General features: G+C 64.0%; 49 protein-coding genes, 1 tRNA gene and 2 pseudogenes (1 of these 52 only partly in view). 17 read left to right on the top strand and 35 right to left on the bottom strand.

Going from position 1 to position 57,230, the window contains the following annotated elements; all coding sequences use genetic code 11:
• Positions 1–105: 105 nt before the first annotated feature.
• The 4 genes from K359_RS0111580 to K359_RS0111565 all read right to left on the bottom strand — a co-directional run bounded on the left by K359_RS0111580 (position 106) and on the right by K359_RS0111565 (position 4,231).
• Positions 106–945: a M48 family metallopeptidase gene (locus tag K359_RS0111580; RefSeq protein WP_029079495.1), complete on the bottom strand. Its 840-nt coding sequence runs from the start codon at positions 943–945 to the stop codon at positions 106–108.
• A 198-nt stretch (positions 946–1,143) separates the two neighbouring features.
• Positions 1,144–2,472, bottom strand: coding sequence for a polyhydroxyalkanoate depolymerase (locus K359_RS0111575; RefSeq protein ID WP_029079494.1), 1,329 nt, complete (start codon positions 2,470–2,472; stop codon positions 1,144–1,146).
• Between the two features lie 128 nt (positions 2,473–2,600).
• Entirely contained in the window at positions 2,601–3,425 is an 825-nt protein-coding gene (locus K359_RS0111570; protein ID WP_029079493.1) for an ABC transporter permease, read from the bottom strand.
• The gene (locus K359_RS0111565) at positions 3,422–4,231 is read right to left on the bottom strand and encodes an ABC transporter ATP-binding protein (protein ID WP_029079492.1); all 810 of its coding nucleotides are present in this window, start codon (positions 4,229–4,231) and stop codon (positions 3,422–3,424) included. The genes K359_RS0111570 and K359_RS0111565 overlap by 4 nt, the downstream gene beginning before the upstream one ends.
• A gap of 106 nt (positions 4,232–4,337) precedes the next feature.
• Here K359_RS0111565 and K359_RS0111560 point away from each other — a divergent pair, with 106 nt between their 5' ends.
• Complete coding sequence (locus tag K359_RS0111560) at positions 4,338–5,657, top strand: ActS/PrrB/RegB family redox-sensitive histidine kinase (RefSeq protein ID WP_029079491.1); 1,320 nt, start codon at positions 4,338–4,340, stop codon at positions 5,655–5,657.
• 119 nt (positions 5,658–5,776) lie between these two features.
• Positions 5,777–6,331: an ActR/PrrA/RegA family redox response regulator transcription factor gene (locus K359_RS0111555; RefSeq protein ID WP_029079490.1), complete on the top strand. Its 555-nt coding sequence runs from the start codon at positions 5,777–5,779 to the stop codon at positions 6,329–6,331.
• Positions 6,332–6,673: 342 nt separating this feature from the next.
• Here the strand turns inward: K359_RS0111555 and K359_RS0111550 are convergent, their stop codons facing one another.
• Positions 6,674–7,159 carry an MmcB family DNA repair protein gene (locus tag K359_RS0111550; protein WP_029079489.1) on the bottom strand — a complete coding sequence of 162 codons (486 nt, stop codon included), beginning with the start codon at positions 7,157–7,159 and terminating at the stop codon, positions 6,674–6,676.
• Positions 7,160–7,309: 150 nt separating this feature from the next.
• Between K359_RS0111550 and K359_RS0111545 the strand changes: the two genes are divergently transcribed.
• Together K359_RS0111545 and K359_RS0111540 are read left to right on the top strand one after the other, a co-directional pair.
• Positions 7,310–8,428 carry a VWA domain-containing protein gene (locus tag K359_RS0111545; RefSeq protein WP_029079488.1) on the top strand — a complete coding sequence of 373 codons (1,119 nt, stop codon included), beginning with the start codon at positions 7,310–7,312 and terminating at the stop codon, positions 8,426–8,428.
• 119 nt (positions 8,429–8,547) lie between these two features.
• Positions 8,548–10,239 carry an alpha-amylase family protein gene (locus K359_RS0111540; RefSeq protein ID WP_029079487.1) on the top strand — a complete coding sequence of 564 codons (1,692 nt, stop codon included), beginning with the start codon at positions 8,548–8,550 and terminating at the stop codon, positions 10,237–10,239.
• Here K359_RS0111540 and K359_RS0111535 read toward each other — a convergent pair.
• Both K359_RS0111535 and K359_RS0111530 read right to left on the bottom strand, forming a co-directional pair.
• Entirely contained in the window at positions 10,236–11,843 is a 1,608-nt protein-coding gene (locus K359_RS0111535; protein ID WP_029079486.1) for an alpha-amylase family glycosyl hydrolase, read from the bottom strand. The genes K359_RS0111540 and K359_RS0111535 overlap by 4 nt on opposite strands.
• 101 nt (positions 11,844–11,944) lie before the next feature.
• The gene (locus tag K359_RS0111530) at positions 11,945–12,757 is read right to left on the bottom strand and encodes an RMD1 family protein (RefSeq protein ID WP_029079485.1); all 813 of its coding nucleotides are present in this window, start codon (positions 12,755–12,757) and stop codon (positions 11,945–11,947) included.
• A gap of 174 nt (positions 12,758–12,931) precedes the next feature.
• On the opposite strand from K359_RS0111530, the gene K359_RS0111525 reads away from it, so the two are divergent.
• Positions 12,932–13,600 carry an MBL fold metallo-hydrolase gene (locus K359_RS0111525; RefSeq protein ID WP_029079484.1) on the top strand — a complete coding sequence of 223 codons (669 nt, stop codon included), beginning with the start codon at positions 12,932–12,934 and terminating at the stop codon, positions 13,598–13,600.
• A 20-nt stretch (positions 13,601–13,620) separates the two neighbouring features.
• On the opposite strand, the gene K359_RS0111520 is transcribed toward K359_RS0111525, so the two are convergent.
• Positions 13,621–14,802 carry a PHB depolymerase family esterase gene (locus K359_RS0111520; protein WP_029079483.1) on the bottom strand — a complete coding sequence of 394 codons (1,182 nt, stop codon included), beginning with the start codon at positions 14,800–14,802 and terminating at the stop codon, positions 13,621–13,623.
• Between the two features lie 209 nt (positions 14,803–15,011).
• The gene (locus tag K359_RS0111515; RefSeq protein ID WP_029079482.1) at positions 15,012–16,418 is read right to left on the bottom strand and encodes an MFS transporter; all 1,407 of its coding nucleotides are present in this window, start codon (positions 16,416–16,418) and stop codon (positions 15,012–15,014) included.
• 299 nt (positions 16,419–16,717) lie between these two features.
• On the opposite strand from K359_RS0111515, the gene K359_RS0111510 reads away from it, so the two are divergent.
• Positions 16,718–17,959, top strand: coding sequence for an LLM class flavin-dependent oxidoreductase (locus K359_RS0111510; protein WP_029079481.1), 1,242 nt, complete (start codon positions 16,718–16,720; stop codon positions 17,957–17,959).
• A gap of 757 nt (positions 17,960–18,716) precedes the next feature.
• Here the strand turns inward: K359_RS0111510 and K359_RS0111505 are convergent.
• A complete protein-coding gene (locus K359_RS0111505; protein WP_029079480.1) occupies positions 18,717–19,625 on the bottom strand; it encodes a LysR family transcriptional regulator in 909 nt (302 codons plus the stop codon).
• 176 nt (positions 19,626–19,801) lie between these two features.
• On the opposite strand from K359_RS0111505, the gene K359_RS0111500 reads away from it, so the two are divergent.
• From K359_RS0111500 to K359_RS0111485, 4 genes are all read left to right on the top strand, one after another.
• Positions 19,802–20,548 carry an SDR family NAD(P)-dependent oxidoreductase gene (locus K359_RS0111500; protein WP_029079479.1) on the top strand — a complete coding sequence of 249 codons (747 nt, stop codon included), beginning with the start codon at positions 19,802–19,804 and terminating at the stop codon, positions 20,546–20,548.
• 36 nt (positions 20,549–20,584) lie between these two features.
• Positions 20,585–21,331, top strand: a complete 747-nt coding sequence (locus K359_RS0111495) for an SDR family oxidoreductase (protein ID WP_029079478.1) — start codon at positions 20,585–20,587, stop codon at positions 21,329–21,331.
• A 16-nt stretch (positions 21,332–21,347) separates the two neighbouring features.
• Positions 21,348–21,980 carry a glutathione S-transferase family protein gene (locus K359_RS0111490; RefSeq protein WP_029079477.1) on the top strand — a complete coding sequence of 211 codons (633 nt, stop codon included), beginning with the start codon at positions 21,348–21,350 and terminating at the stop codon, positions 21,978–21,980.
• Between the two features lie 324 nt (positions 21,981–22,304).
• Positions 22,305–23,207, top strand: coding sequence for a transglutaminase family protein (locus tag K359_RS0111485; protein ID WP_029079476.1), 903 nt, complete (start codon positions 22,305–22,307; stop codon positions 23,205–23,207).
• A gap of 59 nt (positions 23,208–23,266) precedes the next feature.
• Here K359_RS0111485 and K359_RS0111480 read toward each other — a convergent pair whose 3' ends face one another.
• A complete protein-coding gene (locus K359_RS0111480; protein ID WP_029079475.1) occupies positions 23,267–23,530 on the bottom strand; it encodes a GlsB/YeaQ/YmgE family stress response membrane protein in 264 nt (87 codons plus the stop codon).
• Between the two features lie 258 nt (positions 23,531–23,788).
• Here K359_RS0111480 and K359_RS0111475 point away from each other — a divergent pair, with 258 nt between their 5' ends.
• Entirely contained in the window at positions 23,789–24,538 is a 750-nt protein-coding gene (locus K359_RS0111475) for an ion transporter (RefSeq protein WP_029079474.1), read from the top strand.
• An 11-nt stretch (positions 24,539–24,549) separates the two neighbouring features.
• Here the strand turns inward: K359_RS0111475 and K359_RS0111470 are convergent, their stop codons facing one another.
• Positions 24,550–25,569, bottom strand: coding sequence for an adenylate/guanylate cyclase domain-containing protein (locus tag K359_RS0111470; RefSeq protein ID WP_029079473.1), 1,020 nt, complete (start codon positions 25,567–25,569; stop codon positions 24,550–24,552).
• Positions 25,570–25,590: 21 nt separating this feature from the next.
• Positions 25,591–26,433 carry an SDR family NAD(P)-dependent oxidoreductase gene (locus K359_RS0111465; RefSeq protein ID WP_029079472.1) on the bottom strand — a complete coding sequence of 281 codons (843 nt, stop codon included), beginning with the start codon at positions 26,431–26,433 and terminating at the stop codon, positions 25,591–25,593.
• A gap of 178 nt (positions 26,434–26,611) precedes the next feature.
• Between K359_RS0111465 and K359_RS0111460 the strand changes: the two genes are divergently transcribed.
• On the top strand, positions 26,612–27,574 hold the full coding sequence (locus K359_RS0111460) for a sensor histidine kinase (protein WP_029079471.1): 963 nt from the start codon (positions 26,612–26,614) through the stop codon (positions 27,572–27,574).
• Positions 27,575–27,787: 213 nt separating this feature from the next.
• Complete coding sequence (locus K359_RS0111455) at positions 27,788–29,560, top strand: bifunctional diguanylate cyclase/phosphodiesterase (RefSeq protein WP_029079470.1); 1,773 nt, start codon at positions 27,788–27,790, stop codon at positions 29,558–29,560.
• A gap of 188 nt (positions 29,561–29,748) precedes the next feature.
• Here K359_RS0111455 and K359_RS0111450 read toward each other — a convergent pair whose 3' ends face one another.
• Complete coding sequence (locus tag K359_RS0111450; RefSeq protein WP_245284577.1) at positions 29,749–30,423, bottom strand: carboxymuconolactone decarboxylase family protein; 675 nt, start codon at positions 30,421–30,423, stop codon at positions 29,749–29,751.
• A gap of 223 nt (positions 30,424–30,646) precedes the next feature.
• Between K359_RS0111450 and K359_RS0111445 the strand changes: the two genes are divergently transcribed.
• A complete protein-coding gene (locus K359_RS0111445; RefSeq protein ID WP_029079468.1) occupies positions 30,647–31,051 on the top strand; it encodes a YccF domain-containing protein in 405 nt (134 codons plus the stop codon).
• Between the two features lie 29 nt (positions 31,052–31,080).
• Here K359_RS0111445 and K359_RS66165 read toward each other — a convergent pair whose 3' ends face one another.
• The 3 genes and pseudogenes from K359_RS66165 to K359_RS0111435 all read right to left on the bottom strand — a co-directional run bounded on the left by K359_RS66165 (position 31,081) and on the right by K359_RS0111435 (position 33,679).
• Positions 31,081–31,338: a GCG_CRPN prefix-to-repeats domain-containing protein gene (locus K359_RS66165; RefSeq protein WP_371261146.1), complete on the bottom strand. Its 258-nt coding sequence runs from the start codon at positions 31,336–31,338 to the stop codon at positions 31,081–31,083.
• Between the two features lie 117 nt (positions 31,339–31,455).
• Positions 31,456–32,495: pseudogene (locus tag K359_RS51715) on the bottom strand (alpha/beta hydrolase).
• Between the two features lie 104 nt (positions 32,496–32,599).
• Positions 32,600–33,679: an LLM class flavin-dependent oxidoreductase gene (locus K359_RS0111435; RefSeq protein WP_029079467.1), complete on the bottom strand. Its 1,080-nt coding sequence runs from the start codon at positions 33,677–33,679 to the stop codon at positions 32,600–32,602.
• Between the two features lie 128 nt (positions 33,680–33,807).
• On the opposite strand from K359_RS0111435, the gene K359_RS0111430 reads away from it, so the two are divergent.
• Positions 33,808–33,884 (top strand) — tRNA-Arg (locus K359_RS0111430).
• Between the two features lie 79 nt (positions 33,885–33,963).
• Here K359_RS0111430 and K359_RS51710 read toward each other — a convergent pair.
• The 7 genes from K359_RS51710 to K359_RS0111385 all read right to left on the bottom strand — a co-directional run bounded on the left by K359_RS51710 (position 33,964) and on the right by K359_RS0111385 (position 42,358).
• Positions 33,964–34,641: a response regulator transcription factor gene (locus tag K359_RS51710; protein WP_035976470.1), complete on the bottom strand. Its 678-nt coding sequence runs from the start codon at positions 34,639–34,641 to the stop codon at positions 33,964–33,966.
• Positions 34,638–38,192 carry a PAS domain-containing hybrid sensor histidine kinase/response regulator gene (locus tag K359_RS0111420; RefSeq protein ID WP_156928461.1) on the bottom strand — a complete coding sequence of 1,185 codons (3,555 nt, stop codon included), beginning with the start codon at positions 38,190–38,192 and terminating at the stop codon, positions 34,638–34,640. The genes K359_RS51710 and K359_RS0111420 overlap by 4 nt, the downstream gene beginning before the upstream one ends.
• 150 nt (positions 38,193–38,342) lie before the next feature.
• On the bottom strand, positions 38,343–39,833 hold the full coding sequence (mctP, locus tag K359_RS0111415) for a monocarboxylate uptake permease MctP (RefSeq protein ID WP_029079465.1): 1,491 nt from the start codon (positions 39,831–39,833) through the stop codon (positions 38,343–38,345).
• Entirely contained in the window at positions 39,823–39,999 is a 177-nt protein-coding gene (locus tag K359_RS58735; protein WP_029079464.1) for a DUF3311 domain-containing protein, read from the bottom strand. Before K359_RS58735 ends, mctP begins: the two co-directional genes overlap by 11 nt.
• A gap of 1,516 nt (positions 40,000–41,515) precedes the next feature.
• Positions 41,516–41,695: a hypothetical protein gene (locus K359_RS0111395; protein WP_029079463.1), complete on the bottom strand. Its 180-nt coding sequence runs from the start codon at positions 41,693–41,695 to the stop codon at positions 41,516–41,518.
• Positions 41,692–41,901 carry a hypothetical protein gene (locus K359_RS0111390; RefSeq protein ID WP_029079462.1) on the bottom strand — a complete coding sequence of 70 codons (210 nt, stop codon included), beginning with the start codon at positions 41,899–41,901 and terminating at the stop codon, positions 41,692–41,694. Before K359_RS0111390 ends, K359_RS0111395 begins: the two co-directional genes overlap by 4 nt.
• A 247-nt stretch (positions 41,902–42,148) precedes the next feature.
• Positions 42,149–42,358 carry a hypothetical protein gene (locus K359_RS0111385; protein ID WP_029079461.1) on the bottom strand — a complete coding sequence of 70 codons (210 nt, stop codon included), beginning with the start codon at positions 42,356–42,358 and terminating at the stop codon, positions 42,149–42,151.
• 485 nt (positions 42,359–42,843) lie between these two features.
• Here K359_RS0111385 and K359_RS0111380 point away from each other — a divergent pair, with 485 nt between their 5' ends.
• Positions 42,844–43,350 carry a hypothetical protein gene (locus K359_RS0111380; RefSeq protein WP_156928451.1) on the top strand — a complete coding sequence of 169 codons (507 nt, stop codon included), beginning with the start codon at positions 42,844–42,846 and terminating at the stop codon, positions 43,348–43,350.
• Positions 43,351–43,476: 126 nt separating this feature from the next.
• On the opposite strand, the gene K359_RS0111375 is transcribed toward K359_RS0111380, so the two are convergent.
• The 6 genes and pseudogenes from K359_RS0111375 to K359_RS0111350 all read right to left on the bottom strand — a co-directional run bounded on the left by K359_RS0111375 (position 43,477) and on the right by K359_RS0111350 (position 51,261).
• Entirely contained in the window at positions 43,477–45,519 is a 2,043-nt protein-coding gene (locus K359_RS0111375; RefSeq protein ID WP_029079459.1) for an acyl CoA:acetate/3-ketoacid CoA transferase, read from the bottom strand.
• 62 nt (positions 45,520–45,581) lie between these two features.
• Entirely contained in the window at positions 45,582–46,991 is a 1,410-nt protein-coding gene (locus K359_RS0111370) for a GntP family permease (protein ID WP_029079458.1), read from the bottom strand.
• 207 nt (positions 46,992–47,198) lie between these two features.
• Positions 47,199–48,641 carry a sigma-54-dependent Fis family transcriptional regulator gene (locus tag K359_RS0111365; protein ID WP_051346092.1) on the bottom strand — a complete coding sequence of 481 codons (1,443 nt, stop codon included), beginning with the start codon at positions 48,639–48,641 and terminating at the stop codon, positions 47,199–47,201.
• Between the two features lie 250 nt (positions 48,642–48,891).
• Complete coding sequence (locus tag K359_RS0111360) at positions 48,892–49,314, bottom strand: PaaI family thioesterase (RefSeq protein ID WP_029079456.1); 423 nt, start codon at positions 49,312–49,314, stop codon at positions 48,892–48,894.
• 10 nt (positions 49,315–49,324) lie between these two features.
• Positions 49,325–50,492, bottom strand: a pseudogene (locus K359_RS51700) (CaiB/BaiF CoA transferase family protein).
• A 67-nt stretch (positions 50,493–50,559) separates the two neighbouring features.
• The gene (locus tag K359_RS0111350) at positions 50,560–51,261 is read right to left on the bottom strand and encodes a haloacid dehalogenase type II (protein ID WP_029079455.1); all 702 of its coding nucleotides are present in this window, start codon (positions 51,259–51,261) and stop codon (positions 50,560–50,562) included.
• Between the two features lie 95 nt (positions 51,262–51,356).
• Between K359_RS0111350 and K359_RS0111345 the strand changes: the two genes are divergently transcribed.
• A complete protein-coding gene (locus K359_RS0111345) occupies positions 51,357–52,259 on the top strand; it encodes a LysR family transcriptional regulator (protein WP_029079454.1) in 903 nt (300 codons plus the stop codon).
• On the opposite strand, the gene K359_RS0111340 is transcribed toward K359_RS0111345, so the two are convergent.
• The 5 genes from K359_RS0111340 to bioB form a co-directional block, all read right to left on the bottom strand.
• Positions 52,256–53,665: an MFS transporter gene (locus K359_RS0111340; RefSeq protein WP_029079453.1), complete on the bottom strand. Its 1,410-nt coding sequence runs from the start codon at positions 53,663–53,665 to the stop codon at positions 52,256–52,258. The two genes, K359_RS0111345 and K359_RS0111340, sit on opposite strands and share 4 nt — an antisense overlap.
• A gap of 177 nt (positions 53,666–53,842) precedes the next feature.
• Positions 53,843–55,105 carry an adenosylmethionine--8-amino-7-oxononanoate transaminase gene (locus K359_RS0111335; protein WP_029079452.1) on the bottom strand — a complete coding sequence of 421 codons (1,263 nt, stop codon included), beginning with the start codon at positions 55,103–55,105 and terminating at the stop codon, positions 53,843–53,845.
• Entirely contained in the window at positions 55,102–55,734 is a 633-nt protein-coding gene (bioD, locus tag K359_RS0111330; RefSeq protein WP_029079451.1) for a dethiobiotin synthase, read from the bottom strand. Before bioD ends, K359_RS0111335 begins: the two co-directional genes overlap by 4 nt.
• Entirely contained in the window at positions 55,731–56,885 is a 1,155-nt protein-coding gene (locus tag K359_RS0111325) for an 8-amino-7-oxononanoate synthase (RefSeq protein ID WP_029079450.1), read from the bottom strand. The genes bioD and K359_RS0111325 overlap by 4 nt, the downstream gene beginning before the upstream one ends.
• Positions 56,886–56,950: 65 nt before the next feature.
• Positions 56,951–57,230: the end of a biotin synthase BioB gene (gene bioB / locus K359_RS0111320; protein ID WP_029079449.1), read on the bottom strand. 716 nt of this gene lie beyond the right edge of the window; 280 of the gene's 996 nt are visible here — the last part of the coding sequence; the start codon falls outside the window, past its right edge; its stop codon occupies positions 56,951–56,953.

Here is a 57,230-nt window from a genome sequence, read left to right as displayed (position 1 = left end):
GATCCAGTACGCCGCGGCCTATCGGCTCAATGACAAATGCCTCTGGAATACTGGATCGCCCGCTTTCGCGGGCGATGACAGCAAAGGTGGCGGAGACAGCGCCGCCTATTCCTGAATGCCGTAGCGGTGCAGGTCGTTGCCGTGGGTGTCGAGCCAATTCTTGGCGCGCGTGACCGAGGCGCAGACCTTGTCGACCACCCGCCAGAACCGCGCCGAGTGGTTCATCTCGACGAGATGGGCGACCTCATGCGCGGCGAGGTAATCGAGCACGAAGGGCGGTGCGAGAATCAGCCGCCACGAGAACGACAGCGAGCCAGCCGAGGTGCACGAGCCCCAACGGCTGGACTGATCGCGGATCGAGATCCGCCGCACCCGCACGCCGAGTTCCGCGGCGTGCAGCTGCGCTGACTTCTGCAGATCCTTGCGCGCCTCGCGCTTGAGGAAGTCATGCACCCGGCGATCCATGTGCTCGACGCCGCCGGCGACGCACAGGATCTTCTCGCCGCTGTCGCGCGTCTCGGTCCACACCGTGCCGCGCTCGCCCGAGCGATGCACCAGCCGATGCGGCACGCCGCGCAGCGGCACCACCGTGCCGGGCTGGAACGGTGCGGCCTTCGGCAATCGGCCGAGACGGGCAGCAATCCAGCCGCCATGGAGATTGGCGAACTCCTTGGCTTCGATAATCGTGCCGCGCGGCGGCATCGTCAGGATCGCTTCACGATCGGTCGGATGTATCCTGAGGGTGTAGCGGCGCGCGCGCCTGTGCCGCCGCAGCCTGACGGTGAAGAACTGGGAGCCGTGTCTGACCAATACGGTCGCGGGTTCGGCAGGCCGCCGATAAAGGAGCGCGCGAATAGCCATTTCTGAGAGTCCGGGGAGCAGGAGTTCGCCCGAACTTTGCCATATCCGCCGCCAGGGAAAGCGCTCGGCGCAAAAACAAATCATTTGCCCAATATACAGGGGCTGGCCGTTAATTGACCTCTACCGGCAGGGGTCGGAACCGGAATTTTTCTGATGAATCGGACTCGCAAGCAAGGTTCATAGGATGAAGCCATATTCACCCCTTGAGCCCTGCCTGATTTGAGATTCTTTTAGTTAAATCAGTGGCTTGCGCGACCGCGAAAATCGCGGCCGGGGCGATACCTATTCGGCCGCAGCGACTAAGGAAAGCCGCGTATTGGCCGCCGAAACCATGAAATCGGAGATCCGCGGCACGATTTCGGAGCGGAACCGCGAGCCGTTGAACACGCCGTAGTGCCCGACGCCCTTCTGCACATAGTGCACGCGGCGATGGTTCGGAATCGCCGTGCAGAGCGCGTGCGTCGCCTCGGTCTGGCCGAGGCCAGAGATGTCGTCCTTCTCGCCTTCCACCGTCATCAGCGCGACACGGCGGATCTTCGAGGGATCGACCGGCTTGCCACGATGGGTCATCTCGCCCTTCGGCAGCGCGTGCTTGACGAACACGAGGTCGACGGTCTGCAGGTAATACTCCGCTGTGAGGTCCATCACGGCGAGATATTCGTCATAGAATTCGCGGTGCTTGTCGACGAGGTCGCCGTCACCCTTCACCAGATTGGCGAAGAGCGCCTTGTGCGCGTCCATGTGCCGATCCAGGTTCATGCTGATGAAGCCGTTGAGCTGCAGGAAGCCCGGATAGACGTCGCGCATCACGCCCGGATGCGGGAACGGCACCTTGGTGATGACGTTGTTGCGGAACCACTCGATGCCGCGCTCTTCGGCGAGGTTGTTGACCGCGGTCGGATTGCGCCTTGTGTCGATCGGGCCGCCCATCAGCGTCATCGACAACGGCACGAACGGATCGTGGTTGGCTTCCATGACCGAGACCGCCGCAACCACCGGCACCGAGGGCTGGCACACCGCAATCACATGCATGTTGCCGCCGAGTGCGTGCAGCATCTCGATCAGGTAATCGACGTAGTCGTCGAGATCGAACCGGCCGGCCGCAAGCGGCACCATGCGCGCATCCGCCCAGTCGGTGATGTAGACCTCATGCGTCGGCAGGAACGCCTCGACCGTGCCGCGCAGCAGCGTCGCATAGTGGCCCGACATCGGCGCCACGATCAGCACGCGCGGCTGCGGCGAGCGCAGCGGACGCGTCAGCTTGCGATCGAAATGCAGCAGGCGGCAGAACGGCTTCTCCCAGATCGAGCGAACCTCGACCGGCGTGCGGATGCCGTTGACCTCGGTCGTCGGCAGGTTCCAGTCGGGCTTGCCGTAGCGGCGCGTCGTGCGCTCGAACAGCTCGCAGCTGGCCGCGATCGATTTGCCGAGCTGGGTGTGGGTCCACGGATTGAGCGGGTTCTGAAACAGGATCTTGGTGGCGTCGGTCACCGCGCGCGCCGGATTGAGCGATGCCTGTGCCATTTCGTACATCCAGTACAGCGGCGTCGTGAGTCCCGGACCGCCTTCCGCCGCTAGTGGCGGGGCACCGCCAAATTCACCGATGGGCATAATGTTTCCAGACCCCTGTTTTGCGCCGCAGCATCCTGACGAATGCGTAACAATGCGTCAATCCGCCGCTCACTGAATTTAGGGGCACTATCCGGCTAATACACCGAGATTCCACGGGAAAGTGACATTTATTCACCACCTGACAACAGCGATCCGTTGTGCTTGGCGCTCTGCAAAAGGGCAAGGAAGGTCGCAAAAGAGGCAGCGAACAGGATCGCGTTGATGACCAGCGCCCACGCCATCAGGTCGGCGCGGAAGACGTGATCGATCAAGAGCGAGCGCATGCCTTCGAACACATAGGTCGGCGGCAACGTCCAGGCGACGACTTGCAGCCAGCCCGGCAGCACCTCGACCGGATAGTAGATGCAGGCCAGTGGCATCACCGCGAACATCAATGTCCAGACGATGCTTTCCGCGCCGAGCCCGTTGCGCAGCACGAGGCCCGAGGCGAACACGCCGACCGACCAGCTCGTGAAGATCAGATTGCAGAAGAACGCGATTAGCGGCAGCCCGATGGCGTAGAAGTTGAAGCCGAAGAAGAACAGCGCCAGCAGCGTCATCGGGATCACGCCGATGGCGAGCCGGATCAGGCTCATGATCATCAGCGAGAGCAGGAATTCGATCGGCTTTAGCGGGCTCATCATCAGGTTGCCGAGATTGCGCGCCCACATCTCCTCCAGGAACGAGATGGAGAAGCCGAGCTGGCCGCGGAACAGGATGTCCCACAGGATCACGGCGCCGATCAGCGTGCCGCCGGCTTTGGCGAAGAAGCCGGATGACTGCGAGATGTAATTCTGCAGGAAGCCCCAGGTGATGATCTGCAATGCCGGCCAGTAGACCAGTTCCAGCAGCCGCGGCCATGACGACATCAACAGATACCAATAGCGCAGCACCATCGCATTGATGCGTTGCAATGAGATCCCGCGCTGGTGGTGGCTGACGAGTTCGCTCATGGCGCGCCCTCCCGGACCCGGCCGCGCGCGACGTCGAGAAACACCTCTTCCAGCGTGTCGCGGTTGTAGCGCGCCATAATCCTGTCGGGGCTGTCGTCGTCCTGGATCTTGCCGCGCTTCATGATGATGACGCGATCACAGAGACGCTCGACCTCCAGCATGTTGTGCGACGCCAGCAGGATGGTCGCGTTATGGGTCTTGCGGTAGGTCTCGAGATGCTGCCGCACCCAGTCGGCGGTATCCGGGTCGAGCGACGCGGTCGGCTCGTCGAGCAGCAGGAGGTCCGGCTCGTTGATCAGGGCCTTCGCCAGCGCGACGCGGGTCTTCTGCCCGGCGGAGAGCTTGCCGTTGGAACGGTCGAGGAATTCGGTGAGATCGAGATCGGCGGCAAGCTGGTCGATCCGTTCGCGCATCTTCACGGCATAGAGGCGCCCGAAGATGGTCAGGTTCTGCCGCACCGTGAGCCGCATCGGCATGTCGACATAGGGGCTCTCGAAATTCATCCGGCCCAGCACGTCATAGCGCTGCTCTGGAATTTTCGCGCCGAGCACCTCGACGCTGCCCGAGGTCGGTAGCACCAGCCCCATGATCATCGCGATCGTCGTGGTCTTGCCGGCGCCGTTGCCGCCGAGCAGGCCGGTGATGCTGCCGCGCGCGATGCGGAAGGAAATGCCGTCGACCGCGCGGGTGGTCTTGTAGACCTTGACCAGATGCGCGACCTCGATCGCGGCCGATCTGCCCTGTTCAGCCGCGGGCGCTTCATGAGCCGTGGGCGGTTCCCCCTGACTTGTCTCGCTCTGTTGCATCTGGCCGTTCATTGAGCCATTGCGACAATAAGCGCAAGGCTTGCCCCGCGTCGTTGCGCTAAGTCGCGAATTTGTGCGCTGCCCACGGCACAGCTAAGGTCCCGAGATGACCGACTTCGCTTCCGATTTCCGCCAGCCTCGCCGCTATGTCCGCCTCGATACGATCCTGCGGCTGCGCTGGCTCGCCGCGCTCGGCCAGCTGGTCGCGATCTTCATCGTCGCCCAGGGACTGGAATTCGACGTTCCGATCGTCCCCTGCGTCACCATCGTGACATTCTCGGCGCTGCTCAATCTGGCGCTGCAGATCGCGTTCAACCCGATGCAGCGGCTGGAGCCGGCCTATGCCGCGGCCCTACTCGCCTTCAACATCGTCGAACTCGGTGGGCTCCTGTACTTCACCGGCGGGCTGCAGAACCCGTTCTCGTTCCTGTTCCTGGCGCCGGTCCTGATCTCGGCCACGGTGCTGCCGATCCGGCTGACCATCGCGCTCGGCTGCCTTGCGGTTGCCTGTGCCTCGGCGCTGTTCTTCTACCATCTGCCATTGCCCTGGGATGGCGACGATCCGCTCGTGCTGCCGCCGATCTATCTGATCGGCGTCTGGCTCTCGATCCTGCTCGCGATCGGCGTCACCAGCCTTTACGCATTCCAGGTGACCGAGGAGGCGCGTCAGCTCTCCGATGCGCTCGCTGCGACCGAGCTGGTGCTGACGCGCGAGCAACATCTGACCCAGCTCGACGGCCTCGCCGCCGCAGCAGCCCACGAGCTCGGCACGCCGCTGTCGACGATCTTCCTGATCTCGCGCGAGCTCGAGAAGACGGCGCACGACCCTTCCATCGCCGGCGACCTGAAGACCCTGCGTGAACAGGCGCAGCGCTGTCGCGACATCCTGAGCAAGATCGCGCAATTGTCCTCCAGCGGCGCGCCGTTCGACACCATGAAGCTGTCGACCCTGATCGAGGAGGCGGTGGCACCGCATCGCGATTTCGGCATCAACATCAAGGTGCGGCTTGCTGTCGCAGCAACGAGTGAACCAGTCGCGGCACGCAATCCGGCGATCCTCTATGGCGTCGGAAACATTCTCGAAAATGCGGTCGATTTCGCGCACCAGACCGTCGAGGTGAACGCGTGGTGGAACGCCGAAACCATCGAGATCGTCGTTTCCGACGACGGCCCCGGCATCGCGCCTGATATGCTGAAGCGGATCGGCGAGCCCTATTTGTCGCGCCGCCGGGGCGCAGATGAGGCCCAAAACGCCCGTGGAGGCTTGGGTCTGGGCGTTTTCATCGCAAGGACGCTGCTGGAACGGACCGGCGCCAAGGTGTCGTTTACCAATCGCACCTTCCCCGATCACGGCGCCGTGGTGCAGATCGTCTGGCCCCGCGAGCGCTTCGAGGAAGCCGCGCCTGGTGACGAAGACGCAGCTTAAGAACGATTCTTAACCGCAACTCTGGCATACCGGATGCAGCCGACACGACTTTCGGCTGCCTTGGCAGCGCCGCAGTAGGAGCCCATATGTTAGGGGTCTGCCACAGGGAAAAATGGACCGTGAACGCCATCACTGAACTGAATGACCATGCCGACCGCTCGCTCCTCATCGTCGAGGACGACAAGCCGTTCCTGGAGCGCCTGTCGCGCGCCATGGAGACGCGCGGCTTTGCGGTGAAGTCATGCGACACGGTGTCTGATGGTCTCGCCGAGATCGGCCGGGCCGCGCCCGCTTTCGCGGTCGTCGACCTCAGGCTTGGCGACGGCAACGGCCTCGACGTCGTCTCGGCGTTGAAGCGCAAGCGTCCGGACGCACGCGCGATCGTGCTGACCGGCTACGGCAACATCGCCACCGCCGTCACCGCGGTGAAGATGGGCGCCGTCGATTATCTGTCGAAGCCCGCCGACGCCGATGACGTCGTCGCAGCCCTGCTCGCAACCGGCACCGAGAAATCCGAGCTGCCGGCCAATCCGATGTCGGCGGACCGGGTGCGCTGGGAGCACATCCAGCGCATCTACGAGATGTGCAACCGCAACGTCTCGGAGACCGCGCGCCGCCTCAACATGCATCGCCGGACGCTGCAGCGCATCCTCGCCAAGCGCGCCCCGCGCTAAGCGGCGTTTCATCTGTTTCGCGATGGCCGGGCCTTGCCCGGCCATTTGCTTTTGTAGGGTGGGTAGAGCGAAGCGAAACCCACCAACTTCGCGGCGCGGCGACAAGTGCGGCACCAAGTGATGGGTTTCGCTTCGCTCTACCCATCCTACGGAATCCAGCAAGCTTCGCTGACTACCGAGGTCTATCACCGTCACCCTGAGGAGGCCGCGGAGCGGCCGTCTCGAAGGGTCGACGGCCACCAGCCGGGCCGATTCATCCTTCGAGGCTCGCTCCGCTCGCGCCTCCAGCGACAAAGGCAAAGCCTTTGCGCGGGGATGACGGGATCACGATCTCGCCTGCTTCTAGAACTCGGCGTGCCCCTGCGGATCGACCAGCCGGTTGATGCGCTGCGCCGCGGCCATCGCAAAGCGCACCGTCATCGCCTTGCGCGTCGCGGCCGGCAGGCGGTGCTCCGGCGCCTCGCAATGCAGATGCGCGCCGTAGGCGTCGGCAATGATCAGGCCGGTGTCCACGGGGAAGATCTCGCACGGCAGATCCTGCGTGAAGGCGAAGAACAGCCGGTCGCAATGCACCCGGTAGTCCTGCCACTTCTGGTCGGCGCGCAGATCCTCGACCGACGACTTGATCTCGACGATCCAGATCTCGCCGCGCTCGTTCAGTGCGACCAGATCGGCGCGGCGGCCGGACGGCAGCGGCAGCTCGCTGATGCAGGAAAATCCCAGCGATCTCAGAAGCCTCGCCGTGCCGCGCGCGATCGCAAGCGCGGTGTCCGACTGGCGTCGGTCGGGCGCGGGCACAAGCGCGATCTGGCGGGCGGGCGAGTCCATCTGCCGAGAGTAGCCGATTCCGTTGCGCGGGGGCAGAGCGCCGGAATCGGCCGCAAATTTGCACCCAGGCCGCCGCGATTTCGGCCTCAAGCCACCGCGAAGCCGATGGAACCTTGGTTCCGAGGGACGAAACCACTGGAGGAGAGACCCATGCGGTCACGCATCTCGCTTCGCTCGCTCGTCTTCGCTCTCGCAACCCTTCCGCTGTCCGCCGGACTGTCCTCGGCCATCGCCAAGCCGGTGGTCGAGGTTGCCTTCGTGCTCGATACCACCGGTTCGATGGGCGGCTTGATCGAGGGCGCCAAGCGCAAGATCTGGTCGATCGCCACTGCGATCGTCGATTCCAATCCCGACGCCGACATCCGGATGGGCCTGATCGCCTATCGCGACATCGGCGATGAGTATGTGACCAGGAAGGTTGAACTGACGCGCGACATCCAGGATCTCTATGCCAATCTGCTGGAATTCAAGGCGCGCGGTGGCGGCGACTGGCCGGAGAGCGTCAACGAGGCGCTCGACGTCGCCGTCAACAAGATGCAGTGGACGCAAGGGCGCGACAGCACCCGCATCGTATTCCTGGTCGGCGACGCCCCGCCGCACATGGACTATGCGCAGGACACCAAATACCCGGTCACACTCGCGGTCGCCAAGCAACGCGACATCATCGTCAACGCCGTGCTCGCCGGCAACGCGCAGGACACCGAGCGGGTGTGGCGCGATATCGCGCAGAACGGCAATGGCGAATTCATCCCGATCCCGCAGGATGGCGGCCAGATCGTCACCATCGAGACGCCATTCGACGAGGACATCATCATCCTGCAGCGCGAGATCAACGGCACCGTGATCCCCTACGGCCCGCGCGCGCTGCAGAAGCGCACCGAATCCAAGACCCAGCAGCTCGCAAGCGTCGCCGCAGCTTCGCCGGCGCGGGCCTCGGAGATGGCGAGCTTCATCAACAAGCGGTCGAAGGCGACCTCGGAGGCGGTCACCGGCGATGGCGACCTGGTCGCCGACGTCGCAGCCGGCCGCAACGATGTGGCGAAGGTCAAGGAGGAGGAGCTGCCCGACAATCTCCGCGCCATGAAACCCGAAGCGCGCAGTGCCGAGATCGACAAGCAGATCACCCAGCGCAAGGCGCTGAACGAGAAGCTCGCCGCCCTCGTCGCCAAGCGCGACAAATACGTCGCCGAGCACCGCAAGAGCGCGCCGAAAACGTCATCGTTCGATCGTGTGGTCGAGGACACGCTGAAGGCGCAGATCAAGCGGTAGCTATTGGCACGGAGCGCCGCCCCGCCATGTTTCGGGACGGAGCTCCGAACAGGAACCCGTCGTCACCTCCCCGCTTATCCCACGGCCGCCACCACAGGCGGACCGATGAGGGCTGCCTGGTGATTGACGACCTCTGGTACAAGAATGGCGTGATCTATTGCCTTTCCGTCGGCACCTACATGGATGCCAACGGCGACGGCATCGGCGATTTTAGAGGCCTGCTGCGGCGCCTGGACTATTTGCACGGGCTCGGCATCACCGCGATCTGGCTGATGCCGTTTCAGCCGTCACCCTGCCGGGACGACGGCTACGACATTTCGGACTATTACGGCGTCGATCCGCGCTACGGCACGCTGGGCGATTTCGTCGAATTTGCCCATGGCTGCCGGCAACGCGGCATCCGCGTGATCATCGATCTCGTCGTCAATCACACCTCGGACCAGCACGCCTGGTTTCGATCGGCGCGCAGCGCGAAAGACTCACCGTACCGCGACTGGTATGTCTGGTCGGACAAGAAACCCGCCAACGCCAACACCGGCATGGTGTTTCCCGGCGTGCAGAAATCGACCTGGACCCGCGACAAGCAGGCCGGCGCCTGGTACTTCCATCGCTTCTACGATTTCCAGCCGGACCTCAACACGTCCAATCTGCACGTGCAGGCCGAGATCCTCAAGATCATGGGGTTCTGGATCCAGCTCGGCGTCTCCGGCTTCCGGATGGACGCCGTGCCGTTCGTGATCGCGACCAAGGGCGCCTCGGTGCGCAAGCCGGTCGAGCAATACGACATGCTGCGATCGTTTCGCGAATTCCTGCAATGGCGTCAGGGCAACGCGATCATCCTCGCCGAAGCCAACGTCTTGCCCGAGACCGACATGGAATATTTCGGGCGCGACGGCGACCGAATGCAGATGATGTTCAACTTCCACGTCAATCAGCATCTGTTCTACGCGCTGGCATCGGCCGATTCGAAGCCATTGGCGAAGGCATTGACGGCGACGAAGCCGCGGCCCGCGACCGCGCAATGGGGCTTGTTCCTGCGCAATCACGATGAACTCGATCTCGGCCGCCTCACCAAGGCGCAGCGCGAGCGCGTGTTCAAGGCGTTCGGTCCGGACAAGAGCATGCAGCTCTACGACCGCGGCATCCGGCGGCGCCTTGCGCCGATGCTGGGCGGCGACCGGCGACGCCTGGAGCTCGCGTACAGCTTGATGTGTACGCTGCCCGGCACGCCCGTCATCCGCTACGGCGATGAACTCGGCATGGGCGACAATCTCGACCTGCCCGAACGCAGTTGTGCGCGCACGCCGATGCAGTGGTCGATCGAGCCGCATGGCGGCTTCACCGAAAGCGACCGGCCAAGCGTGCCCGTGATCGACGAGGGTCCGTATGGCTATGAGCACGTCAATGCCGCCAAGCAGCGGCGCGACCCCAATTCGATGCTGAATTGGACCGAGCGCATCATCCGCATGCGCAAGGAAGTGCCCGAGGTCGGCTGGGGAGACTTCAAGATTATCGCTACCCGAAATCCTGCCGTCCTGATCATTCGTTACGACTGGCGCAACAACTCGGTGCTGTTCGTGCACAATTTCGCCGAGAAGCCGCTCGAGATCGCGTTCAGCGCTGGGCTGCCTGACGACGCCGGAAAGCTCCTGGTCAACCTCCTGACCGAGGATCACAGCCGCGCCGACGATGCCGGCCGTCACAAGCTTCTGATCGAGGCTTACGGCTATCGCTGGTACAGGGTCGGCGGCCTCGACTACCTGCTCAAGCGCAGCGACATCGACACCAAGGAGCCCCGCACCTCGCGTTAATCGCTCTGCGGCGCGCCGAGGATCACGCCTTCATTGGCGCGCAGATCGAGCACGCCGTCGACCCTCTCGCCCTGCCGGTCCATCAAGGTCGACAGCAAAACCTCGTTGTTGAAGCCGATCGCGCTTGAGGAGATCGACGCGGGCACGGCGCCGAAATTCAGCGCGATCACAGCCACGCCCTCCGCGCTGCGCCGCCGGTAGAGCAGGACATCGCCCTGCGCCGCGGCCGGCTCATAGCTGCCATGGACGAGCTGCGGCAGCTTTCGCCGCAATTCGATCAGCGCCTTGTAGAGGTTGAGGATCGACGCCCGCTCGGCTTCGAGAGTTGCGACATTGTCGCGCGCAAAATCCTGGGCGAGCGGCAGCCACGGCCTCGCCGTCGAGAAGCCGGCATGGCGCTCGGCGTTCCACTGCATCGGCGTGCGGCAGCCGTCGCGGCCGACGCCGATGTCAGGCACGTTCTTCTCGAAGGGATCGCGCACCTGATCCGGCGCGATCGCAACCTGGCGCATGCCGATCTCGTCGCCGTAATAAAGCGTCGGCGTGCCGCGCAGCGTCAGCAGCAGCATCGCCGCGACCGGGGCCTGCGCCGGTCCCACCCGGCTCGCCACCCGCGGCCGGTCGTGATTGCCGAGCACCCAGTTCGGCCACGCGCCCGGCGGCAGCGCCTTCTCGTAATCGGCGATGATCTGCTCGACCGAGCGCGCGCTCCACAAGGTCGACAGCAGTGCGAAATTGAACGGCATCTGGGCGCCGCGCAAATCGTTGCCGTAATAGGCGACCAGCCGGTGCAGCGGCAGATAGATCTCGCCGATCAGCACGCGGTTGTCGAACTCATCGGTGACGCGGCGCATCTCGGTGATAACGGCGTGCACCTCGGGCTGATCGGTCGAATACTGCGTCAGCAGTTTCTCGTGCGGCGGTCGGCCCTCGCGATAATGCGGGTTCGGCGGGTTGTCGCGGAATTCGGCGTCCTTGATCAGGTGCCAGATCACGTCGACACGAAAGCCGTCGACGCCCTTGCGCAGCCAGAAGCGCATCACGTCGTAGATCGCGTCCCTGACCTCGCGATTGCGCCAGTTGAGATCGGGCTGCTGGGCGAGGAAGGCGTGATAATAATATTGGCCGGAGGCTTCGTCATAGGCCCAGGCGCTGCCGCCGAACTCCGACAGCCAGTTGTTGGGCACGCCGCCATCAGGCGCCGGATCGCGCCAGATGTACCAGTCGCGCTTCGGATTATCGCGCGAGCTCTTCGCCTCGATGAACCAGGGATGCTGGTCGGAGGTGTGGTTGGGCACCAGGTCGAGGATCAGCTTGAGGCCGCAATCGTGCGCGGCCGCGACCAGCGCGTCGAAATCCTCGATGCTGCCGAACAGCGGGTCGATGCCGGTGTAGTCGGAGATGTCGTATCCGAAATCGGCCATCGGCGACGGGAAGACCGGCGACAGCCAGACCGCGTCGACGCCGAGCCGCGTCAGGTAGGGCAGCCGCGCGATGATTCCCCTGAGATCGCCGACGCCATCGCCGTCGCTATCCCCGAACGAGCGCGGATAGATCTGATAGAAAATGCCGCGTCGCCACCAGTCCCTGTGGTCCTGATCCATCCCGGTCCCCCTCGCTCGTGGTCCGACCCCGTGTCCCCGGGGCCGCCCATCGGTTCAGGGATGACGCACAATTCAGTACGGAAAAATGGCGCTGCAGCGCGTCAGTGCCGGGCGACAGCGAGCTGATAGATCGTGATCAGCACCTCGAACAGGATCAGGAAAACGATGATCAGCTCCAGCCGCAGCGAGCGGCCGGTATCGATGATATCGGTCAACACCTGCGCGGTCTCGGCAACCACCGCAAGCTTGCGGTTGAGCGATTCCGCACGCTCCTTCAGTTCGTACTCGTCCTCGAGCCGGGCATAGAGCCGCTCGAGCTGCGGCTTGTCCCAGAGAATGTCGGGCTTCTCCGACACTTCGACCGGGCCGGCCACGCGATGCCGCACCAACAGCGCGTTGCCGATGTGCTTGAGGATCGCGACGCGGCCGCGATGGACTCGCCCGCCCTTGGCGAGCTCGCGCGCCAACGGCTCGGTCGTGTCGAAGACGGCCCGGACCTCGCGCTCATGCCGCGCCAGCACCACGCTCTTGGCCAGCGCCTCGCCGACCAGGATCAGCCGCTCCGGCGACAGGCTTTGCAGATAGATCGGGCCGCCCGGCGGAATCTGATCCTCCTTCTCGGCGGCGAGCTCGATGATCGCGATCTCTTCCTCGCGCCGCGTGAACAGACCGGTCATGCGCGACTGCAGGCTGCGCAGGAATTCATCCTCCTCCAGCGCATTGAGGCCGATCAAGACGACGACGCCGTAGCGGAACAGGACCGCTACACCATTTTCATTGACGCGAAATGCCAAGGGCGTCGTGGCCAGCACGTCGCCGCGCTCGAGGCCGGACGTGTTGATGCGGTCCGCGACGAAGAAAGCGCGGGCGGTGGTCCGGGGTCCGCCGAGCGGCGAGTTGGGAGCCTGGGTCATGGGGTTCCGGACGGCGAGGACTAACTCATGCGCGAGAGCAGCCGCATACCGGCCAGCTCTCGATGTGTGCTGCTGGAGGCGACCTTATCACGGTCCATTTTGGGATCACACGCCGGAGCAGACGCATTTCCGGTGCGTGTTGACGGCGTTTCCCGGTAGCCTATGGTGCCCCTCATGACCGAGACAACCGAAACCAAACCGAAGGCCGGCGCGATCATCGTGCCGGTGACGCTGTTCGAGCAGAACTGCACCATCATCTGGCACGAGCCGACCAAGAAGGCCGTGGTGATCGACCCCGGCGGCGACGTGGCGAAGATCCAGGCCGCGATCAAGCAGACCGGCGTGACGGTCGAGAAGATCTGGCTGACCCACGGCCATATCGACCATGTCGGCGGCGCCGCAGACTTACGCGATGCGCTGCAGGTCAAGATCGAGGGTCCGCATATCGCTGACAAATATCTGCTCGACAATGTGGTCTCGAGCGGCGAGCGCTTCGGCATGACCGGGGTGCGCAACTTCGGGCCGGATCGCTGGCTCGACGAGGGCGATCAGGTCTCGATCGGCGACCTCACCTTCGACATCCTGCACTGCCCCGGCCATTCGCCGGGCAGCGTGGTGTTCTTCAACAAGGAGCTGCGCTTCGCCCATGTCGGCGACGTGCTGTTTGCCGGCTCGGTCGGGCGCACCGACCTCCCCGGCGGCAGCCATCCGACGCTGATCCAGTCGATCAAGGAGAAGCTGCTGCCGCTCGGCGACGATGTTGGCTTCATCTGCGGCCACGGCGCCGGATCGAGCATCGGCCAGGAGCGGATGACGAACCCGTTCCTGACCGGCGAGATGTAGGCGCGCGAGGCGCGGATATCTCAGGGCTGTTTCATCAGCCCCGCAGCCGTCAGCGCCCGGGTGATGACAGCGCCGACGTCGACGCTCCTGCCGCTCCGCTTACGCGGCCGGTCGCTCTTGCGGCCGGATGCGACCTCGGGCGCTTCGGCAGGCACCGGTATCGTCATCGAGATCGTGTCCGCGCGCTCGCGCGGCACGCCGGTCGGCGCGATATGCGGCTGACGGACCTGGTCGGTCAGGCCGAAGAAGCTCGCGATATGATAGGACGAGGAGATCCCGGCCTCGATCAGGAACGCGCCTTCCACGCCATAGCGCTCGTCATTGTCGGCAAGCCCGAGCGGCGTGCCATGCGCCATGTCGGTGATGCTGAAGGATTCGACCAGCGTTTCGCCATCGACATTCCACCACACCTCGCGGGGATAGCCGTCGACATCCGACTTCGACATGGCGGCAAGCGGCAGGCCGTGCACGTCGAGCCACTGCCGGACGATCGCATCGGCATTGGCCGGACTGACGGTGCGGTCGGCGCTGCCGTGCCACACCGAAATTTTCGGCCATGCGCCGCTATGCGTGGACGCATTGCGCACGAGACCGCCGAGTTCGGGCGCGGACAGCGCGCTCGCATGCATCATCGCATGCAGCGCCTCGCGCAGATCGGTGGCGACGCCGTACGGCAGGCCGGCAATGATGGCGCCGCCTGCGAACACTTCCGGATAGGTCGCGAGCATGACCGAGGCCATCGCGCCGCCGGCGGATAGTCCCGTGACATAGATGCGACGCGGGTCGATCTGATGCGCGCCGACCATATGCGCGACCATCTGCCTGATCGAGGAGGCCTCGCCCTGCCCGCGCGCGACGTCCTGCGGATTGAACCAGTTGAAGCAGGTGTTGCCGTTGTTGGCGGCCTGCTGCTCCGGCATCAGCAGCGCGAAGCCGTAATGCGCCGCCAGCGCCGACCAGCCGGCACCGAGATCGTAGGACGCGGCGGTCTGGCCGCAGCCATGCAGCACCACGACGAGCGCGGGCAACCGCGCCAGCTGCGCGGGCACGAACGAGTACATCTTGAGATCGCCGGGGTTGACGCCGAATTCGGTCGTCTCGACGAGCGTCGTCGGCACGGCCGGCGCGAGCGCGCCGAGACCGCTGAACGCGTTCATCTTCGGCAGATGACGCAAGAATTCGACGTTGTTGACCAGAGACAACAGCAACTCCTGAGGTGATTCATTCTTCTGTGTCACCCGATCAGATAATTGCTGCACTGCGAAATGAAAAGGCCGTGTGCCGTCTTCCCCTGCGGAAATGTGAGAATCGGCGTTAACGCGTGATCGGACGGCGACGCGCGATGAATAGTTGCCGTAGCACCTTGTTTGAGCATGAACTTTTCGAGAAAGCGCGCCAAACCTCCGTGGATTCATGCTGTCGCGCGGCGCATCCATGACAGAAATGCGGCCGAAATAGTGATCGACAGCACAAACAATGCGCATGCCGCAAACAGCGCCAGACGTGCTGACGTCGCGCTCTCGACGGCGAAGAAGACCGCACCGATCGCGGCGACGCCGGCCGCGTTGCCGATCTGCGTCGTCGTGCCGTACATGCCGGAGCCGGCACCGGCGCTTGCCGGCTTCACGCTCGACAGCACCGCACTCGACAGCGGCGCCATCACCAGACCCTGACCGTAACCAAAGATCATCAGCACCAGCGCGAGCGAGAGCGCCGATGGTGCGACGACCGCCTCAACCGTCGCGACGAGCACGGCAAGTCCGACGATCAGCACGGCGCAGCCCTCGATCAGCACCAGCGTGCCGCGATGCCTGGCGCGCACCCCGCTGTGACGCGACGCGATCACGAAGGTCAGCGCCAGCGGCACGAACACCAAGCCAGCCTGCAACGGCGGAATCTGCAAGCCCTTCTGCATGAACATGGTCATGATCAGATAGAAGGAGAGATTGGCGAAGAAGAAGAAAAACACCGCGACCAGGCCGCGCATGAAGGCACGATCCGACAGCAGCGACAGATCAATCAGAGGCATGCCGCCACGGCGCGCGACGCGGCGCTCGAGCCGCACGAAGGCTGCGATCACAGCAACGCCCGCCGCCATCACCAGCCACAGCCACGCCGTCCAGTTCAGATCGTGACCGAACAGCAGCGGGCCGATCAGGCACAGCAGGCCTGCAAACAGCACGATGGCGCCGGGAAGATCGAGCCGGGTGCCGGCGCGGCGCGGCGCGATCGGCATGATCTTCAGCGCGGCCGCGATGATGACGACCCCGAACGGCACGTTGACGAAGAACACCGCGCGCCAACCGAGGCTCGCGAGATCGAGCGTCACCAGCGCGCCGCCGAGCGCGAATCCGGTCACGCCGGCGAGCCCCAGCACGATGCCGTAGATGCCGAAGGCCCGCGCGCGGGCAGCGTCGGAGAACAACAGATGCAGCGTCGCCAGCACCTGCGGCACCATCAGCGCTGCGGTTGCGCCCTGCGCGAGCCGGGCCAGAATCAACTCGGGACCGGATTGCGCGAGACCGCACCACAGCGACGTCGCCGAGAAGCCCGCGACGCCGGCGATGAACACGCCCCTCGCGCCATAGATATCGCCGAGCCGGCCGCCGGTGACCACCAGCGTGGCGTAGGCGATCAAATAGATCGCGATGACAGCCTCGATCTGCGCCGGCGTTGCATGCAGCTCGGCCGCGATCGTTGGGATCGCGACGTTGACGATGAAGGCATCGACGCCGAACATGAATTGCGCTGACACCACAATCGCAAGCACCCACCAGCGGCGGGATGTCTCCGCTCGCGTCGCGACGATCTGGTGCATGTGGTGCAGTCCTGCCCGAAATGAGATTGCGGCCGACATCAGCAGATTCCAGTCATCCCTTCGATTACCTCAGAGGTAGGCGTTGGTTCACGGGCACGTCATCCATGGCTATCCCGCCGATCCGCGGCGCCGGCGCCAATTTGCGTTGATGCGCTGGGAAACATTCCGGGCGGCGGCAAACGCCGCCGATTTGCGCAACAACCATGCGGGCGCCGCAGCCCCCAAGCATTGCCTTGCCCCGGGCCACCCCGTAGGTTGGCGGAAAGCCCCCGATAACAATAATCCGGAGAGAACGACCTATGGCGCGCCTCAAATTCGGAGCCTTCCTCGCCCCGCATCATCCGATCGGCGAGCATCCGATGCTGCAATTCCGCCGCGACCTCGATTTCGTCGAACAGCTCGACGCGCTCGGCTACGACGAATTCTGGTGCGGCGAGCACCATTCCTCGGGCTGGGAGACCATCGCCTCGCCGGAAATGTTTTTGGCCGCCGCCGGCGAGCGCACCAAGCGCATCAAGCTCGGCACCGGCGTGATCTCTCTGCCCTACCATCACCCCTTCAACGTCGCCCAGCGCATGGTGCAGCTCGACCACATGACCGGCGGGCGCGCCATCTTCGGCTCCGGCCCGGGCGCGCTTGCCTCCGACGCGCATACGCTCGGCATCGACCCGATGACCCAGCGCGACCGCCAGGACGAAGCGATCGCGGTGATCCGCCGCCTGTTCAACGGCGAGCGCGTCACCGCCAAGACCGACTGGTTCGAGATGCACGACGCCGCGCTGCAGATCCTGCCGCTGCAGGAGGACATGCCGTTCGTGGTGGCCTCGCAGATCTCGCCGTCGGGCATGACGCTCGCCGGCAAGTACGGCATCGGCATCATCTCGCTGGGCTCGATGTCGACCCAGGGCCTGATGGCGCTGCCGCAGCAATGGCAGTTCGCCGAGGACGCCGCCGCCAAGGCCGGCACCACGGTGAGCCGCGCCAACTGGCGCGTGCTGCTGTCGTGGCACATCGCCGAGACCCGCGAGCAGGCGCGGCGCGAGGCCGGCGCCGGCCTGATGCGCTGGCACAACGAATATAATGTCGGCACCCTGATGCGGCCGGGCCTGACCGCGTTCGCCTCGCCGGATGAAGCCGTCGACAAGACCGCCTTCGTCGAGGGTGCTGCGTCCACCATCGGCACGCCGGATGATCTCGTGAAGATGATCAAGAACCTGGTCGATGTTTCCGGCGGCGTCGGCACCATCGTCGGCTTCGCCCACGACTGGGCCAATCCGGAAAACACCCGCCGCAGCTGGGACATGGTCGCGCGCTATGTCGTGCCCGAGATCAACGGCTATATCGACGGCTTGCGCAAGTCGCGCCAGTTCCTGATCGACAACCGCGCCGTGTTCGAGCGCGCCGGCCAGGCAGTGATGGCCAAGATCATGCAGAACGACAAGGCCGCCGCCGCCCTTCAGCATACCGGCACCGGCCGCGTCGCGATTCCGGCCGTCAATGCGCCCGATCTCGCGAAGGCCGCGGCGAAGCAGAAGGCGTGAACGCACGGGTTGGCTCTGCGCGACGCGGGAAGGATTGGGCGTCCCGCCCTCACCGCGTCGTCCTGGCGAAAGCCAGGACCCATAACTACAGGCGATAGTTGTGAAAGGGGTCGCGGCCCCAGCGTCGCGCAATAGCGAGCGACTGGGGTAATGGGTCCTGGCTTTCGCCGGGACGACACCGAATATGTGGCGCCCGCTTGGATTCGACCAGCGCGCAGCTTCGCATTCTCGCGACATGAATCGTCCTAGCTTTGCATCTCATTTCGCCACTCTTCAGACAGAGGGCGCAGGGAAAGCCGGGTGCCGATCGCACCCATGGGCCCCGTGCAAAGCGTGAAAGCACGGGGGTAGGACCACAGGTGTAACCGGAGCAATCCGGCTTTCCCTGCGCGATGGTTTTACGGCTTACTTCGCGCTCTCCCCGGCGAGACTGGGCTTGTTTGTCACCGTCTCCGCAAAAGCGCTTGCGCGTTTTGCGGAGAGACACCGGCCGCTAGGGCGTCAGGACCACACGACTTCACCGTCCGCTTCGCGCGCTCTCGTCAGCTCCACGCTCGGCGTCCACCGCATCCCACACCGCGTTCGTGACGACCGCGAAGCGCCCCTCGATCGGGTGAGACGGCGGCATCAAACCGGTGAGTTGGGGTCGGCGCCAAGAGAAAATTCTGTAAAAGCGAAGTAACTGGGACTTGACCCGCCCGGCAACTCGGTGATCCGCATCTTCGCTGAAAAGGCATATTGGTGGTTTCGGCCGACGCTATCCCCCCTCGTGCCTCAGCGCCTGAAACTTGATCTCGTCTACCCTCGAGAGAACAAACTCCAGCAACGGAGAGCGATTACTCTCATTGTAGCCGATCACCAGATCGACCATGGGCGGCGCGCCCTGAATCGGACGGAAGACGATGGTTTTCGGGATCAAGTTCTGCGCGTAGAGCGGAAGGAGGCTGATGCCGCCGGTGGAGGCGACTAGCGAAACGGCCATGGCCAGATTTTCCGCCTGGTGCGCTGCTTCGATCGTCAACCCGTGACGCCTGAAGAAGTCATCGATCGCCGCGCGCAGCATTGGCGCCCTGACCAGGGAAACGCCGATGTAGCTCTCCCCCATCAGATCCTTCGGTCGGATCGAGGTGCGTGCCGCAAGCGGATGGTCTCGCGGCATCACGGCCAGGATCGGATCATGGCGGAGCAACTTGAACTGAAGACCCGCGGTGCTCTTCTCCGGACGCATGAACGCTAGATCGATCTTGCCCCGCGTCAGTGCCGCAGCGAGGTCGGGAGAGTCCTCGCTACGGATCGTGATTTCCGTGCTCGACAGCTTGCCGCGCAGGATATTCATGACCGCCGGAAGCCAGTCCATCTCGTAGCCAGTCAGAAACCCGATCGAAAAAGCCGATTTCGCCGGCTGTGCGGCGCGCCTCGCGGCTTCGGCGGCGGCCTCGACCTGCAGCAGAGCCACTCGCGCATGGTCAAGAAACACGCGCCCCGATGGCGTCAGTTCAATGCCGCGCGGTCCGCGCACGAACAACTGCACACCGAGCTCCAGTTCAAGATCGTGGATCTGACGGCTCAGTGACGGCTGCGCGGTGTGCAGACGCTTTTCCGCCGCAACCGAAAAGCTGCCCTCTTCGGCCACGGCAACGAAATAACGGAGGTGTCTCAGCTCCATAGCTAGTCCTAAAAAGCATACCTCGCACCTTACGAAGTCTTTCTCAAAGAAGCCAGCCTCTCCTAAATCTCCGGTCATTGAAGCCAAACCAACGCAAAAGCCTCCGAGGCTCCGCTGCGGACGGATTGACGAACCAGGCCGATCAAGCATATCGGCCGGACCGGCTGGAGAGTGATATGAACAATCCCGTTGTCCTGATTACCGGTGCCCTTACCGGCATCGGCCGCGCCACGGCGCTCGCCTTCGCTCGCGAGGGCGCCAGCCTGGTTGTTTCCGGTCGCCACGACGATGCAGGCCGTGCACTGACCGACGAACTCCGTTCGCACGGCGTCGAGGCCGAATTCGTCCGCGCCGACGTCCGGCGCGAGAGCGACGTTTCGGCACTGGTCGAGCGGACGATGAAGCGGTTCGGCCGCCTCGACGTGGCGGTCAACAACGCCGGCACGGAAGGCGCGCCCGGTCCGGTGACCGAGCAAACCGCCGAGAGCTACGCGGCGACGTTCGACACGAACGTGCTCGGTGTCCTCCTGTCGATGAAGCACGAGCTCCGGGCCATGCAGCCACAAGGTTTCGGCAGCATCGTGAACATCTCATCGACCATGGGCAGCCGCGGCGCGCCGAATGCTTCGCTCTACGTCGCCAGCAAGCACGCCGTCGAAGGCTTGACCAAATCCGCCGCCCTGGAGGCGGCCGCCTTCGGCGTTCGCGTCAATGCGATCGCACCCGGTCCGATAGAGACCGCGATGCTCGACAGGTTCACGGGCACCGCCGGTCGCAAGGCCGGGATGGTCGCGGGAATTCCGCTGAAGCGTGCGGGGCGCCCCGAGGAGCTCGCGGACGCCATCCTGTTTGCGGCCTCGAGCAAGGCGTCGTTCATCACCGGCCAGATCATCAGCGTCAACGGCGGCAAGACCGCCGCGTGAAGACACACCGATAACAATCCAACCAGGAGACCAACCATGACCGACCTCATCAGCCGAACCGCCCTCGTCACCGGTGCCTCTCGAGGCATCGGCCGCGCCACCGCCCGCGCGCTTGCTCTCGCCGGCGCCCGCGTCATCGTTCACTACGGAAATTCCGCCGAGGACGCGCATTCACTGGTCGCGGAAATCCGCGAAGCCGGTGGGCAGGCCGACGCCGTCGGCGCCGATCTGTCCGCATCCGATGGCGCACAGAGGCTCGCCACGGAGGTGCGCAAGCTCGTCGTCGGCCAACTCGACATTCTGGTCGCCAACGCGGGAATTGCGGTGCCCGCCACCATCGAAGCGCAGACCGTCGAGGATTTCGATCGCATGTTCGCGGTCAACGTCCGCGCGCCGTTCTTCCTAGTGCAGCAGTTGCTCCCCCTGATGGGCGACGGCTCCAGCATTGTGATGACATCGTCATTGGCGGCGCGGGCCGCTGTCGGGCAGTTGTCGGCGTATTCAGCCACCAAAGGCGCGATCGACACGATGGTGAAGCACTTCGCCTCGCTGCTCGGACCGCGCGGAATCCGCGTCAATGCAGTGGCGCCGGGCATCATCGACACCGACATGTCGGAATTCGCCAAGACGGATGAGGGCCGCGACTACGCGCTCAAGATGCAAGCCCTGCAACGGATCGGTCATGCCGACGACGTCGCCGACGTCGTGACCTTTCTCGCCTCGTATTCCGCCCGCTGGGTGACCGGCGACACCATCCAGGTCGGCGGCGGCTCAAAACTTTGACTTCGGGAGACCAGCCATGAAGCTCTACCAGTCCTCCAGCTCGCCCAACTCGCGCCGCGTCAGGATCTACCTGGCGGAGAAGGGCATAACGATGCCCTTCGTGCCGGTCGATCTCGGCACGCGCGAACAGTTCTCGGACGCCTACGCGACGATCAACCCACGACGCGTCGTGCCCGCCCTCGTTCTTGACGACGGCACGGCCATAGCGGAAGTACCAGCGATCATCCGCTATCTCGAAGAAACGCATCCGAACCCGCCGTTACTCGGAGGTTCGTCCAAGGAAAAGGCGATCGTCACCATGTGGGAACGCCGGATGGAGTTGGAGGGCTTCGCTTCGGTGATGGAGGCCGTGCGCAACGGGGCCGCCGGCCTCAAAGGGCGCGCAATCGCAGGTCCCCACGGCTACGATCAGATCCCCGAGCTGGTCGTCCGCGGCCGGCGCCGGATCGCCGACTTCTACGGCGACCTCGAGGCACGCTTGTCCGAGGCGCCATTCGTTGCGGGTGATAAGTTCAGCATCGCCGACATCACCGCGATCGCCGCAATCGACTTCGCCAGCAAGGCTCTAGGATTATCCACGCCGGAGGAAAACGGGGCGTCGCGCCGATGGTACAGTTCGGTTGCTTCGCGCCCCAGCATGACAGCTTAGGTGTCGCGCGCGGACATCTGAGTTGGGTGAAACGCGAAGCGGAAATTTGCCCGTCGGGTTAATTTGTCGCAGCCTGATACCTTGGCGACGCTAGCCTATTTCGCCTTGTGACCCGCGGGCGGCAGTTGACCGAACAATTGGACGAAACCAGGGGTACCGCCCGCGCACTCAGTTCCACGCAACGCGGCGTGTTGACCTAGATCAATATCGACTTGCGTTCTTCTGCATCAAGTTCGGTTAGCGGCGCATTCCACTGCTTCGGCCACGCGATAACCCGATCTTTGCTCTTCCTCGGCGCGACGGCCCAACCGGGAGAAGGCTCGTATGGCGATGCTTGGCGAAATAAGCCATACCACCACCTACCGATACGCGAGGCCTGTCACCTTCGGTACCCATCGAGCTATGTTCCTGCCGCGACGCGGCGCCTCCGCGCGGTTGCTGAGCTGGTCGGTAGAGACCAGCGTGCCCTCAACGATCCGCTGGGTTACCGACTCCCGGACCAACGCCATAACGGTGATGGATTTCAGTGAGCCGGCCCGCGAACTCAAAATTGCGTTCCAGGTTCGGGGAGTCTACTTCGGCGTAAAGGGAGTCGAGGCGTTTCCACTCGAGTCTCGAGCCGATGAGGTGCCCGTACAATACACCCCGGATGAGTGGACCGACCTCGCTGGCTATCTACGTCCTCATGCCGAGGATCCCGACGGCAGCGTGGCGGCATGGACCAAGAATTTCGTTGCAGGTGACCAGGATCAAACCATCGATGTTTTGCAGCGCATGCTCAGCTCGTTTCGCTCCTTCAGCTATTGCGCGAGGGATACTGAAGGGACGCAATCGCCTTCCGATACTCTCCACAAAAGATCTGGTACCTGCCGGGACTTTGCCTGGCTGATGATCGAGACCTTGCGCCGGCTAGGGTTCGCGGCGCGCTTCGTCAGCGGCTACCTCTATGATGCAGCCGTGGATGGCGGCGCCGTTGGCATGACCGGCTCCGGCGCAACGCATGCCTGGCTGCAGGTGTTTCTTCCCGGTGCCGGTTGGCTGGATTACGATCCGACCAACAGCATCAGTGCCGGATTTGATCTGATCCCGGTGGCGATCGCCCGCCATCCAGGCCAGGCGATCCCGCTGGCTGGTTCGTGGTTTGGCGATGCGAACGACTATCTGGGGATGTCGATCGACGTCGCAGTCCGCAAGATCGGCGAGTTCCGCGATCCTTCCGAGGGGTAGCGGCCAGCCGCGAGGCATGGATCGCCGGCCCGTATCGACGACCACCGATGGCCAATCAATCAAGCGCGCCCTTGGCGGCCCGTCACGAGGCCGTAAAGAACCAGCAGAATGATTGCGCCGACAACAGCACCGATGAAGCCTGTGCTCTCCCCGGGCCCGTACCATCCAACGGCCTGGCCAAGGTAGGTCGCTACGAACGCACCGACAATTCCCAGAACGGCCGTGAGGATGAAGCCCTTGGGCTCCGACTTGTCGCCAGGCATGATGAACTTGGCGATCACTCCGACAATAAAACCAATAATAATCGTCCAGATAACGCTCATGGATTTACCCCGCAGCTTTGGCAACAGACTGTCGGAATTGACCGGCGCCAGTTTTTCCCGCGTTGATCTACATCAAGCTTGGTCATTTGGAGTGGCCACAGGAAAGTTGGGCAAGGTGCCGGGCGGCCGGCAGGTTCGACCACGAACATCACTGCAAACGCAGGATCGTCATAGCCTGTGGAGGCGACAAGCGTGTCAGCACTGGGAGCGCAGGCTGAGGGCTCTCCTCGAACGCCGCTTTCTCGATTTCGGACTGCAATGCGCCACCTGTATTGTGGACGCAGCGCCAATTCGCGTCTCTTTCTCTATGCGCTCCTGGTCTTTGATTTGGTCTCACTTCTGTTCATCATCGGCACATCGTTCCTGCCGCGCAGCGAATTGGTGCGGGGCCTCGATGTTACTATTGGTGTCGCCTTTCTCATCGAGTTGATTTTGCGCATGGCAGGAAGTCGTCGGGTGAGCCGCGAACTGCTCAGCATCACGACCTGGACCGACGTCGCTGCGATTGTATCCTTGCTGGCAGCAACAGCGAGCGAAGCCGCCGGCTTCTTGCGCGTACTCCGCACGTTTCGGCTGTTGCGAACGTACCGCGTGGTTCAATTCCTCCGTGAGGACAGCGTCTTCTTTCGTCGCAACGAAGAACTTTTGATCGCAATCATCAATTTGTCCGTCTTCGTTTTCATTATGACGGGCGTGGTTTACGAAACGCAACGAGGCGTGAACCCCGGCATCAAGAACTACGCAGACGCACTTTATTTCACGATTACCGCGCTCACGACCACGGGCTTTGGCGATATCACTTTACCGGGAACGCCGGGTCGCATGATTACGGTCGTGATCATGATCTTCGGCGTCACGCTCTTCCTGAATCTGGCAAAGGTATTGTTCAGCCCAAGCAAGGTGCGGTTCAGATGCCCTTCCTGTGGCCTTCTTCGTCACGATATCGATGCCGTCCACTGCAAGGCGTGCGGCACCGTGCTGAATATTCCTGACGAGGGCGCCGTTTAGGAGGCGAAAGGTCATGCCGCCGCGCCGATCCCTACGACGTCGATGCCGTCGACGCGGCCGCGGATCGGGAGCCGGCCGAGATCGTGCACGGGAAACGGCGGCGCGGCGGCGAAGCGCGCCATCGCCGTGCGCGAGGCGAGAAAGCCGCCATCGACCTTGCGGCTCAACTCCTCCAGCCGCGCCGCGGTGTTCATGACGTCGCCGTTGAACACGATGGCCGGTTTGACGTCGCCGATCTCGCCGACGATCACGGGCCCGAAATGCAGGCTGCCGCGGATCTGCGGCACCGCGTCGAACTCGCGCTCGAATTGTGACGCCGCCTTTTGCAGCGCGGCGCGCATCGCCACAAAACAGCGCAGCGGCCGGCAATCGACCGCGCCAAGGCGTTCCGGCCAGGTCACGATGATCTCGTCGCCGACATAGTTCAGCACCTCGCCGCGATAATCGACGACCGATCCCGTGAGCAGGCGAAAGGTGCGATCGAGAAAACGATGAATGCCGATGCCGCCGAGCCGCTCGGCAAGCCCGGTCGAGCCTGCGATATCGACGAACAGCACAAAGCGGTTCTCCTCGACCGGGGAATGGTAGCGGCCGGAGACGAAGTTCATGAAGACGCGCGGGCCGATCAGATTGGCGATGCTGAAGCCGAGGTTTAGGAGCACCGAGACTGCCGCGGAATAGGCGATGCTGACTCCAAAATCCGCGATCGAGGTTTGCAGCGGAAACCCGGCAACCCGCTCACCGACCTGGAGCAATTGAATGACGATGATGATCCCGGCGTAGATCGCGCTGCGTACAGCAAGAAGTCCAATGAAGGAGAGGCGATTGAGCCGCTCCATCATCGGGCCCCGAAGGATGAACAGTTCGATCCCTCCGATCGCCACGCAGGTGACGAGGGCATAAGCGAAGCCCGCCATCAGCGGCCCAATTGTGTGACGGCCTTGCACGAGATTGATTCCGATGCTCGCCACCGCGCCCGCGACAATGATCGCGGCGAGATAGCGCAGCCGGCTTTCAAGCTTCGCGTTCATGCTCCCGTCCCGGTGACTCCGTTACCCCGCCCCCTGATCGAACGCCTTGCGCAGCGTGACGTAGCCCGCCTGCTGCTGGCTCCAGTTGCGGCCGCCGGTGATGGCGCCGTCGACGACGAGGTCGTGGCCGTTGATGAAGCTCGATTCGTCGCTCGCCAGAAACACCGCGGCATGCGCGATGTCGTCGGGCAGGCCCGCGCGCGGGATCGGCTGCGCTGCCTTGTAGACCTCGCGCATCACCGCCGCCGTCTTCTCGGCATCCTCGGTCGACAGTCCGAGCGCCTTGCCGATAATGCCGGTGGCGATCGCGCCGGGCGAGATCGAGTTGACGCGGACACCGGACTCGCCGAGCTCCATCGCCACGCATTTGGTGAAATGAATAACAGCGGCCTTCGCCGCGCCATAGACCATCGACGAGGAGAAGCCGGCGAGCCGTCCGGCGATGCTGCCGTTGTTGATGATGCTGCCGGAACCCTGTTTGCGCATGATCGGCGCGACGTGCTTCATGCCGAGCATGACGCTGCGCACCAGCGTGGCCATCGCGGCGTCGAACCGCTCGACGTCGAGGCCCTCGATGCCGCCGGTCTGCGCCGGGCCACCGGCATTGTTGAACAGGCAATCGATCCGGCCGAATTTCTCGACCGCCAACGCGATCAGCGCCTGCATCTGTTCCTCGACCGTGACGTCGGTCTGACGAAACACGCAAGTCCCGCCGAGCTGTCGCGCCAGCGCCTCGCCTTCCGGCGCCCGGCGGCCGGCGATCACGATCTTCGCGCCTTCCGCGACAAAGACTTCCGCCGTGCGCAACCCGATGCCGCTGGTCGCCCCGGTAATCACCGCGACCTTGCCGTCCAGCCGTCCCATGCCGATCCCCCAACTGACGTATGATGTTGCAGATATTCCCCAGCCACTTCGGACAACGCAAGCACAGCCACGCTTCCGGGTTTGCGAGGTCCGCCTGTGGCCAGAAGGCCACAACTGCGGTTTTTCGGTCGCAGCGGCCTTATTTTGGGTCGCCTGTTCACGTGAACTGGAACGAGCGATGGCGAAGTGGATCGACGAATTCAGGGCGGGTTGGCGGGGCGATTCCCAGCCGTCGACGCTGCTTGCGGGCACCTTCGCGGTGCTTTGTCTCGTTTTGGCCACGGCCGCGCGCTTCGGGCTCGCCCAGATCAGGCCGGACGTGTTCTTCACGCCCTATTTCCCGGCGGTGTTCTTTGCGACCGCCCTGGGCGGTTTCCGGATCGGGATTACGACCGCGCTGGCCAGCGGCCTGCTCGGCGTTGTCCTCAATTTCAGCGGCGCGACCGCCGATCCGGCGCGCTTTGCGCTGCTGATGATTTTCTGGGTGGTGTGCGGCATCGCGATCTGGGGCGTCGAGCACTACCGTTCCCTGGTCGCGCAGCAGCGCGAAGTCTCGAAGCGACTGATCGAGGAGGAACAGTACCGCAAGATCGTGGTCGACGAGTTGCAGCACCGGCTGAAGAACAAGTCCTCGACCATTCACGCCGTGCTGCACCAGGCGCTGCAGGACCGGCCCGAGGTCTGGCAGCGCATCGACCATCGCATCCGCGCGCTCTCGGCAACCGACGATCTGATCGCGCGGGTCGACGGCTATGGTTGCGATATCAAGGATTTGCTGCGCTCGGAGCTCGGACCTTACGGCCATGTGCGGTTCAATCTGAACGGCGAGCAGCTGTTCCTGCCCGCCAAGCTCGCGGTCTCGCTGGCGCTGATCTTCCACGAGCTCGCAACCAACGCAGGAAAGTATGGCGCCTTCTCCTCGCCGCGCGGGTTTCTGCAGGTATCGTGGTCAGTGGACGATGGACGTCTCAACGTGATCTGGGACGAAACCGAGGGGCCGGTGGTCGAGGCGATCGGCGAAGCCGGCTTCGGCACCAAGCTGCTGAAGTCGGCACTGCGGCCGTTCGACGGCAAGACCGAGATCAGTTACCTGAAGACCGGTGTTCACTGCACGATGCAGTGCAAGTTGCCCAACTGTTGAAAAGTAGGCTTTCCGGCACACGCGCATTTTTTGCTCGTGCCGATGCAACCGCGCGGTCCGCAATCGCTTTCGCCGGCGGGCGAAGCCGCCATTGATACTCTATTAATGACGATTGCCGCGACGGCTTGCGAAAGCCGCCGCGGTCTCATTCTGTCACGGCATTTCGCAAGTCCGCTTAACCAAAACTACAACGGACTTTGCCAAGGTCGGCACATGCACAGTTTCACCAGGATCGATTTTCAGGCGGGCGCGGCAGCGACCGGCCAGGACGACATTTCCAACAATGAATCGCGCATCCTGCGCGATCTCCTCCAGCTGCTGCCGGCGGGCGTGACCGTGCAGGACGAGCAGGGCCAGTTCATCCTGGTGAACGAAGCCGCCGCAACCCAGTTGCAGCTCGCCGCCAGCGCGAGCCAGGCGACGCCGGTTGATGAACGCCACGCCGCCAATCTGGACCTGCTGCGCAGCGGCCGCCCGGTGGTACTCGAGGAAGTCCTCTCCTGCGGCGCCACCAAATACGTGTTCCTCACCTCGCACCGGCCGGTCCAGATCGGCGGACGCAATCTCCTGATCTCGACCTCGACCGACATCAGCGAGCAGAAAGCCTTCGAGGACCAGCTGTTCCGCTCGGCCTATTACGATGAACTCACCGGCCTGCCGACCCGCCGGGTGATCGAGCATCGCGTCAACGGCCTGATCCGCGACTCCTCCCAGAGCGATTTCGCGCTCGCCTTTCTCGATGTCGACAACTTCAAGCACATCAACGATTACTACGGCCACGCGATCGGCGATGCGCTGCTGGTCGAACTGTCCAAGCGGCTCGGCCACGCGCTGCGCGCCACCGATATCCTGTCGCGCATCTCCGGCGACGAATTCCTGCTGCTGCTGAACCCGATCAGCGGCAATGACGAGGTTGCCGAATTCATCGATGTCATGCAGGAGCGGCTGAAGGCGCCGTTCTTCATCGAGGAATCCGAGATCTTCGCCTCGACCTCGATCGGCGTCAGCCTCTACCCGATGCATGGCAGGAGCTACGAGGCGCTGCGCCAGAATGCCGACATCGCGATGTACCGCGTCAAGAACAACGGCAAGGGCGCGACCGCGTTCTTCGACAACAGCATGGAGCGCGAGGCGCTGGCGCGGATGAAGATCGAGCAGTCGCTGCGGCTGGCGATCCTGGAAAAGCGCTTCTGCTGCGCATTCCAGCCCAAGGTCGATATCCGCAGCCTGGAGGTCAAGGGCATCGAGGCGCTGGTGCGGCTGCGCGACGACGAGGGCGTGATCCAGGCGCCGGGCACCTTCATCAATCTCGCCGTCGAGCTCGGACTGATCGACGAGCTGACATTCCTGGTGCTGGCGGAGATCGTCAAGTCGATCGACCTGATCAACGACACGTTCGGCCCCACCGCGACGATCAGCATCAACGTCGCCGCCAAGCAGGCTTCCAACATCGAGTTCATGCGCCGCTTCGCGCGCGCGATCGAGGAGACGGGCTTCCCGAAACGCTTCATGATCGAGGTGACCGAGGACGCGTTCGTGACCCGGTCGCATTTCCAGGACCAGATCCTGCCGATCCTGCGCGGCATCGGCGTCGGCATCTCGATCGACGATTTCGGCATCGGCTATTCGTCGCTGTCGGCGCTGGCGGATATCACCGCCGACGAGATCAAGATCGACCGCTCCTTCATCACCGACATCCATCAGCGGCCGCGCAGCCAGGGCATCCTGCGCGCGATCGAATCGCTTAGCGATGCGCTCGGCATGACCGTGATCGCCGAGGGCATCGAGTCCTACGAGGAGCTCACCTATCTGCAGGCGGCGACCAAGATCCGCTATGCCCAGGGCTATTACTTCGCCAAGCCGATCTTCCTCGAGGATCTCAAGCCGGCGACGCCCGTCGCCAGCGAGACTCGCGCCAGCATGTCAGCGCGCCCGTCGCAGGAGAACCGCCAGAGCTATTCGCGCGCCAGCGGTTTTCGGCGGTAGGGCTGCTCGTCTCACGTTTACGAGCAAGGCTATCGCATATGACGGTCATGCTGTGCGTTCGGGGAGCGAGGGGCTTGCCCAGCAAGCCCGTCATGTCCGGGCTTGTCCCGGGCATCCACGTCTTTGGTTCCACCTGAAGAAAGACGTGGATGGCCGGGTCAAGCCCGGCCATGACGACGGCAACAGCCCTACTTCTCCAGCACCGGCAGCGGCGGAACGCTGTCATTGGCGGAGCCGGCCTGCATCGCGATCAGCGTCATCGAGACCATGTCGTAGTAGCCCATGATGCCGATGATATCCAAAATGCCGCGTTCGCCGAACTTCTCCAGCGCGGCCTTGTAGACGGCATCATTGACCTTCTTGTCGCGATAGAGCGCGATGCCGAGATCGTAGAGCGCGGCCTCGTCGTCCTTCATGGCTTCGGGCCGCTTGCCCCTGGCGATCGCATCCGCGATCTTGGGATCGAGCCCACCCTTCATCGCCAGCGGATAATGCGCAGACCATTCATATTGCGCGGTCCAGTGCCGCGCCGTGATCAGGATCGCCATTTCGCTGAGCCGCGCCGGCAGCGAGGTATTCCAGCGCAGATACTCCGACAGGTTCGATAGTTTTGGCGCCAGATCGGGATTGCGGAGATAGGCGCGGTAGGGCGGCGCAGTGAATTTGGCGTTGCGCGGCGGCGCGCTGATCACGTCGACCCAGGCCTTTTGCGCCGGCGACAGCTCCTCGGCCTTGAGCGGCGGGAAGCGGGTGGCCTCCTCAGCTGGCGCGGCCTGCGTGCTCAATGCCAGCACCGCCAGAAGTCCTGCCCCAAGTAGTTTTCCGGTGTGAGGTATTTTTCTCGTGTGAAGTTTTTTTCTCACTGTTGCTCTCCCTTTCGCCGCGTTGCCGGCCGCGGAAGCTTAATTGCGATCAAGGGAGATGCAACGAAATGAGGGTTATCTTCAGCGCCTCAGCCGCAGCGCAGCTCACGGGTCTGCTCGCGATTTGCGCCCCGCCGCCGCTTGCGCGCGTGGGCGACACCTACCGCCACACCGGACATCAGCCTATATTGGAGACATTCGAAGCGGCGCCAAGGTGTCAGTCATGCAGCCTGTGTCTATCCTCCTGAACATCCTCTGGATTCTGATCGGTGGCGCATGGATGGCGTTCGGCTGGCTGGTCGCCGCCGTGATCATGGCCATCACCATCATCGGGCTGCCCTGGGCGCGCGCCGCCTTCAACATCGCGGTCTACACGCTGCTGCCGTTCGGCTCGCGCGCGGTCCGCCGCGACGAAGTCACCGGCACGTCCGATATCGGAACCGGACCGCTCGGCGTGATCGGCAATCTGATCTGGTTCATCCTGGCCGGCTGGTGGCTCGCGATCGGCCACGTCATCACCGCGATCCTGCTCGCGGTGACCATCATCGGCATCCCGTTCGCCTGGGCGCATCTCAAGCTTGCCGGCATCGCGCTGTGGCCGATCGGCAAGGTGATCGTGCCGGCGTGACGCGGCCGTAGCCGCTCAGAACCGAAGCTCTACAGCCAATCCCGCGTCGTCTGGCTGCACGCCTGGTAGTCGCGCCGCCAGATAAATCCGCGGCCACCGCACGGCGGAGTTGGACGCGAGGTGACCGGGCATTCGTTCCTGACCCGCGCGCTGGTGCCCCAGCCGTCAACCACGCAAGCGCCTCTTGAGGTCCTGTGGCAACCGTCGCCACAGCCCTCCGCGGCATTGGCCGCCGTCAAGCCAAGGAATGTACCGGCCGCCAGAACCACGAGCAAACGTAACCTCATGATGTCCTCCATTGCGTCGTCGGTTGTGATGCTCCACTCACATTGCGGTATGAGCGTAAGCGATATCGATTGCGCTCGCCACCGGGCCCCCGCACACATTCCGGTGTGTGCGCGGCTTCAGTGCGCCGCCTCGCAGCCGGGGATATCGAACACCGCGGTGAGGCCGCAGGGCGAGTTGAGCATCTTGCCGCCCTCATGGCCGACGCCGGGCACGTCCCAAAGCCTGTGGTTCGGCGTGCCGCCGTCGCGCGCCTGCATCGCGGCGAAATAGGAATGCCCGCGCGCGTAGCGATACGGCCCCTCGGCTTCCGCCATGCAGGACTTGTCGAGCGCGGGATGATCGGGATTGGTGTCGAGCGTTCCCAGGAGATAGATACGCGGCGCGCGACATAGGCCTGCTCCAGCGCCGTCGGTGAAGGCCCGGCGAGATAGGGCGGACGGTCGTCCATGCCGAACTTCCACTTGTTGTAACCATGGCAGTTCGCCGCGATCGCGGGAAGCGGCCGCTCCTTGGTGAAATAGGCATAGGAGGAGGGATTGGCGACCACGTAGCGCACGCCGACGCCTTCGCGCAGCAGCACCTGATCGCCCTTCACCGCGATCGCATAGCGCTGCACCACCTGGCCGCCGCCGGAATGGCCGAACACGACGACGTCCTTCAGGTTCGGAAACAGTCTGCGGTCGCCGAGCCTGGCCAAGATGGCGTCGAGCGCCTCGAACGAACTCGCAGGACCAGGCGCGATCGCGGGCTCGCCGCCCTGCCAGCCATAGAGGCTCCAGCGCAGCGTCTCCGCCGGCAGCTTGAACGCCTCGACGTCAGGCTCGATCAGGAATTGCGGCGCGATCATCAGCGTCGCCTTGCCGGCATCGCCGGCCGCGGCCTGCGCGCTCAGCGCCGCGCGGAAATAATCGTCGGCATTGCGCAGCACGCCGTGCAGCACGAGGACCGCGCGGGTGACGTCCGGCAGCGGATTGGACCAGTCGGCCGACAGGTAGAGCGGAAAGGTCGCGCTGCCGACGGCAACGCGTCCGCTCGCGATCTCCTTGACCGGCTTCTGGTCGCGCTCGGTCTGCGCCGGCGTCGCCGACGCGATCGGCGCGTGAGCCGCCGTCATGACAAGCAGCGCCAATGCCGCAAGCCAGGCCCGATGATGCATGGTTCAACTCCGTGGTGCCGCTAGCGGCGATGAGATGAAGCTTGATCATGGCGCGTCAGGCGCCGATTCACCCATGAATTTTCGGAAAGCTTCGGGACTGCGCCTCAGGCCGCGAGCCGCCCGCGATTGTTGGCGGCGAGGATCGGGCGGATCAGGCGGCCGAACCGCTCGGCCTCCTCGTCATGCAGATAGCCGGACAGGCAGAAGGAATGGCAGCCGGCGTCGATGAACCGCTGCAACGTCGCAGCGCATTGCGCGGGATTGCCGACCACCGCGATGCCGGCGCCCGGCCGCACCCTGGTGATGCCGGTCCACAGATGCGGCATCAACAGATCGCCATAGTCGCGCGCGAGCTGCTGCACGCGCTGGTTGGCCTCGGAGCGGATGTACAGCGTCTTCATCTCCTGCTTCTGCCGCTCGGTGGCGTGGCGCACCAGCCGGTCGGCCGCCTCCCAGGCGTCCGTCTCGTCCTCGCGGCAGATCACCTGCAGCCGCATGCCGAAGCCGATCGCGTCCTCGCGGTCATGCGCCCGCGCCATCCGCCGGATCTCGGCGATGTTCTCCGCGATGCGCTCCGGCAGATCGCCCCAGAACAGATGGACGTCGGAATGCTTCGCCGACACCTCCCAGGCCTGCCGCGAGCCGCCGCCGAGATAGAATTTTGGAAACGGCTGCTGCAGCGGACGCGGCCTGATATGCGCGCCGGAGATCGTGTGAAACTTGCCCTGGAAATGCACCGGGCCACGGGTCGTCCACAGCGCCTTGAGGATCGAGACCTCCTCCTCCATCAGCGCGTAGCGTTCTTCCTTGGCGTAGCGTACGCCTTCGGCCTCGACCTCGCTCTCGTTCTGGCCGGCGATCAGATTGATGCAGATCCGCCCGCCCGACATCTGGTCGAAGGTCGAGATCATCTTGGCCATCAGCACCGGGTTGATGTAGCCGGGCCTTGCTGCAATCAGCGGCTTGATCCGCTCCGAGCGCGCCGCCATGAAGGCGCCGGAGATCCAGGCCTCCCAGCACACCGAGCCGACCGGGATCAGGAGATACTCAAACCCGGCGTCCTCGGCGGCCTTGACCACCCGCTCGCAGAGTTCCGGCGACCCCGCGACCTGCGCCTCCATCAGCTCATAGGCCGTGGTGTCGCCATGCGTGGGCAGATACCAGCCGAATTCCAGCGGACGCATGGGCAAACTCCCTCGAAAGACGGCCTTTTACGCAGCCTGTCATATTGGCAGAGGCAGTTTACAGCCCTTAACCGGCCGGACAACGCCGTTGCCGACCTTGGGGCAATCAGCTAAATGGTGGCCTGCACGCACCCGTAGCTCAGCTGGATAGAGCGTTGCCCTCCGAAGGCAAAGGTCACACGTTCGAATCGTGTCGGGTGCGCCACTTGCGTACAAAACCACGAACATTTCCGTTCTCAGTCTGTTTGCCGGCGACGGCAGCCAGGAGGATATCCTCGGCGCCTTCACCCTTCTCGCTGTGCAGGCGATGAAACGCCTCGCGCGCTGCCGAACGCCAGCCGCTCGGCCAGCACGGCGGCCTGGGTGCGCGATCCCACCCCGAGCTTGCGCAGGATGGTCGAGACATGGCCCTTGACGGTTTGCTCGGCGATGCCGATTTCGGCCGCGATCTGCTTGTTGAGCTTGCCTTCGACGATCATCGCCAGGATGCGCAGTTGTTGCGGCGACAGCGAGGCCGCGCGCGCCGCCAGCTCCACGTCCTCGCTCTGGATCGAGCCCCGGCCGCCGATGTTCGGCGGCATCCAGATTTCGCCGCCCAGGATGCGCGTGATGGCGTCCGCCATCGCCGGCAGGCCGAGCGATTTCGGGATATAGCCGGAGGCGCCATAGGCGATGGCGCGGCGGATCGTGGCCGCATCCTGCCGCGCCGAGATGATCGCGACCGGCACCGTCGGAAACTGTGCGAGCAGGACGAAGAGCGCCGCAAATCCCTGGATGCCCGGCATCGTCAGGTCGAGCAGGATCAGGTCGATCTCCTCGATGCGGCCGGGCACCGCCGCCAATACCTCGTCGAGCGACTGGCAGGGAATGATCTCGAGATCGGGAAGCACGGCCGACAGTGCGCTCTGCAGCGCGGCCTGCACCAGCGGATGGTCGTCGCCGATGACGATGCGTGTGGTCATGCCGGGTGACGGTCCTCATGGGTGGCGAGCCGACGGGTCAAGGCCTCGCCGCTCAGGAAACGTCGCAGCGCAGCCGGCTTGACCGGCTTGAGCAGGATTTCGCAGCCGCGCGCCTTCGCCGCGCTGCGAACCTCCTCGCTGCGATCGCCGGTGATCAGCAGCGCGCGCACGTTGTACGCCGATGCGCGCCTGAGATCGTCGAGAAAATCAAGACCGCTGCGGCCGCCGTCAAGGTGGTGGTCGAGCAGCACGACATCGGGCGGCCCGGCGGTTGCTGCCGCCATCGCCGCGGCCGGGTCTGTCGCAGTCACGACATGATGGCCCCAGCCCCCGAGCAGCGCCATGAGCCCCTGCAGGATCGTCGCATCGTTGTCGAGGCACAGGATCGTCAGCGGTTGCTCGGCCGGCAGCGGCGCAGCCGCAGCGCGCGCACGGCGCAGCGTCGCACCGGGACCGGACGCCAGGGGTAAGGTGACCGCAAAACAGGAACCGTGGCCGGGACGCGAGCGCACGTTAACGGTGTGTCCGAGAAGGCGCGAGATGCGGTCGACGATCGCAAGCCCGAGGCCGAGCCCCTTGTCGGCCGCGGGCACGAGCCGCTGGAACTCCTCGAATATCCGGTCGCGGTCCGTCTCGGCGATGCCGATACCGGTGTCCCAGACCTCGATCCGGAGCGCGCCGGCCTTGCGCCGGCATCCCAGCAGGATACGGCCTTTCGGCGTGTAGCGCACCGCGTTCGACAACAAGTTCTGCAGGATTCTGCGCAGCAGATGCGGATCGCTCCGCACCACACAGGCGCAATCAACGACGCGCAAGGACAGGCCGCGCTCACGCGCCATGGCGTCGAACTCGACGCTGAGCTGCGCCAGGAGATCGGCGATCGGTAAATCGACCGGCTCGGCGCGCACCGCACCGGAATCATAGGAGGAGATGTCGAGCAGCGTGTCGAGCATATGCTCGGTCGAGCGCAGCGCCGTAATCGCGCTACCGGCCAGCCTCCGGTCCTTGTCACCGGCGCTCGGCTGTACCCGCAAGCTTTCGTCAAGCGCCGACAGGAATAACCGCGCCGCGTTCAGCGGCTGCAGCAGGTCATGGCTGGCGGCTGCGAGGAAGCGCGTCTTGCCGAGATTGGCGTGCTCGGCGTCCGCCTTGGCGCGCTCCAGCGCTTCGGTCCGCTCACGCACGCGCAGCTCCAGATCCTCATTGGCCCGGCGCAGCGCCTCGGCGGCGCGATGCCGTTCGGTGACGTCGGTGTAGGTCGAGACGTAGCCGCCGCCGGCGATGCGGTCATAGACGATTTCGAGCACGGTGCCGTCCGGGCGTTTGCGCTCGTAGACATAGGGCCACACTTGCGTCGCGACGTCGCGATTGACCAACAGCGCGGAGAACTCGGCCGCCGCGTATTCGCCGCGATCGACGTTGAAGGCAATCAGATCGGCGAGCGGCAGGCCGACGCGCACGAGATCGCGCGGCAGATCGAGCAGCTCGATAAAGCGACCGTTCCATGCCGAGATGTTGAAGTCGGCGTCGAAGGCGCAGATGCCCTGCGGCACGCTCTCCAGCGTGCTCTGCAAGAGATGGCGGTTGAAGCGCAGCGCTTCGGAGGCCTCGTCCAGCATCGCCATCGCCGCGCGCCGCGACAGCGAATGGCCCTCGAGCGAGGCCGCGATCACCACGCGCGCCGACGCCGCGCCGATGGCGCCGGCGAGCAGGTTTTCCGTGAAACGGATCGAATCGAGATCGACAAGGCCCGACGGGTCGAGTGCCGGCGCATGGCCGGCGCGGCGCGCGGCGAGATAGGCGTCGAAGGCGGCCACGCCGCGTTCGCTGCCGACAAAGCGGATCGCGAGCGCGCGCAGATCATCGAGCCGGACCAGGACGCGAGACGACAATGGCGAGGCGGTCCCACGCGCCGCGCCTTGGGTGAAAGCCGCGGCCTGATTGCGCTCGATGGTCGATTGCCGTCCGAGCAGCGAGAACAGCACGAAGCAGGCGATATTGACGCTGAGGCTCCACAGCGTGGCATGCGAGATCGGATCGAGCCCCTCGAGACCGAACAGCCCACCGGGCTTGAGCCATGGCAGCAATCCATCGCGCGCGATCGGCGCGAGCGCCGGCCATAACAGCCCGGCGGACGGCAGCAGCAGTGTGTAGGCCCAGATCACGAAGCCGACCGCGATCCCGACCGAGGCGCCGGCCTTGTTGGCGCGCGGCCAGAACAGGCCGCCGATGAAGGCCGGCCCGAACTGCGCCACCGCCACGAACGACAACAGGCCGATCACCGTCAGCGGATAGCCGTGATTGACCAGACGGTGCATCAGATAGGCCAGCAGGAGGATGCCGACGATCGAGAACCGGCGCACCGCCATCAGCGTGCGCGATACCGACCAGTTCGCCGCGCGCCGGCCGAGGAAGCGCCAGCGCAACAGCAGCGGCATGATGACGTCGTTGCACAGCATCGTACTCAGCGCCACCGCGGTCATGATCACCATGCCGGTCGCGGCCGACAGCCCGCCCAGGAACGCGATCAGGCTGACGGTCTTGGCATCGGAGGCGATCGGCAGCGAGATCACGTATGTGTCGGGATCCATCATGCCGCCGAACCGGGCCAGGCCCGTGGCGGCAATCGGCAGGATCAGCAGGCTGAACGCCGCAAGATAGAGCGGATAGAGCCACGCAGCGGTGCGGGTATGCGCGGGCTGTTCGTTCTCGACGATCGCGACATGGAACGCCTGCGGCAGGCACAGGAAGGCGATCGCCGAGATGATGATGGTCGCCGGCCAGACCGGCTGGCCGATATCGAGCGACAGGACCTGCGCGAGCTCTGGATCGAGACGAACCTGCGACAGCAGCTCGCCCGGTCCGCCGGCGATGCCGAACAGCACGAACAGCGCCACGATCAGGAACGCGACCAGCTTGACCACGCTCTCGAACGCGATCGCCAACATCAATCCGCGATGATGCTCGCTGGCATGAACATGGCGTACGCCGAAGATGATCGCGAACAACGCCATCGATGCGGCGACTCCAAAGGCGGAGTCCTGCCAGAACTGCAACGCCGCGCCACCGGCCCGTTCCGGCTGCAGGATGAGATAGTCAAAACTCTTGCCGACCGCCTTCAGCTGGAGCGCGATATAGGGCAGCACGCCGAGCAACGAGGCCAGGGTCACCAGCGCGGCCAGCGACTGGCTCTTGCCGTAACGCGCGGCGATGAAATCGGCGATCGAGGTCACGTTCTGCGCCTTGGCGATCGCGATCACCTTGACGAGCAGCGGCTGGGCGAACAGCAGCACCAGCGTCGGGCCGAGATAGATGGTGACGAAGTCGAGCCCGCTGGTCGCGGCCCGGCCGACCGACCCGTAGAAGCTCCAGGAGGTGTTGTAGACCGCGAGCGTCAGGCAATAGCTGACCGCGGCCGTCCACGATGTCGGCGACACCAGCGGACCGTCGACGCTGCGCCGGTCGCCCCACCAGGCGATCAGGAACAGCGCGGTCACATAGGCCGCCGAGATTGCGAGAACGAACCAGCCCTGCAAGGACACCTCACGCACGAGATCGGCCCGCGACAGGTCGCGGGCCGCCGATACTAGAGCGTTTTCCAGCGAAGTGGACACCGGTTGGCGTGAACAAAACGCGTCAAGACAAAACCGAGGGCATCGACGGCCGGATTCGGGACCCGGCCGCCAATCGAGCCGTCGGCCTTAGGCCGCTTCGCTGGCCGGGCGCGGCTGCGACAGCCCCTTGAGCGCCAGGTTGACCACAACCGCCACCACCACATTGGCCGCGAGGGCGATGAGGCCGGTGTAGATGGCAACCTTGCCCGCGCCGAAGTCGATGCTGTGCAGCGGCTTCAGACCGTCCGACCAGGCGATCAGCGAACCACCGACCAGACCGACCGCCCAGCCGACCAGCAGCGACGTGCTCGAGAACCAGTTCAGGTAGAGCCCGAACACCAGCGCCGGCAAGGTCTGCAGGATCCAGAGGCCGCCGAGCAGCTGCAGGTCGAGCGCGAACTGCGTCGGCATCAACAGGATCGCGAGCAGCGCGCCGACCTTCACCAGCATCGAGGTGATCTTGGCGACCTTGGCCTCGCCCGCCGGCGTGACGGCCGGGTTGATCCAGACCTTCCAGAAATTGCGCGTGAACAAATTAGCGGCGCCGATGCTCATCACCGCCGCCGGCACCAGCGCGCCGATCGCGATCGCGGAGAAGGCAAAGCCCGCGAACCAGCCCGGGAACAGGATCTTGAACAACGCCGGCACGACGTCATTGTTGCTGGCGAGCTTCAGTCCGGCCGCGTGGCCCATATAGCCGAGCAGCGCCAGCAGGCCGAGCAATAGCGTGTAGGCCGGCAGCAGCACCGCGTTCTTGCGAATGGTGTTGCCTCCCGATGACGCGAAAATGCCGGTCAGCGTGTGCGGATACATGAAGGCCGCCAGCGCCGAACCCAGCGCCAGCGAAGCATAGGGGACCACCTGAGCCGGTGCCAGCAGGATGCCGCCGGAGCCTTTGGCCTTGAAGGCAGCGTCCGCCGCGGTGAAGATCTCGCCATAGCCGCCGAGCTTCGACGGCACGATCGCGATTGCGGCGATCACCACGATATAGATCATGATGTCCTTGACGAAGGCGATCAGCGCCGGTGCGCGCAGGCCCGACGAATAGGTGTAGAGCGCGAGCACCAGGAAGGCGAGCACGAGCGGAATCTCGCCGTGCAGGCCGAGCGCCTTGATCGCGACCTCCATGCCGATCAGCTGCAGCGCGATGTAGGGCATCGTCGCCAGCACGCCGGTGGCGGCCACGGCAAGCTCGAGGCTGCGCGAGTTGTAGCGGCCACGCACCACGTCGCCGGCGGTCACGTAACCCTTGTCTTTCGCGACCTTCCACAACACCGGCATCACCGCGAACACGAAGGGATAGACGATGATGGTGTAGGGCAAGGCAAAGAAGCCGTAGGCTCCGACCGCATAGACCAGCGCCGGAACAGCGATCACTGTATAAGCGGTGTAGAAATCGCCACCGACCAGGAACCAGGTGATCCAGGTCCCGAACTTGCGGCCACCGAGGCCCCATTCGTCGAGATGGGCGAGCGTCTCCGGCTTGCGCCAGCGCGAGGCGACGAAGCCCATGCCGGTGACGAGCACGAACAAGGCGATGAAAACGGCGAGCGCCGCGCTGTCGACATCATTCAACATTGCGCACGCTCCTGTAGACGATCCAGGTGAGGAGCGAGGTCAGCGGCACCCAGGCAAGCTGATACCAATAGAAAAACGGGAAACCGAACAGCATCGGCTCTTTGATGTTGTAGAAGGGCACGATCATCAACCCGATGAACGGCAGCAGCAATAGCAGGCGTATCAAGCTCTCCTCCCCTGTCGTGAGAATGATGCGCGCGCTGCGCGCGACTTGCGCACGCTATAGCGCCGATCGTGCTGTTTTCTGCCCCCTACATTCGCTCTACGGCACCCCCATACTTTCGTATCGTCGCGCAGATGTCCGCCGCGCCCTCGCGCGGCGACGAGCGGAGGCTGTGCCGGCTGTCACAACAATGATGATCGGCTCAACCCGCACCCGGATGAGCCGGGCGGTGCTCGCCGCCCGGGCGACTCCTGTCCTACCTCTGTTGTGGCATCCGTATTGGTGCGCCGGGCGCCAGATCAAACGGCGGATGTGGCCGAGCCAACCCGGTCGTACCCGGTGGCACCTCATTGCTGGCCACGCGCGTATTGACGTTCTCGAACGTCGCAAAAATCGCTGCGATAAGCGCAATCGCGAGCGCGACTGCAAATATGATCAGAGCGGTTCGGTGATTGGTCATCGCAATGTACTCCAACACGACCCGACTCAACGTCATCAGCTGCGGTCGAGTTCCAATCGGTCTTCTCTGGCGTAGCCTATTTGAGCCATGCCATTTGCATTGAAGTGTGTAGCCTCGAAGCCATCTGCATTTCTTAACCGCCGCGTGGGGGATTTCGGTGAAAGGATTGTTGTTGGCGATAGCCGTTCTTGTGGCTCTTTACATAGCGGATCAGCAGTTCGCCCAAGGCAAGTACACCTACGCCGTCCAGCGCATGGCGGCTCAGATGAGGCACTCGTTCGGAATTTGATACCGCTGGACCCGCGCAGGCGTGGGAGCGAGCCGGGAATGACCCGTTCGCGCGAAAAAACACCAGCGCCGAAAGCGCTGGTGCTGAAGTTCTAGGGACGTGTAGCGTTCGTCCCTTGCGGATTTTCTTGCAGAACTTGCCTTCGTAAGGCAACCCGCAATTTGTCTGATCGCAATTAGCATTAACGACGCTGAATACCGATCGTTCGGGAACCCGCCGTCGGCATGGTGGCTCGGAGAGCGATAAGCCACGGATGTGGAACGGGCGACCGATAAAGGGTTCGCCGATCACTTCATCCGAACAGAAGAGCGCCCACGCCGGTGATGAAGGATAGCAGCGCTAAACCTATCAGGCTGTACTCGACGCCATCCATCTTGATCAACTCAGAACGGGGTCCTCGGCCTGCGCCTTGAGGTGCGGGTCTGAAGGACGCGGCGAGCCCCAACTCAGGGGGTGAGCTGGGGCTGCCGGGGCTAGGAGGCTGAGCGGCCAGCCTCCACTTGTGACGTTACGGCTTTCCCGAATTTGGTCTACCAAGATTCGCACTTGCTGCGGCGCGCTACTACCATTGCCCCACGCAGGCCCCTGCCAAGCCAGCAATCACTACTCGGTGATACGCTGAAGAGATCATATTTTTCTCATACAGCGCACCGATGCCTCGGACGCCGCGGGCTACGGTGCGGCCATGTAATCCATTTGGACCAGGCCCATTGGCACAGCGTGTATGACGTAAATGGGCTACGGCTACATTGGATATGCGTCGAGGCCCATCAACGAAGCCGCTCACCGCCAGGCTTGAGATCGCTCGGATTGCCTTCTGCAACAGTGCCAACCTCAGGCACCGCGGTCTCGGTGAATTCAATGATGAGCTTTCGTCTTTGGGGATCTCTAACTTTCGAGAACGCTCTGATTAACCTCAAGGTCTCGATCTCCTCGCGGTTTTCGCTCATGACAATGCTCGATTCTCGTCGAAGCGCGCCAATGCTGCTTCGATGATCTCGACTTCCCCGCGGAGGATATCGCTCACGACAGACGGTCCGACCCCGTGCGTTTGAACATCATCCAACAGCTGCCGCCGATGATGTTTGAGCTTCTCCAGCGCCTGACGATCCTTCAACGACACGAAGCCGGCGACGATTTGCTCGATGGCTTTCATTAAGAGCAACTCTGCAAAATAATTAACGTAGTGCAATCGCACGAATTAAGCGGCCTAGCCGTTTCCTGACAAGGGCTAGGCTCCCATGCGGTGCTAACAGCGTTAATGCTCAGCCCGTAAAAACCACGGGGGCGCTGAAGACCGCTAGGCCATTGACTCCAAAGCTTGTGCTGAAGCGAAATCTATCACAGCGTATGCTTGGCAGATGTCCTCGAATTGTTCGAGTTGATGCAATGACAGTCGGAATTTATTGGCTGGAGCCCCGAGACCTGCTGCGCTTCAGACGAGCGATCCGTTTGTAGTCAATCCACAACTCGATGAACTCGTGCGCGTCGAGATAATCCTCGGCTTGCCGCCTCGCCTCTTCGTCGTTGCTGCAACGAAGTTCGTACGTTGCGCGTGCGACGCCGGCCGGATCGACTCCGAATGCCACGTAAGGTTTGAGTCCTTCAATCATTTTTGTCTCCATGACTTAATGCAGTACGATTGACGCTGCCTGGCGTCGGACGATCTGATTGCAATCAATGTATGTTAATGAAGAGGCCGCTGGCGCTGGACAGCGGCCTCTTGGACCTCATCTCAAATGAACGTCTTGGAAATGAAAACGCCGCCGAAGGTCCGGCAGCATTTGACGGCGGATTCGCAATGCCGTGGAGTCCAGAGATGCTTATCCACAGCCGGAACTCATGCCACGTTGCGAGTGCGACACAGTTTCCCGTCGCGCGAACTCACCAAATTGCGGCGCCGCTGGGCGGTGTACCGCGCCACCGGTTTGAACCGTGTCGAACAACGGCGAGACATAGACCTAGGCAGTTCCCGATTTTTTGCAGGAGCCTCGTCGTGGCGTGTACGGAACCGGAGATCACTCCTTGGCCCGATCGGGTCCGGCGCACCGGCGAGCTAAAGGTATTCCCCGGGGCGAGTTTCACCCCGAGTGTCTGGGTGAATGATCTCGATACAGCGATCACGACGATTAACGACCTTCTCAAGCAGAATGGCGTCTATCTCGCCTTTAAGAAGGCTGACAGGGCGGCTGGCAGCCCGATCGTTGCCGAGACCTATCCGGGTTCCGGCCTCCACGGCAGCGCCGTGCAGACCATCATCGACTCCCGCAGCGGCCCTTCGATGGATTCAGTGAAGCTGCGGGTGCCCGCAACTCCGAAAGTCGGCAGGGTTGACGCTGGGCAGGCCATGCGTCTCCACATCCTGGTGCACGAGCTCGTCCACTGCATCGGCCTCTCGAATTGCGCACACAGCAACGATGACGTTTTCGTGGGTACGTTAGTGATCGACAGCAGCGGCTCGGTCCCGCCCCCGAAACTCGGCGGGCACACGATCTCGAGAATTAAGAAGGCATGGCCCGAGACGTGGGTCAGCGTGCAGGGCGCCGCTCTCGCCAAACGGTCGGCCGATGAGTTGAGAAAGTCGATGGAAGGAATAAAGCTGTAGGATGGCTCTACATTTTTAGCGCACGCGACCTGCCCGGCGGCGAGCTTCCGGGGGCGCGGCCCCTTCCGGCGATGCGAATTCCGGGCGTCCGGCGCCGGGTTGATCTCGCTGCCGAGGTTTGCTGGCCTATACCGCCGCGCGCCCGTTTCGGTCCGGCTGCGGAGTGCCGCCAGCTTCGACATTGCGCCAATCCGAGCGCGCGTCTTCCGCGCTTTCAAAGATGTGCGCGGCGACGCCGCGCCTTTCCAGCGCTTCGCCGAGCTTGATGCGCAGGAAGCCCGACGTGGTGTAACGGGAGACGCCCGAATAAAAACGGTCGGTCAAGACCTGCACCATCGCCGAATATTCGTCGAGCAATTCGGGAACGATCGAGAAGTTGTCGTAATTGACGATCGCATAGACGCGGCGATCGAGGCCGCCGAGCCTGGCTTCGACGGCGTGCGCGATCGCATCGATGTCGCTCCGGCTGCGCAGCGCGAAGCGTTCCAGGTTGACGAAGAACAGGTTCTGCTGCTGATCCAGGGTGAAGCGCCGGTCGAGCGGAATCGTCAGCAGATCGCTGCGCAAATCCATCGGGCCGTCGCGGAAGATCCGCGCGTCCATCAGCGGCGGATCGCGCGGAATCAGCGGCCTGAAATCCATCAAGCGGAGGATGTCGCGCTCGATATCGATGCCGGGCGCCACCTCGATCAGCTCGAGGCCGCCTTCGGTTAGCGCGAGCACGCAGCGCTCGGTGACGTAGTGCACGGTCTGCCCGCGTTTGGCGGCGAAGGCACCGCTGAAGGTCACATGCTCGACTGCCTCGACGAATTTGCGGGCTTTGGCTTCTTCGGCAATCACCAGCCTGCCGTCGGTTACGCCAATGCGCTGGCGGCCCGCGCCGAACGTGCCGACGAAAATCACCTTCTTGGCGTTCTGGCTGATGTTGATGAAGCCGCCGGCACCGGCGAGCTTGGGACCAAATTTGCTGACATTGAGATCGCCGGCGCGATCGACCTGGGCGAGGCCGAGGAACGCAGCGTCGAGGCCGCCGCCATCGTAGAAATCGAACTGATAGGGCTGGTCGATCACTGCCTGCGTGTTGACGGCGGCACCGAAATCGATCCCGCTCGCCGGCACGCCGCCGATCACGCCGGGCTCGGCCGTCAGCGTGATCAGGTCGATCACCCGCTCCTCGTTGGCAACCGAGGCGATGCCTTCGGGCATGCCGATGCCGAGATTGACGACACTGTTGGCCTTGAGCTCGAACGCCGCCCGGCGCGCGATGATCTTGCGCTCGCTCATCGGCATCGGCGGCAGCGAGCCGGCGTGCAGCCTGATCTCGCCGCTATAGGCCGGGTTGTAATGCGTGCCGAAGGTCTGCCAGTGGTTTTCCGGTTTTGCCACCACGACGCAGTCGACGAGGACACCGGGGATTTTCACTTGGCGCGGATTGAGGCTGCCGCTTTCTGCGACGCGCTCGACCTGAGCGATGACAATGCCGCCGGAATTATGCGCCGCCATGGCGATCGCCAGCGCTTCCAGCGTCAACGCTTCCTTCTCCATCGTGAGATTTCCGTCGGCGTCGCCGGTGGTGGCACGGATAATCCCGACGTCGATGGGAAACGTCTTGTAGAACAGGCACTCCTCGCCGCCGAGCGTGACCAGTTCGACCAGCTCCTCGATGGTGCGGGCGTTGAGCTTGCCGCCGCCCTGGCGCGGATCGACGAAGGTGCCGATGCCGACGCGCGAGATATGGCCGGGGCGACGCGCCGCGATGTCGCGGAACAGATGTGTGATGACGCCCTGCGGCAGATTATAGGCCTCGATCTGATTTGCGATCGCGAGCTGCTGTAATTTGGGCGCAAGCCCCCAGTGGCCGCCGATCACGCGCCTGACCAGGCCCTCGTGTGCGAAATGGTTGAGGCCGCGGTGCTTGCCGTCTCCCTGTCCCGCCGCATAGACCAGCGTGAGATTGCGAGGCTTGCCCTGCGCGTAGGGAGCGTCGGTTTCGTTGGCGAGATAGAGCTCCTCCAGCGCGAGGGCGATCTCTTCGGCAAAGCCGATGCCGACAAAGCCGCCGGTCGCGACCGTGTCGCCATCGCGGATCAAGCGCACCGCTTCGGCGGCCATGACGATCTTGCCCTTCTCCGTCGTGCGCAGATAGGACAGGGCCGGATGCTGGCTCACGTCATTCCTCCCGATTATCGTTAGATCCTGGAGCCCCGTTCCGAATTCAATCGGAACGGGCTCTAGACCAACCCGGTGACGTAATAGACCGCGATCACGAAGAACACCGCCAGCGTCTTCAGGCAGGTCACCGCAAAGATATCCTTGTAGGACTGCTGGTGCGTCAGCCCGGTCACCGCAAGCAGGGTAATGACGGCGCCGTTGTGCGGCAGGGTGTCCATGCCGCCGCTCGCCATCGACGCGACGCGGTGAAGCACCTCGGGCGGGATGTGCGCCGCCTCCGCCATGGCGATGAAATCCTTTGCCATGGCGGCGAGCGCAATCGACATGCCACCCGAGGCCGAGCCGGTGATGCCGGCAAGCGAGGTGACGGTGATGGCTTCGTTGACGAGCGGATTTGGGATCGTCTTCAGCGCATCCTTGATGACGATGAAGCCGGGAAGCGCCGCGATCACGCCGCCGAAGCCATATTCGGACGCGGTGTTCATCGCCGCCAGCAGCGCACCGCCGACCGCGGCCTTGCTGCCCTCGGCGAAGGTCTTTTTCAATTTTGGAAACGCGAATGCGAACACGGTGAGAATGCCCGCGATCAGTGCGCCCTCCACTGCCCAAATCGCCTTGATGCTGGCGATCGGCGTGGCAATCGAATGGTCGAGCGCGAGCGTCAGATCGTAGCTCGTGCCATAGACACGCTCGATCAGGCCGCCGAACACGCCGGGAAAGCCCCCGAGCAGCAGGTTGACCACGAACACCACGATCAGCGGCAGAAAGGCGACCGCCGCCGGCGCCAGTTCGGTGGTATCGACCGGTGGCGGCTCGTTGCTGTGCCCCTCACCATAGCCCTCGCCGGCAGCCACCGCCTGGCGTCGACGCCATTCAAGATAGAGCAAGCCGAACACGAAGATGAAGATCGCACCGATCGTGCCGAGGATCGGCGCGGCGCCGTTGGTGGTCTTGAAATAGGTGGTCGGAATGATGTTCTGGATCTGCGGGCTGAACGGCAGCGAATCCATCGTGAACGAAAAGGCGCCGAGCGCGATCGTGCCGGGAATCAGACGCTTTGGAATATTGCCGGCCCGGAACATCTCGGCGGCGAACGGATAGGCGGCGAACACCACGACGAACAGGGAGACCCCGCCATAGGTGAGCACCGCGCAGACCAGCACGATCGCCAGCATCGCACGCTGGCTGCCGACGAGACCGATCACCGCCGCCACGATCGATTTGGAGAAGCCGGAGAGCTCGATCACCTTGCCGAACACTGCGCCCAGCAGGAACACCGGGAAATACAGATTCGCGAAGCCGACCATCTTGTCCATGAAGAGACCGGTGAAGGCGGCCGGCACCGCGCCGGGATCGGTCAGCAGCACCGCACCCATCGCGGCGACCGGCGCGAACAGGATGACGCTGAAGCCGCGATAGGCGACGAACATCAGGAAAACGAGCGCGGCCAGTGCGACCAGAAAGCTCATCTGTTTCTCTCCCGGGGTGTTGTTCTTTTCGGACTCTTCTTGCGCATTCGAGATGCGTCATCCCGCGAGCAGAGCAAGCTCCAGGCCAGTTGCCTCGCGATGATGCAAAATGCTTGAAATTCCGGCAATTCGGCCGGCAGCCGGTTGGTCGGGGCTGTGAGTTGCCTGTCAACTTTCCGAGACTCGCGACAGTTTCAGTCTCGATCGTCAGACAGGCGAGGAGTCCGATGCGGCCAGCCCGAACTTGGCGAGCTTCTTGTAGAACGTCGCGCGCGAGATGCGCAGCATCCGGGCCGCTTCCGCAATCTGCCCGTTGGCGGCCGCAAGCGCGCCTTCAAGCGTCCGCTTCTCAAATGCAGCCTCGGCCTGGGCATAAGGGACGACTGCGCCCGCCGCCTGCGGCGCGGCGCCCCTCTCCTCGGCGCCAACTGACAGGATACGGGCGAAGTCATCGCCGGCGAGGCGGCCCGAGTCGCTGAGAATGAGGGCGCGCTCCAGCACGTTGCGCAGCTCACGGACGTTTCCAGGCCAGTCATAGCAGGCGAGCGCGGCGAGGCCCGACGGCGTGATCTTGGCGTTGAGGTAATCGCCGGAGCGGACGATGTCGTCCAAAAGCCTTGCGCAGATGTCCGGAAGATCACCGGCGCAATCGCGCAACGGCGGCAGCGCGATCGTGAGCACGTTGAGGCGGTAGAACAGGTCGGCGCGGAAGGTGCCTTCGTTGACGCGCTTCTGCAGGTCGACGTTGGTCGCAGCGATGACGCGGACGTCGACTTTCGTGACCTTGTCGGAGCCAACCGGCTCGATTTCCCGCTCCTGCAACACGCGCAGCAGCTTGCTCTGCAGTTGCAGCGGCATTTCACCGATTTCATCGAGGAACAGCGTGCCGCTATCGGCGCTCCTGAACTTGCCGTCCCGACCTTTGCGGTCGGCGCCGGTATAGGCCCCCGGCACTGTCCCGAAGAACTCGGACTCGATCAGCGTATCCGGGACAGCGGCGACATTGACGCTGACGAAGGGTCTTTCGGCGCGCGCCGAAGCGTTGTGGATGGCCTGCGCCAGCAGCTCCTTGCCGGTTCCGGTTTCTCCGGTCAGCAGAACCGTCACATTCTGGCGCGCCGCCCGGCGGGCGAGGTCCTTGGCGCGCCCGATGCGCTCCGTCTTGCCGACATAATCATCGAAGGTAAACCGCGCGCTGCGCGGTTGCGACAATTGCCGTTTCGCCAGCCTGAGGTCGCTTTCGAGTTGGCCCATCCGCGCGATCAGCGGCTTCAAATTGTCGAGACGGTCCGACAGCACGAAGCCGATCGCGCCGATGACGTTCCTGTTCTCGTCCTCGATCGGCATGCGCGTCACCACAAGCTGCTCGCCACCGAGTTCCATGATATCCAGCAGGATCGGCTCGCCGGTGTCGGCCACGCGGCGCATCAGGCTGTTCGGGATGATCTCCTCGATGGGGCGTCCGATCGCCTCGGAGACGTGTCCAAGGCGAAGCGAGTGAAGATATTTTTCATTGACGTAAACGACGCGCCCGTCGCGATCGATCGCGATGGCGCCTTCGCAGAGATCATCCAGGCGCTCAAACAGCGTTTCCATGGCGCGTGCGCGGATGGTCGCGGGATCGCTGACGATGGGCTGGCGATCAGACATCGGTTGCGAATGGCCCTTCAACAATGAGCGAACGCGGATGGTGACCCATGCGTCCCGTCCCACGCTCCACTTGTCTCCAGAAGGGGTTGGACCCGCGAAGCTGACTGGTTTGCGGCAAATCTAGCAGGAGATTGCATGATTTCACATCAGCGCCGGACAAAACTTCGCGGTCGGCGCAGCGCCGCAACTGCATCGTCAGCGCGATAATTATATCGCCATTTCAATAGTATAAGCATCCAGCCGCGGCCCGTCAGCTTCGGCTCAGCAGCTGCCAGGTCGATGTGGCATGCGCGATCGGCTCGCCGGCCGCGTTGGAGGCCTGGGACTGCAGGAAGAAGGTCTTCCGGCCCTTCTTCAGAAAGCTCGCATGGCAGGTCACGCGCCCTTCGCGGACAGCGCCGAGATACTGCACCTTCATCTCGAGCGTGGTGCCGGGACCCGCGACGTGGTTGACGAGATGCCCCATCGAAATGTCGAGCGCCGTCGCGAGAACCCCGCCATGCAGCGTCCCTTGCGGGTTGAACAGCGGCCTCTCGACGTCGAAGGACACGATGCACGTCTCGCCCTGGTAGGTGATATCAAGTCCGAACAAGCGGGACAGGAAGAACGACCCGAATTCCTGCCGCTCATCCTCGACGGCGCGACGCAACATCTGCTCGGCGATATCTCTCATGGCGATGCTCTCATGACGACGCTCTCTTGGGCGATCGCACGAAGTTCCGTCCAAACTCTCCGAACGCACCTTCGGCCGCGAATCTCTCAAGCCGATCGTCGGTCCAGCCGACCCATTCCGCAAGCACCTCACGAGTGTGTTCGCCAAGCATGGGTGGAGGCGTGGAAGGCGCGGGCCGTTCATCGCCGAACCGGGTCGGCCTGGCGATGAACCTCACGTCCCCCGCGGCCGGATGGCTGACGGTCTGGACCATTCCCCGCTGCGTGAGTTGCGGCGTCTCGCAGACTTCGCCGACCGACTTGATCGCGCCGCAGGGAATGCCCGCTGCGCCGAGTGACTGCAGCCAATCGGCGGGTCTTGCTGGCGAAGATCGGTGAGAGGATCGCGACGAGCTCGTTTCGGCTCGCCGCGCGTTTCGGGGCGGTTGCGAAGCTGATGTCTTCGATGAGGTCCGGACGGCCGATGACGTCGCAAAAGGCCATCCAGAACTTGTCGTTGGCGACCCCGACATTGATCCAGCCATCGCTGGTCTCGAACGGCTCGTACGGGCTGATGGTCGGATGGACATTGCCCCTGCGCTTCGGACTTTCTCCCGAGGCGAAGTACATGCCGGCGTTGAACGTCAGCAGCGACGCCATGGCGTCTAGCATCGAGACGTCGACCCGCCCGCCCTCGCCAGTGCGGCTCTTCCGCATCAGGGCCGCCAGCACCGACTGCGAGGCGTACAGGCCGGTGACGAGATCGGCGATCGAGGTGCCGACCTTGGTCGGCGGTCCGTCCGGATCGCCGGTGATGTCCATGACACCGGATTCGCCCTGGAGAATCAAATCGTAGCCGGGACGTCCGGCGTCGGCACCGGTGCGGCCGAACCCCGAGATGCTGCACAGGATGATGTCGCCCTTGCGAGCGCGCAGCGCGTCGAAGCCGAGACCCCATTTGTCGAGCGTACCCGGGCGGAAGTTCTCGATGACGACGTCCGCCACGGAGGCAAGTTCGAGCACCGCGTCGCAGCCCGCCGGCGACTTCAGATCGATGGCGCAACTTCGCTTGTTGCGGTTCACTGATAGGAAGTATGCGCTCTCGCCGCCGATGAAGGGCGGCCCGTAGCGACGGCTTTCGTCGCCTTGCCTGGGATCCTCGACCTTGACGATGTCGGCGCCGAGATCGCCGAGCTGCATCGTGGCAAAGGGGCCGGAGACCACCCGGCAGAGGTCGAGGACCCTGATGCCCGACAGCGGCTCGCGATCAGACGATCGCATCGGCGAGGTCCTTCATCGTCGGCACCAGGATGTCGGGCTGGTGCGGGGTGATGCCGAACGGGCGGCTGCGCCGGTCGATGAAGGCCGTCCGCATGCCGGCGGACTTGGCGCCGATGCAGTCGAAGGCATGATTGGCGACGAACAGCACTTGCTCGGGCTTCACGCCCATGATCTCGGCCGCCTTGGTGTAGGTCGCGACATGCGGCTTGAACGAATTGGCTTCGGTCACCGAGATCACGCGGTCGAACGGGACCTTGTGATATTGCTTTGCGGTTTCGAGCATGTCGGGATCGCCGTTCGAAAGCACCACCAGTTTGTATTTGGCTTGCAGCCGCGCGAGCGCTTCCGGCACCTCCGGAAACGGCACCAGCTTCTCGATCTCACCGACGAGGTAGCACACATCGTCCATCGTGTGGTCGATCCCGGCGCGGTCCATCACGTGGGACACCGCGCGGTGCCCGATCTCGCGATAGGGCGTGTGCTCGCGATGCAGCAGCGCATCGATCATCGAATTCTCGAAATGCGTGCGGCGCCACCACGTGACGAAGGAATCCGGATCGCCCTTCCAGCCCTTCTTCGCAAGGAACGGCGCCGCGATCCTGGTCAGGCCGCCCTGCATGTCGACCACCGTGCCGTACTGATCAAACATGCAGATCTTCACGTCGCGCTTGATTGTCTCAAAGCTCATGGGTGCCTCCTTGGTTCAGACCCACTGATACTCCGCGGGATCACCATGGATGAAATGGATTTGTGATCTCTCACTATTCACGATATGAATGGCGGATGAACCTTCGATCCATCGACCTCAACTTGCTCGTCGCACTGGACGCGCTGCTGACCGAGCGTCACGTCACCAAGGCCGCCGATCGTGTCGGCCTCAGTCAACCGGCGATGAGCAACGCGCTCAACCGGTTGCGCGCGATGTTCGCGGACGAACTTCTGGTGCGGACGACGACCGGGATGCAGCCCACGCCGCGCGCGACCGAATTGGCGGAGCCGCTGCGCCAGGTCCTGCGCCAGGTCGAGCGCGTGATGGCGAGCGATGCCGGCTTCGACCCAAACCGGACCGAACGCACCTTCACGATCAGGATGTCGGATATTCTCGCGTGCCTGCTGCTGCCGAGACTCGCCGCGGCGCGGCCGGCGGACGGGCGGATCTCCTACAACACGATCCATCTGTCGCCCTCCCTGACGATCGATGCGCTCGAGCGCGACGAGATCGACGTCGCGGTCAGCATGGGTCTCGAGCACTCCGCATCGATCCGCTCGGAGACGCTGCTGCGCGACCGTATGGTCTGTCTGATGCGGCGCGGTCACGAGATCAAGCGCGGGCGGTTGACCTTCGAGCGCTTCATCGCGCAGGAGCACATGAAGGTTTCGATGAGTCCGACTGATCTGCGGTTCGTCGACGATGTGCTCGCCGAACGCGGCCATCGAAGACGCATCGCCCTGAACGTACCGCATTGGCTCGTCGTGCCCCACGTTCTGAAGAAGACTGACCTGCTCGCGGTGATGCCGCGGCACCTCGCCGCCGTGCTGATGGACGATGAGCTGCGGATGGAGGACCTGCCGTTCGAGTCCGCGCCCTTCGACTGGATGTTGTACTGGCATCGCAGATACGACCAGAGCAATGCGAATGGCTGGCTCCGCGACCGGCTCAGGGCGGCCTGCTCCGATCTAGGTTAGGCGCCGATGTCCGCTGGTCTACGCGCGATCGACCGCTCACTTCCTGCGTCAGCGTCCACGATCGCTGACGCATCCTCCAGCGATCGTCCCTTGGTTTCGAAACCGAACATGAGGAAGACCACGGCCTGGAAGACGAGGATGCCGGCCAACGTCGTCAGCACGCCGGTCAAGCCTTGCCAGGCGAAGATCGCGACCACGACGTATTGAACCAGCGCGGTCGCGATGCGTCCGGACGTGGCGCAGATCGCCGTGCCGCGCAGCCGGTAGCGGGTCGGGAACAGTTCCGGGACGTGCATCGCAAACCCGGTCGCCAGCATGACGTAGATCGCGGTGACGAGCAGGAAGCCGACGCCTGCGAGCGCAACGCCGTCCGGCATGGTGGGATAGGCGATACCGAGCGCCGCTGCCGCAATCGACGAGCAGACGATCGACAGCCGGCGCCCGAGCCGGTCCGCCAGCACGAGGCCGATCAGCGATCCGACCGGCCCGCCCAGGGCCATCACCGTGGTGTAACCCAGCGAGGAGACCACGCTGTGGCCGCCCTTGATCATGAAGGTCGGAAGCCAGCCGATGAACCCATAGAGGCTGAAGCCGACGACGATGTGCAACAGGCTACCGAGCAGCGTGCGGCTGAGATATGGCGGCTGGAACAGGCGCCACACCGGGCCGGGAGGCTGCTGCTCCGTCGCGCCGGCGGCGACCGGAGCCAGCGCGCCCTTGCGCGCGGCCTCCGCCTCGATTGCCGCGAGAATTTTCTCGGCTTCATCGGCGCGGCCGTTGGCGGCGAGCCAGCGTGGCGATTCCGGCATCGACTTGCGCAGGACCCAGACGATCATCGCGAGGACGCCGACGAGCGCGAACATGTAGCGCCATCCAAGCGTCGGGATCACCCACAGGCCGATCATCGACGACGCGAACAGCGAGAAGTTGGTGATCACGGCCAAGAGCCCGATCCAGCGTCCGCGCGAGGCGGCCGGCACAAACTCGGTCAAGGTCGCGTAGCCGACCACGATCTCCGCGCCGAGGCCAATGCCGATGATAAAGCGCAGGCCGATCAGGACGGTCATGCTGGGCGCGAAAGCCGCCGCGATCGACGCCAGGCCAAAGATCGCGAGGTTCATCTGGTAGGAGAAGCGCCGACCGAAGCGGTCGCCGAGGATGCCGGAGAACCAGGCACCGATCGTCATGCCAACGAAGGTCGCGGAGACGAAGGCGGCGTTGAGCTCGAGAGTGGACCAGCCTTCCTTGAGCACGGTCCCCAGCACGCCGCCGGCCAGATAGATGTCGAAGGCGTCGAGGAACATGCCGGCGCCGATCAGCGCCAGGATGCGCCAGTGGAATCCACAGATCGGCAGCCTGTCGAGGCGTGCGCCCGCGTTGATGTCGATGTCGGCGGATCGCGCCATGCCAAACCTCCCTGCCCGGCCTTTCGGGAGCCGGATGTTCCATCATTGATTGATGACGCGCAGGGGGTGGTCGTCCAATTCAAATCGAAAATTCGACTATTTGGCGCAGTGATGAAGCTGACGCGCGATAGTGCGCGGCGATCTCACTGATGTTGGCGACTGCAGCCGCAAGACGCGTCAGGCCAACGCGTCGGCCGCAGCCCCGATGCCAGCGTAGATCTCATTGAGATCCGCCTCCGTGACGCAGTAGGGCGGCATCACGTAGATCGTGTTGCCGAGCGGTCGCAGCAGCAGGTTTCGCCGTTCGAAGAAGGCCAGAAGTTTTGGGCCGATGCCTGCGAGATAGCCCGCATCGTTTGCCTTAAGATCGAGTGCGGTGACGGTGCCGGTGCGGCGGACGTTTTCGAAGCGCGGATCGGCGCGGAAGGGTGCGATCAGGCGCTCCTGCATCGCGGCGAGCGACGTGACGCGCTCGTGCGCGCCGTGTTGCCAGAGCTCGAGATTCGCTTTTGCCGCGGCGCAGGCAACCGGGTTCGCGGTGTAGGAACTGGAATGGAAGAACATCCGCGATCGATCGCTGGAATAGTGCGCATCGTAGATGTCGGCGCGGCACAGCGTCACCGCGAGCGGCAGCGATCCGCCGGTGAGGCCCTTCGAATAGCAAGCGATGTCAGGCGTGACGTCCGCCTGCTCGCACGCGAACAAGGTGCCGGTCCTGCCCCAGCCGGTCATCACTTCGTCAGCAATGAACAGCACGCCAGCGGCCTCGCAGATGCGCTTCATTTCCTTCAGCACCCAGGCGGGATACATCAGCATCCCGCCGGCGCCCAGAATCAGCGGCTCGACGATGAACGCGGCCGCGTTTTCCTTGCTGCATGCGGCTTCCAGCGCATCGAGCGTCGCCTGCTCATGCCCGGTGGCAGGAAACGGGATCGAGGCAACGTCGAACAGCAGCGGTTCGTAGGCCGCATTGAACACGCCGCGCGCGCCGACCGACATCGTGCCCACGGTGTCGCCATGATAGGAGTGCTGCATGACGATGATGCGCGTGCGCGGCACGCCGATATTGTGCCAATAGCCGAGCGCCATTTTCAGCGCCACTTCGACGCTGGTCGAGCCAGAGTCGGAGAAGAACACATAGTCGAGGCCATCAGGCGCAAGCTTCAGGAGCTGCGCGGCAACCGCTTCGGCCGGATCGTGGGTATGGCCGGCAAAGATGATCTGGTTGAGCTGCTCCGCCTGGCTCTGGATCGCGCGCACGATATGCGGATGGCAATGGCCGTGGGTCACGACCCACCAGGATGCGATCGCGTCGATGATGCGGCGGTCATCCGCGGTGTAGAGGTAGGCGCCCTCGCCGCGCACGATCCTGGTCATCGGGCCGTGCAGCGCGTGCTGGGTGAACGGGTGCCAGATCGGCGACTTCTTTGGTGACGTCATGGATTGAAATCGTCGTGGCGGAACGACGCCTTGAACGCGGCCTGCAGCGTGTCCGCCGCAAGCGGCGCAAGCCAAGGCATCCGGCCGAGCCGCTGGACCTGCCCGATCTGGCAAATCGCCCGCTCGCTCTCCGGATTGCTGTCGCCGATGAAGGCGATGCCGAGAAGATCGATCCGGCGCTTGCGCAGCGCCTCGATCGACAGCAGCGAGTGATTGATGGTGCCGAGCGCGGTGCGGGCGCAGAGCACCACCGGAAGCCGCCAGCGCTCGAAGATGTCGATATATAGCGTGTCGTCATTCAGCGGCACCATCAGCCCGCCGGCGCCTTCGATCACCAGCGGCCGGTCACAGGTCGCGGGCACATCGAGCGCAGCCGGATCGATGCGCACGCCGTCGATCGCGGCGGATTGATGCGGCGACGCCGGCGTTCGCAGCCGATAGCGCTCGGGCACGATGCGGTCGGGCGCAAGACCGCCGAGCCGCGCCACCAGCTGCGCATCGGTCTCTTCTTCAAGTCCGGACTGCACCGGCTTCCAGTAGTCCGCGCCGAGGAAGCCGGCGAGGCCTGCGGAGAAGATCGTCTTTCCGATCCCGGTATCGGTGCCGGTCACCACGATCCGGCTGGTCATCGCGACCAGCCCTTAGTCTCCTCGACCAGCGCATCGAGCAGTGCGCGCACGTCGCCCTCGTCGACATTGAGGGTCAGTGCAATGCGCAACCGCGCGGTTCCCGCCGGCACGGTCGGCGGCCGGATGCCGCGGATGTCGAAACCACGCGCCTGCAATGCTGACGCGAGTTGCATCGCGCGCGCATTGTCGCCGACGACATAGGGCACGATCTGCGAGCGCGACGGACTTTGCCAGCCGCGCAGATAGAGTTCGCGATGCGTGAACGCGACCAATTTTGCGAGGCGCTGCTGATGCTCGGGCTCCTCCTGCAGGATCAGAAGCGCCTCGCGCACGGCAACAGCCACAAGCGGTGACGGCGCGGTCGCGAAGATGAACGGGCGGCAGCGATTGACCATGAAGTCGCGCAGCACGGCGGACGCGGTGACCAGCGCGCCGGCGGCACCCAGCGCCTTGCCGCAGGTATGAACGATCACGAGGTTGTCGCGTCCCTCATAGGGCGCCGTCAGCCCACGGCCCTGCTCGCCATAGACGCCCGTGCCGTGCGCCTCGTCGACCATCACGAATGCGTCGTGCCGTTCGGCGATCGCGACGAGATCGTCGAGCGGCGCGATATCGCCGTCCATGCTGTAGACGCTTTCGACCACGATCCAGACCCGGCCGGTCCCGCCCTGGGCGCGCCAATCGCGAATGGTATCTTCGACCGACCCGGGATCATTGTGTTCACTGAACCGGAATTCGGCCCGGCCGGCACGCGCGCCTTCATGGATGCTGGCATGCACCAGCGAATCGAGCACCAGCAGGTCGCCGCGCTGCGGCAGCGTCGTCAGCACGGCAAAATTGGCGACGTAGCCGCCGCCGAAGAACAGCGCGGTCTCGGCGCGGAAGAACCTGGCGGCCTCGGCCTCTAGCCGTTCGTGCTCTTCGCAATTGCCGCGCAGCAGCCGCGAGCCGCCGGCGCCGATCGGCGTGCCGGCCTCGAGCGCGGCCGCAACTGACTGCTTGATGCGCGGCGCGCTCGCCAGCGCCAGATAGTCGTTCGATACCAAATCGATGCCCGCGCGCGGCTTGAGGCCGCGCAGCCGATCGTCCTTGCTCAGGGCATGCAAGGCCGCGGCGTAATCAGCGACCTTGGCCGCATGGATTGCGCTCATGCTTCACTCACAGGAAGATTGTCGATTGCGCACAACCAGCGTTGCGCGCTCGCCGAAGTTTGCGGTTAGGCAAGACGGGACGTGATGCCGAGCCGATCCAGCAGATCGGCGTCGCGATCGCGCTGCGGGTTCTTGGTGGTCAGCAGCACGTCGCCGATGAAGATCGAATTGGCGCCGGCGAGGAAGCACATCGCCTGCAGCTCATCGGTCATGTATTGCCGCCCGGCCGACAAGCGGACCACGCTGTTCGGCATCATGATCCGCGCGGTGGCGACCAGCCGCACCAGCGCGATCGGATCGGGCCGCTCCGCGGTGTCGTTGACCGGCACGCCCTTGACCTCGTTC

The organism is Bradyrhizobium sp. th-b2, from assembly GCF_000426785.1.
In the GTDB taxonomy this organism is placed as follows: domain Bacteria; phylum Pseudomonadota; class Alphaproteobacteria; order Rhizobiales; family Xanthobacteraceae; genus Bradyrhizobium; species Bradyrhizobium septentrionale.
This window is presented reverse-complemented; position numbering and strand designations above follow the sequence as displayed.

Bases quoted from the DNA above. Each gene is read 5' to 3' on its own strand.
- K359_RS0111580 (WP_029079495.1), bottom strand. From the start codon at position 945: ATGATTTGTTTTTGCGCCGAGCGCTTTCCCTGGCGGCGGATATGGCAA.
- K359_RS0111575 (WP_029079494.1), bottom strand. From the start codon at position 2,472: ATGCCCATCGGTGAATTTGGCGGTGCCCCGCCACTAGCGGCGGAAGGC.
- K359_RS0111570 (WP_029079493.1), bottom strand. From the start codon at position 3,425: ATGAGCGAACTCGTCAGCCACCACCAGCGCGGGATCTCATTGCAACGC.
- K359_RS0111565 (WP_029079492.1), bottom strand. From the start codon at position 4,231: ATGCAACAGAGCGAGACAAGTCAGGGGGAACCGCCCACGGCTCATGAA.
- K359_RS0111560 (WP_029079491.1), top strand. From the start codon at position 4,338: ATGACCGACTTCGCTTCCGATTTCCGCCAGCCTCGCCGCTATGTCCGC.
- K359_RS0111550 (WP_029079489.1), bottom strand. From the start codon at position 7,159: ATGGACTCGCCCGCCCGCCAGATCGCGCTTGTGCCCGCGCCCGACCGA.
- K359_RS0111545 (WP_029079488.1), top strand. From the start codon at position 7,310: ATGCGGTCACGCATCTCGCTTCGCTCGCTCGTCTTCGCTCTCGCAACC.
- K359_RS0111535 (WP_029079486.1), bottom strand. From the start codon at position 11,843: ATGGATCAGGACCACAGGGACTGGTGGCGACGCGGCATTTTCTATCAG.
- K359_RS0111530 (WP_029079485.1), bottom strand. From the start codon at position 12,757: ATGACCCAGGCTCCCAACTCGCCGCTCGGCGGACCCCGGACCACCGCC.
- K359_RS0111525 (WP_029079484.1), top strand. From the start codon at position 12,932: ATGACCGAGACAACCGAAACCAAACCGAAGGCCGGCGCGATCATCGTG.
- K359_RS0111515 (WP_029079482.1), bottom strand. From the start codon at position 16,418: ATGCACCAGATCGTCGCGACGCGAGCGGAGACATCCCGCCGCTGGTGG.
- K359_RS0111510 (WP_029079481.1), top strand. From the start codon at position 16,718: ATGGCGCGCCTCAAATTCGGAGCCTTCCTCGCCCCGCATCATCCGATC.
- K359_RS0111505 (WP_029079480.1), bottom strand. From the start codon at position 19,625: ATGGAGCTGAGACACCTCCGTTATTTCGTTGCCGTGGCCGAAGAGGGC.
- K359_RS0111500 (WP_029079479.1), top strand. From the start codon at position 19,802: ATGAACAATCCCGTTGTCCTGATTACCGGTGCCCTTACCGGCATCGGC.
- K359_RS0111495 (WP_029079478.1), top strand. From the start codon at position 20,585: ATGACCGACCTCATCAGCCGAACCGCCCTCGTCACCGGTGCCTCTCGA.
- K359_RS0111490 (WP_029079477.1), top strand. From the start codon at position 21,348: ATGAAGCTCTACCAGTCCTCCAGCTCGCCCAACTCGCGCCGCGTCAGG.
- K359_RS0111485 (WP_029079476.1), top strand. From the start codon at position 22,305: ATGGCGATGCTTGGCGAAATAAGCCATACCACCACCTACCGATACGCG.
- K359_RS0111480 (WP_029079475.1), bottom strand. From the start codon at position 23,530: ATGAGCGTTATCTGGACGATTATTATTGGTTTTATTGTCGGAGTGATC.
- K359_RS0111475 (WP_029079474.1), top strand. From the start codon at position 23,789: ATGCGCCACCTGTATTGTGGACGCAGCGCCAATTCGCGTCTCTTTCTC.
- K359_RS0111470 (WP_029079473.1), bottom strand. From the start codon at position 25,569: ATGAACGCGAAGCTTGAAAGCCGGCTGCGCTATCTCGCCGCGATCATT.
- K359_RS0111465 (WP_029079472.1), bottom strand. From the start codon at position 26,433: ATGGGACGGCTGGACGGCAAGGTCGCGGTGATTACCGGGGCGACCAGC.
- K359_RS0111460 (WP_029079471.1), top strand. From the start codon at position 26,612: ATGGCGAAGTGGATCGACGAATTCAGGGCGGGTTGGCGGGGCGATTCC.
- K359_RS0111455 (WP_029079470.1), top strand. From the start codon at position 27,788: ATGCACAGTTTCACCAGGATCGATTTTCAGGCGGGCGCGGCAGCGACC.
- K359_RS0111445 (WP_029079468.1), top strand. From the start codon at position 30,647: ATGCAGCCTGTGTCTATCCTCCTGAACATCCTCTGGATTCTGATCGGT.
- K359_RS66165 (WP_371261146.1), bottom strand. From the start codon at position 31,338: ATGAGGTTACGTTTGCTCGTGGTTCTGGCGGCCGGTACATTCCTTGGC.
- K359_RS0111435 (WP_029079467.1), bottom strand. From the start codon at position 33,679: ATGCGTCCGCTGGAATTCGGCTGGTATCTGCCCACGCATGGCGACACC.
- K359_RS51710 (WP_035976470.1), bottom strand. From the start codon at position 34,641: ATGACCACACGCATCGTCATCGGCGACGACCATCCGCTGGTGCAGGCC.
- mctP (WP_029079465.1), bottom strand. From the start codon at position 39,833: ATGTTGAATGATGTCGACAGCGCGGCGCTCGCCGTTTTCATCGCCTTG.
- K359_RS0111395 (WP_029079463.1), bottom strand. From the start codon at position 41,695: ATGAGCGAAAACCGCGAGGAGATCGAGACCTTGAGGTTAATCAGAGCG.
- K359_RS0111390 (WP_029079462.1), bottom strand. From the start codon at position 41,901: ATGAAAGCCATCGAGCAAATCGTCGCCGGCTTCGTGTCGTTGAAGGAT.
- K359_RS0111385 (WP_029079461.1), bottom strand. From the start codon at position 42,358: ATGATTGAAGGACTCAAACCTTACGTGGCATTCGGAGTCGATCCGGCC.
- K359_RS0111370 (WP_029079458.1), bottom strand. From the start codon at position 46,991: ATGAGCTTTCTGGTCGCACTGGCCGCGCTCGTTTTCCTGATGTTCGTC.
- K359_RS0111365 (WP_051346092.1), bottom strand. From the start codon at position 48,641: ATGTCTGATCGCCAGCCCATCGTCAGCGATCCCGCGACCATCCGCGCA.
- K359_RS0111360 (WP_029079456.1), bottom strand. From the start codon at position 49,314: ATGAGAGATATCGCCGAGCAGATGTTGCGTCGCGCCGTCGAGGATGAG.
- K359_RS0111350 (WP_029079455.1), bottom strand. From the start codon at position 51,261: ATGAGCTTTGAGACAATCAAGCGCGACGTGAAGATCTGCATGTTTGAT.
- K359_RS0111345 (WP_029079454.1), top strand. From the start codon at position 51,357: ATGAACCTTCGATCCATCGACCTCAACTTGCTCGTCGCACTGGACGCG.
- K359_RS0111340 (WP_029079453.1), bottom strand. From the start codon at position 53,665: ATGGCGCGATCCGCCGACATCGACATCAACGCGGGCGCACGCCTCGAC.
- K359_RS0111335 (WP_029079452.1), bottom strand. From the start codon at position 55,105: ATGACGTCACCAAAGAAGTCGCCGATCTGGCACCCGTTCACCCAGCAC.
- bioD (WP_029079451.1), bottom strand. From the start codon at position 55,734: ATGACCAGCCGGATCGTGGTGACCGGCACCGATACCGGGATCGGAAAG.
- K359_RS0111325 (WP_029079450.1), bottom strand. From the start codon at position 56,885: ATGAGCGCAATCCATGCGGCCAAGGTCGCTGATTACGCCGCGGCCTTG.